A 53285-nucleotide genomic window follows, 5' to 3' on the forward strand; every position below is an offset into this window, starting at 1 on the left:
TGCAGGGGGGACCCTGTGGGAGAGTAGGACGCCGCCGAACAATCATTGTGGGAAAGCCCCGCACCTTCTGGTGCGGGGCTTTTCTGCGTTCAGGGCGCGTTCAGCCGTTTACCAGCACGCGGTTCCCGTCAACCTCGGCTGACTGCTCGTATGGTGGCCCGATGGGCTACGAGCTGGTCATCTTCGACAACGACGGCGTCCTCGTGGACAGTGAGCCGCTCTCCGATACGGTCCCCACCTCGCGCGAGCTACGGCCCGTGCCCGGGGTGACCGAGGTGCTGGCGGCGCTGTCCGCGCTCGGCATGCCCTACTGCGTGACCTCCTCCTCCGGTCACGAGCAGATCCGGGCCACCCACGACGCGACCGGCATGGGCGAGTGGTTCGAAGAGGAGTGGATCTTCAGCGCGGAGGACGTCGGGCAGGACAAGCCTGCGCCGGATCTGTTCCTCCACGCCGCCGACATGATGGGCGTCGCCCCCGCGCGGTGCGTGGTGGTCGAGGCCGGCGCCGCCGGGGTGCGGGCCGCCCGGGCCGCCGGGATGGACGTGTTCGGCTTCACCTCCCTGGTCCCCGCCGAGGAACTCTCGGGCGCCACGGCCTGCTTCGGGGAGATGAAGGAGCTGTCCTCCCTGCTCGGGCTGGGCGACGGTTTGGGTGCGTGATCTCTCTACCCACCGGTAGCGGCGGGGCCTACGCTGTGCCGCCATGACGGTTGACGTACGGCTTCGCCGTGGGCGCGGCGCGCTCGGGTTCAGCTTCTTCGTGCAGGGGGTCGCCTTCGCCCTCCTGGTGACCCGGATCCCGGCCGTTCAGGACCGGTACGGGATATCCGACGGGCTGCTGCCCGCCTTCCTCGCCGGCGTGCCCGTCCTCGCCGGGGTCTCCAGCGTCGCCACCGAGCACCTGGTGAAGCGGGTCGGGCCGAGCGCGGTGCTGCGGTGGGCGCAGCCCGTCGTCCTGCTGGCCCTGCTCGGGGTGGGGGCCGGCCGGGGGATGGGGCAGGTGGCGGTGGCCCTGGGCGTGTTCGGGCTGGCGGTGGGCGCGCTGGACGCCTCGATGAACATGCTCGGGGTCAGCCTCCAGCGGGAGTACGGGCGCAGCGTCATGCTGGGCTTCCACGCCTCGTACAGCCTCGGCGGGATCCTCGGGGCGTCGGCGGCGTGGGCGGGGGCGCACTGGCAGCTGCCGCTGTTCGCGGGGTATCTGCCGGCGGTGGCGGTGTTGTTGCCGGCGGCGCTGCTGGCGAGCCGGTGGTACGTCGACGCGCGGGCCGGCGTCGGCAAGGCGGAGCAGGGGTGGCCGGCGGGCGGGGGGAAGCTGCTGCTGCCGCTGTGCCTGGTGATGGCCTGCGCGTACATCGGTGACTCGACGGTGGCGAACTGGAGTGCGAAGTACCTCCAGGACGTGCTGGGCGGCTCGGAGCAGCTCGCGACGGTCCCCTACAACGTGTACATGGTGACGACGCTGGCCGGGCGGGCCGTCGGCGACCTCGGGGTGCGCCGGTTCGGGGCGGTGGCCGTGGTGCGGGCCGGGACGGTGGTGGCGGCCGGCGGGTTCGCGGTGGTTGCGGTGGCGCCGGGGGCCTGGGTGGGGATGCTGGGCTTCACCCTGCTGGGGATCGGGCTGTGCGTGATCGTGCCGCAGACCTTCGCGGCGGCGGGGCGGTTGTTCCCCGGTGCTTCCGACACGGCGGTGGCGCGGCTGAACATCTTCAACTACGTGGGCTTCCTGATCGGTTCGCCGCTGGTCGGCGGGATCGGGGACGCCTGGAGCTATCGGGGCGCGATGGTGGTGCCGATGGTGCTGGTGCTGGTGACCTTGTTCTACGCCCGCTCGTTCGGCGCGGACCGGGCCCGATACGGTGTCGGGCATGAGCGGCGAGCCGGTGACCGGGCTGTTGATGTGGGACGAGGCGGTAACGGGGTATGACTTCGGACCGGGCCATCCGATGGACCCGGTGCGCCTGGCGCTGACCATGGGACTGGTCCGGGCCTTCGGGCTGGACCGGGAGATGGAGGTGCGGGCGGCCCGGGCGGCCGGGGAGTCGACGCTGCGGCTGGTCCACCGGGAGGACTACGTGGCCGCGGTGCGGGCGGTGTCGGCGGATCCCGGGGCGGCGGACGGCGCGTACGGGCTGGGGACGGTCGACGATCCGGCCTTCCCCGGGATCCACGAGGCGTCCGCGCTGATCGCCGGGCAGTCGGTGGCGGCGGCGGAGGCGCTGTGGCGCGGGGAGGCCGGGCACGCGGTGAACTTCGCGGGCGGTCTGCACCACGCGATGCCCGGCGGGGCGGCCGGGTTCTGCGTGTACAACGACGCGGCCCTGGCCATCGCGCGGCTGCTGGAGCTGGGCGCGGAGCGGGTCGCGTACGTGGACGTGGACGTGCACCACGGGGACGGGGTGCAGGCGGCCTTCTGGGACGACCCCCGGGTGCTGACGGTGTCGTTGCACGAGCACCCGCGGACGCTGTTCCCGCAGACGGGCTGGCCCGAGGAGACGGGTGGTCCGGGCGCCGAGGGGAGCGCGGTGAACGTGGCGCTGCCGGCGGGGACCGGGGACGAGGGGTGGCTGCGGGCCTTCCACGCGACGGTGCCGGAGCTGCTGGCGGGCTTCCGGCCGCAGGTGCTGGTGACCCAGCACGGGGCCGACACGCACTTCGAGGACCCCCTCGCGCACCTGGCGGTGTCGCTGGACGCGCAGCGCGCGGTGCAGGAGGCCTGTCACGCCCTGGCGCACGAGTACGCGGGCGGGCGGTGGCTGGCGCTGGGCGGCGGCGGGTACGCGGTGGTGGACGTCGTACCGCGGTCCTGGACGCACCTGGTGGGGATCGCGGCACACCGGCCGGTGGATCCGCGGGCGGAGGTGCCGCAGTCGTGGCGGGACGAGGCGTACGCGCGGACGCGGCAGCCGGGGCCGGCCCGGATGACGGACGGGCGGACGCCGGGATGGCGGGACTGGGACGCCGGTTACGATCCGGCGGACCGTACGGATCAGGCCGTTCTGGCGACGCGGAAGGCGGTGTTCCCGTTGCGCGGGATGCTGGTGTGACGGTGTGTCAGTCCTTGCCACGGTTACGCCAACTGTGGGGCCGTTCGGCGAAATTGATGAACCGGCAGATCCGGTGCGGCAGCATCGGAGGGTGTTGAGCACCGGCGCGTTGCGTGCGCATCTGCTGGCCGCCCGGTTGGCCGGGCCCGTCGCCACGACGCGGGAGGAGAGTCTGCGCAGGTACCGGCTGTTCGCGGCGGGGGATCCGCGGGTGTTGCTGGGGCTGGAGCCGGAGCGGCGCTGGGGTGTGGGCGAGCTGCTGGGGCTGATGGCGGCCAAGTGCGGGGTCTCGGCGGATCCGTCGCACGTCACGGGCCCGGACGTGATCGATCCGGAGCGGACGCTGGCGGCCCTGGAGGCCTTCGCGGAGCGTCTGGCGGTGGCGGCGGGGGCCCGGTCGCCCGTGCTGCTGGGGACGGGGCACCCGCACCGGCTCCTGCCCTTCTACGCCGCTTTGGCGGGGGCGTTGTCGGCGGCGGGATGTGTTGTCCTCACTCCGGCGCAGGGGGTGGATGTCGACATGGCGACCCGGTTCGGGGTACGCCCGCACCGCCTCGACTACGTACGGGGGGTCGCTCTGGTGCGGGAGCCCGGCGCGCGGGGGGCCGGGAGTGCCACCGGCGCACACTCCCATTCGCCGCTGCCGGTTCGGCTGGCGCTGGGTGCGCTGGCGGAGGCCGGGGGGCCGCTGCCGGAGCTGGTGGTGGGGGACCACGGGTGGGTCTGCGGTGCAGGTCAGCTCGGTGTGGAGGCGATCGGGCTGGGGGATACGGATGATCCGGCGCTGTTCGTCGGGGAGGCCGAGGGGCGGGTGGCGGTGGCCGTTCCGCTTGATGACGGGGTGCGCTCGGACTACTACGGGCCGCTGATCCGGCACGTGTTGCACCGCGCCGGGCTGTCGGGGCGTCAGGAGTGGCCGTAGCTCCTCTTCCCCACTCGTATCACCCGCCCCTACTCTGGGGAGTGAGCGTGCGACGACGAGGAGTAACCGGAGGGGAAGCCGGTGCCCGTCATGCGCGGAAGGTCAGGTGGGTGTCATGGCTGCTGGCGAGAGGCCTCTCAGCGAGGTTCAGTTCCTGACCGTGGCGGAGGTCGCCTCGGTGATGCGAGTGTCGAAGATGACCGTGTACCGGCTGGTGCACAACGGTCATCTGCCCGCGATCCGGGTGGGCCGGTCCTTCCGGGTCCCCGAGAACGCGGTCCACGAGTACCTCCGGGAGTCCTTCGTGGGGGTGGAGTCGGCCTGAGATTCGGCATCCTGTCGAGGCTCGGCCACACCTGCGGAGGGCTCGGATTACAAGCTCGGACCTCGGGCGGGTAGGCTAGGCCGACGTAGGTCGTGTGGGCCCAGACGCCCCGCACCAGTGAAGAGAAGTGAGCGAGGGTAGTCGTGGGCTCTGTTATCAAGAAGCGGCGCAAGCGGATGGCTAAGAAGAAGCACCGCAAGCTGCTCAAGCGCACCCGCGTCCAGCGCCGTAACAAGAAGTAAACGGCAGCTGTACGTGTTTTCCGCAGCCCCTCCACCATCCTGGTGGGGGGGCTGCGGTGCAGTCGGGGGTACTTCATCGAGGGAGGCGCTGAGCTCGTGGGGAAGGTCGTGCTCGTCACCGGGGCAGCCCGGCAGCTGGGGGGCCGCTTCGTGCGCCGCGTCCAGCGCGACCCCGAGGTGGAACGGGTCATCGCGGTCGACGCGGTGAGCCCGCCGCACCGGCTCGGTTCGGCCGAGTTCGTGCGGGCGGACATCAGGCAGTCGGCCATCGCCCGGGTGCTCGCGGAGCACGCCGTGGACACGGTGGTCCATCTCGCGGTCACCGGCGGCGCCGCCGCGGGCCTGCCGGGCGGGCGCAGCGCCGTCAAGGAAACGAACGTCATCGGGACCATGCAGCTCCTGGGGGCCTGCCAGAAGTCCCCGACGGTACGGCGGCTCGTGGTGAAGTCGAGCACCAGCGTGTACGGGGGCACGGCGCGGGACCCGGCCGTCTTCACGGAGACCACGCAGCCCAAGACGCTGCCGGCGGGCGGCTTCGCGAAGGACGCCGCCGAGGTCGAGGGCTACGTACGGGGCTTCGCGCGCCGGCGGCCGGACGTGGCGGTGTGCGTGCTGCGCTTCGCCAACATCCTGGGGCCGTTCGCGGACTCGGCGCTCGCGGAGTACTTCTCCATGCCGGTGATGCCCACGGTCCTGGGGTACGACCCGAGGCTGCAGTTCGTCCACGAGGACGACGTGATGGACGTGCTGCGGCTGGCGGCGGGGGAGCCCGAGCGGGGGACGCTGAACAGCGGGACCTTCAACATCGCGGGCGACGGGGTGCTGCTGCTGTCGCAGTGCGCGCGGCGGCTGGGGCGGCCGGCGGTGCCCTTCCCGCTGCCCGCGGTGACGTGGGTGGGGCAGGCGCTGCGGGCGGTGGGGGCGACGGACTTCTCGCCGGAGCAGATCCGGCTGCTGACGTACGGGCGGGTCGTGGAGACCACGCAGATGCGGGAGACGCTGGGCTTCCGGCCGATGTACACGACCGCCGAGACCTTCGCGGACTTCGCGCGCAGCCGGGGCGGCGGGCTGCTGCCGCCGGAGCGGGTGGGGCGGGCCGTGGGGCGGATCGCGGAGCTGTTGGACGTTGACGAGGGAGTGGAGCGATAGTGGCCGACGCCAAGGTCATCCCGTTCGACGAGGACCGGCCGCGCCGGCGGTCCGGCGCGGCCCGGAAGGTACGGGCGGTCCCGGACCGGCCGGAGGCGGTACAGCCGGTCGTGGAGCCCCTGGACGGGCCGGAGGCCGGGGCCGCGCGGGCGGGGGGTGACGGCGGCTGGGACCGGCGGATCGCGGGCGGGCTGGCGTTCCTGCGGCGGCGGATCACGGGCGAGTACGAGGTCGACGAGTTCGGCTACGACAAGGAGCTGACGGACCAGGTCCTGATGTCCTTGATGCGGCCGCTGTTCGACAAGTACTTCCGGGTGGAGGTCAAGGGCGTCGAGAACATCCCGAAGGAGGGCGGCGCGCTGATCGTCGCCAACCACTCGGGGACGCTCCCGCTGGACGGGCTGATGCTCCAGGTGGCCGTCCACGACCACCATCCGGCCGAGCGGCACCTGCGGCTGCTGGCGGCGGACCTGGTGTTCATGCTGCCGGTGGTGAACGAGCTCGCGCGGAAGGCCGGTCACACGCTGGCCTGCGCGGAGGACGCGCAGCGGCTGCTGGAGGCCGGGGAACTGGTCGGGGTGATGCCGGAGGGCTTCAAGGGGATAGGGAAGCCGTTCGGTGAGCGGTACAAGCTCCAGCGGTTCGGGCGGGGCGGGTTCGTCTCGACGGCGCTGCGAGCGGGCACGCCGATCGTGCCGTGCTCGATCGTGGGGGCGGAGGAGATCTACCCGATGATCGGGAACGCCAAGACGCTGGCGCGGCTGCTGGGGCTGCCGTACTTCCCGGTGACGCCGACGTTCCCGTGGCTGGGGCCGTTGGGGGCGGTGCCGCTGCCGACGAAGTGGACCATCCAGTTCGGGGAGCCGATCCCGACGGACGGGTACGCGCCGGAGGCCGCCGAGGACCCGATGCTGATGTTCAACCTGACGGACCAGGTGCGGGAGCAGATCCAGCACACGCTGTACAAGCTGCTGGTGCAGCGGAGGTCCGTCTTCTTCTGAGGCCCGGGCTTCTGGTGCCCGGGCTTCTGGTGCCCGTGCTTCTGATGTCCGGGCCGCTGGCGCTCGCGCGGGAACGCCAGGCGGGGTTGGAGCAGCCAACCGCGCCTGGCGTTCCGCTTCTTACTCGGCGTCCTCCGCCTGGATGCCCAGGCCCGGGAGGAGGCCCGGGAGGAGCGGCGGGAGGGTGATGTCCGGCTGGGGCTGGGCCGGGGCCGCCGGGGGCGGTGCGGACTGGCCGTGCGCCGGCGGATTCAGCAGGTTGCCCGTGCCGCCCAGGAGGCCGCTGCCGGGGGCCGGGGCGTGGCTTCCGGAGGGGCTGGGGGCGGCGGGGGACTGGGCCGAGGCCGGGCCGTCCGGTGCCGGTGCGGACTGCTGCTTGCCCGGCGCCGGGGCGCTCGGCCTGCCCGGGGTGCCGCCCGGGACGGTGCGGTGCTGCTCCGGGGGCTTGGGCAGCAGGCCCTCGAGCGGCGCCACCTCATCGTCTATGGCCTGGAAGACCGAAGTGACCTGGTTCCCCACGTCCATGAGCTGCGGCGGCAGGCTGGACCGGATCCGGCCCCACGCGTCGCGGTGGGAGTGGGAGAACGAGGACAGGGTCTGGATCGGGCCGAGCGAACCGTCCCGCTCGTAGGCGGCCTGGAGCAGCCGGTGGCCCTCCGCCGCGTCGTGCTGCATGCCTGCCAGCGCCCGCCGGATCGCGCCCAGGACCTCGTGGTCCAGGGGGCCGGAGCGGCCGCGTTCCATCAGCCGGCGCGCTTCGGACATGCGGTTGGAGGCTCGGTCGAGGTAGACCTCGCCCCGGTCCGGGCCCTCGTCGGCCATGCCCAGCTTCAGGTCCTCCATGCCCAGCTTGACCGGGTAGAGGGGATCACCGGGCAGGGCGTCGGTGCTGGCAGCGGCCACTCCGCTGAAGGCCCCTGCGGCCACACCCACGGTGAGGCCCCCCGCTGCGATGCCCTTGGACCAGCGGGAGCGGGGCCGCAATTTCCGGAGCGAGGTCGCCCGGTGGGCGCCGCGGCCGGTCCGCTGCTCGGGCACCAGAGGGTCCGCGGCGGCACCGCCCCCGGCCCTCTCCTCCATCACCATGGCCTCCATGGCGGCGACGAGCTGTGCTCGTTGCACCACTTTGACCTCGGGGTCCAGCACCGGGCGCGGCATTTCGCCGAGCACGTTCGCCAGGGCCAACAACCGTTCGTGGTCGGCGGATTCGGCAGGTGCCTCGGGCTGCTCGGCCGCCGGGTCCGGTTCTGAAAGACCGGACGCGGTCCGGTCCTCCAGGGCCTGGGCGAAGGCGTTCGCCCGCCGGTGCGGAGTCACGTTCGCGATCACTGGCGGCACCTCCTCTCGTCATGACGATCGACTCCCCCAGGTGTCCGGAAGGTTGCCTTCCTTGAGCACGTCCACCCTTTCGGGTGAGCGGCTTCGGGCAGGGCGTGTCCACAGGGAGCCTGCATTCCGCACAACGAGCGGCGCGGCACTTGGGTTACGGACGAAGGATGATCGGACCACAGCGTCATCGAGGGGTCACCGGGTGTGAGGTCGGGTCGTGCGGGAGAGGGTCAGCGGGCGTCGTCCGGCAGCAGGCGGGCCAGGGTGCGGACCGCCCGGTACTGGAGCGTTTTGATGGCTCCTTCGTTCTTGCCCATCACCCGGGCGGTCTCGGCGACCGAGAGGCCCTGGAGGAAGCGCAAGGTGACGCACTCCTGCTGCTGGGGGTTCAGTTTCCGTACGGCTTCGAGCAGGGCCGCGTTGGAGAGGGACTCCAGGACGGAGTCCTCGGGGCTGCGCTCCACCTCGTTGGCGTCGAGCATCTCGCCGGTGGTGACCTCCAGGCGGAAGCGGCTGGACTTGAAGTGGTCCGCCACCAGGTTCCGCGCGATGGTCACCAGCCAGGCGCCGAAGTCACGGCCCTGCCAGGTGAAGGTGGAGATGCGGCGCAGCGCCCGCAGGAAGGTCTCACTGGTGAGGTCCTCCGCGGTCGCCTTGCCGCCGACGCGGTAGTAGATGTAGCGGTACACCGTGTCGCTGTACTGGTCGTAGAGGCGGCCGAAGGCGTCCGCCTCGCCGGCCTGGGCGCGTTCGACCAGGTCCATCATGCGGGCCTGGTCGCTGTCCGCGGTGGGGCGGCGGGCGGTGGGCGTGCTGGTTCCGCCGGCGGCGGCCGCGCGACCGCGTCTGCCCACGGTGGCTCCGCCGTCCGTCAGGGCGTAGCAAGGGCCGGCCGGGCCGAGGCCGGCAGGGACCGCGGCGGCGAGGGCGGGGACGGCGTACGCGGTGGGGACGAAGCCGCGCAGGTGGTCGAGGACCGTCGCGCGCAGCGTAGCCAGGCCCGAGGCGTCAACCCCGACAGGTGGGTACACGGGACTCCCAGAGGCAGAGCTTCCATCACGTGCAGTGCGGGACCGTTCACCCGTCGTGGCGACAGATGGGCGGCGGCATGCGTTTGAGGAGAATAACGCTTCGTACAGGCAGCGCTACACCCAGTTGCCTAAATCACCGGTTCCGACATTTCTGTTGCGTGTCGAGGGCATATTCAGGCCCGGTTGGTGATCGATTCCTGATCGCTTGGAGACGCGGAATGGACGCTTCCACGCTGGCTCGCGACCGGGTCGGGCAGGCCGGAGTGCCGCGCCGACGGCGCGGGTAGAGGGGAGCGAATGACCGCCGGGCGGCCTGCGGGAAGGCCCTGGCCCGGTGTTGCTACCGGCGGCGCCGGTGCAGGGCGATGGCGGCGGCCGCGCCGCCCGCGATCGCGCCGACCCCGGCGGCGGCCGGGACGCCGACCTTCACGGCCTTGCGGCCGGTCCGATAGTCGCGCAGCCGCCAGTCGTGGGCCCGGGCATGCTTGCGCAGTTTTGTGTCGGGATTGATCGCGTACGGATGTCCGACCAGGGACAGCATCGGGATGTCGTTGTGCGAATCGCTGTACGCCGCGCAGCGTTCGAGGTCGAGGCCCTCGGCGGCGGCCAGCGCGCGCACCGCCTCCGCCTTCGCGGGGCCGTGCAGCGGCTCGCCGACCAGGCGCCCGGTGTAGATCCCGTCCACGGACTCCGCGACGGTGCCCAGGGCGCCGGTCAGGCCGAGGCGGCGGGCGATGATCGTGGCCGTCTCGACGGGGGCGGCGGTGACCAGCCACACCTTCTGGCCGGCGTCGAGGTGCGCCTGGGCCAGGGCGCGGGTGCCCGGCCAGATCCGCTCCGCCATGTACTCGTCGTAGATCTCCTCGCCGATGGCCGTGAGTTCGGAGACCTTGTGGCCCTTGACGATGGACAGGGCGCTGTCGCGCGCGTCCTGCATGTGCTCGGGGTCCTCGACCCCGGCGAGCCGGAACCAGGCCTGCTGCCAGGCGAAGCGGGCCAGTTCGCGGCGGCGGAAGAACTCGCGCTTGTAGAGGCCGCGGCCGAAGTGGAAGATCGCGGCGCCCTGCATGACGGTGTTGTCGAGGTCGAAGAAGGCGGCGGCGAGGTCGTCGCCGTGGACCGGGAACTCCGGCTCGGCGGCTTCGAGTACGGCCTCGGGGGCGGTCTCCGGTGGCGCTCCGGTCAGGGCCTGCGGCGCGACGGCCGGCCCGGCGGTGTGCGGGGCGCCGGCCTGCGCGGTCTTGCGGGCGGCCTCGGCCGAGGCCTCGCCGGCCAGCACGCTCCGCGCTGTCGCGGAGCGCTTACGGGGGGTGAGCCATCCGAGAGCGGCCATGACGCGAGCATAGCCATTGTGTTCGGGAGTTCCCGAACCGCCGGGAGACGGGGCGGTTAACTCTTCGGACCCCCCGGCCCGGCGCGGGACAATGGCCGCATGAGTCCTCTGCTGCGCCGTAAGGAAAAGAAGCGTCCCGAGGAGCGGATGGTGACGCTCGTGGGGAAGCCGGGGTGCCATCTCTGCGACGACGCCCAGGAGGTGATCGAGAAGGTGTGTGCCGAGACGGGCGCACAGTGGGAGAAGAAGGACATCTCGCAGGACGAAGAGCTCTACCGGCTGTACTGGGAGCAGATCCCGGTGGTGCTGGTCGACGGTGAACAGCACACCTTCTGGAGGGTGAACCCTGACCGGCTGCGGCGGGCGTTGGGAGCCTGACCGTTTCGCCCGTTACCATCATGGGCGATTTATGGGGACTCGGGGGCGTATCGATGAGGAGTGTGTACCGTTTTGCCCCCCTCGGGATTTGAACGGGTTCGGCCCGTTCCCGGTCCGGGCCCCCTCTGCCCAGCCCGCGTGACCCCGGTCACTTTGCTCGGACAAAGCGGACACAATCTTTGTGCACGCGTTCACAAAGACATAGCCTGCATTCGACGGGGCGGTCCTGGGACAAAAGGCCGCCTGCAGCCCCGCTCATCCCGCAGGAGCATCGTGGCAACTGGCCGAACTCACCGACCGGCGACCCGCAGCCGAGGTATTCCCGAGGCCACTGTCGCCCGGCTTCCGCTGTACTTGCGCGCCCTCACCGCGCTCTCCGAGCGATCGGTGCCCACGGTGTCCTCCGAGGAGCTCGCCGCCGCGGCCGGAGTCAACTCCGCGAAGCTGCGCAAGGACTTCTCGTACCTCGGTTCGTACGGGACGCGCGGCGTCGGCTACGACGTCGAGTACCTCGTCTACCAGATCTCCCGCGAGCTCGGCCTGACCCAGGACTGGCCGGTCGTCATCGTCGGGATCGGCAACCTCGGCGCGGCCCTCGCCAACTACGGCGGTTTCGCGTCGCGCGGCTTCCGCGTGGCGGCGCTGATCGACGCCGACCCGGCCATGGCCGGCAAGCCGGTGGCCGGCATGCCCGTGCAGCACACCGACGACCTCGAGAGGATCATCGAGGAGAACGGCGTCTCCATCGGCGTCATCGCCACCCCCGCGGGCGCGGCCCAGCAGGTCAGCGAGCGGCTGATCGCCGCCGGTGTCACCTCCATCCTGAACTTCGCGCCGACCGTGCTCTCCGTGCCGGAGGGCGTGGACGTGCGCAAGGTCGACCTGTCCATCGAGCTCCAGATCCTGGCGTTCCACGAACAGCGCAAGGCGGGCGAGTCCGGTACGGACGCGGAGGCCGTCGCCGTGTCCGGCGCGGACGCGGTCGCCGTCACCGGCGCCGGCGCCGCGCCCGCCGCCGCCGTCGAGCCGCCGGCCGGGCGGGCCGCCGCGGCCGCGCGCAAGGGCGGCCCCGAGGGTGACGTGCCGGCGGTGATGCCGGCATGAGTCTGCTCGTCGTAGGCCTGAGCCACCGCAGCGCGCCGGTGAGCGTGCTGGAGCGGGCCTCGCTGTCCGCCGACGCCAAGGCCAAGCTGCTCCACGACACCCTGGCCGCCGAGCCGGCGGCCGAGGCCGCCGTCCTCGCCACCTGCAACCGCATCGAGCTGTACGCGGACGTGGACAAGTTCCACGCGGGCGTCGCCGAGCTGTCGACGCTGCTCGCGCAGCACAGCGGGGTCGCCCTGGAGGAGCTCACCCCCTACCTGTACGTGCACTACGAGGACCGGGCCGTGCACCACCTGTTCTCGGTGGCGTGCGGGCTGGACTCGATGGTCGTCGGCGAAGGCCAGATCCTCGGCCAGATCAAGGACGCGCTGGCCCTGGGCCAGGAGCTCCACACGGCCGGCCGGCTGATCAACGACCTCTTCCAGCAGGCGCTGCGCGTCGGCAAGCGGGCGCACTCGGAGACCGGGATCGACCGGGCCGGGCAGTCGCTGGTGACGTTCGGGCTGGAGCAGCTCGCGGTGAACCTGCCGGTGGGGGAGTGGGCCGCCGGGAAGCGGGCGCTGGTGATCGGCGCCGGTTCGATGTCCTCGCTGGCGGCGGCGACCCTGGCGCGCGTGGGTGTCGCCGAGGTGGTCGTGGCGAACCGGACCGCGGAGCGGGCGGAACGTCTCGCGGAGATTTTGGTTGCCTCGGGCACTGGTGTCGCGGCGCGGGCCGTCCCGATGTCCACCATCGCGGACGAGCTGTCCCGCGTCGACGTGGTCGTGTCCTGTACCGGGGCCACCGGACTGGTGCTGACCGGGGACGACGTCGCCCTCGCGCTGTCCGCCACCGGGTACGCCTCCGGGTTCGCCGCGCCGCAGGCGCCGGCGGCGCCGGACGCGGGCGGCCGGGACGCGCGCGCCGGCGCGGCCGTCGACGCCGAGGTGGTGGCCCGGCTCGTGGCCGCCGCCGAGGGCGGGCGGCGGCTCGCCGACGCCGGCGCCGCGCGCACCATCACGGCGGCCGCCGCCGTCGAGGCCGACGGCTGCCCCGTCGGGGCGGACGCCGCCGCCGGCGACGGACGCTCCGCCCTGGCCGGGGTCGACGCCGGCTCCCTCGAACTGCACGGGGCCTGGGCCGACCAGGGCGAGGCCGCCGCGCAGCGGCAGCCGCGCCGGGCGGCGCGGAGCCAGGCGGACGGGGCCGTCCCCGTACGGCTGGCCCTGCTGGACCTGGCCATGCCCCGGGACATCGACGCCGCCGTGCACCGCATCCCGGGCGTGCGGCTCGTCGACATCGAGAGCCTCGCCGAGGCCTCCGCCGACGCGCCCATGGCCGCCGACGTCGACGCCGTACGCGGCATCGTCGCCGGCGAGGTGGCCGCCTTCGGCGCCGCGCAGCGGGCCGCGCACATCACGCCCACCGTCGTCGCCCTGCGGGCGATGGCCGCCGAGGTCGTCGCCATGGAGGTGGCACGGCTCGACGGGCGGGTACCCGATCTCGACGAGCGGCAGCGCGCGGAGGTCACCCAGACCGTGCGCCGCGTCGTCGACAAGCTCCTCCACGCGCCGACCGTGCGCGTCAAGCAGCTCGCGAGCGAACCCGGCGGCGCCGGGTACGCGGAGGCGCTGCGCGAACTCTTCGACCTCGACCCTCAGACGGTGGCATCCGTCAGCCGGGCGGACGCGGCCGATCCGAAGAACGACGACCCAGGACGGGCATCATGAACACACGTCCCGACCAGCCCCTCCGGCTTGGCACGCGACGCAGCAAGCTGGCCATGTCCCAGTCCGGGCACGTCGCCGAGGCGGTACGGGCGATCACCGGCCGGCCCGTCGAGCTCGTGGAGATCACGACCTACGGTGACGTGTCCCGCGAGAACCTCGCGCAGATCGGCGGCACCGGCGTGTTCGTCACGGCCCTGCGCGAGGCCCTGGTCCGCGGCGAGGTCGACTTCGCCGTGCACTCGCTGAAGGACCTGCCGACCGCGCAGCCCGACGAGCTGGTCATCGCGGCCATGCCGGAGCGCGAGGACCCGCGCGACGCGCTCGTGGCCCGCGACGGCCTGACCTTCGAGCAGCTGCCGGACGGCGCCCGCGTGGGTACCGGTTCGCCGCGCCGGATGGCGCAGCTGAACGCGTACGCCCGCAGCCTGGGCAAGTCCATCGAGACCGTCGCGATCCGCGGCAACGTCGACACCCGGATCGGCTTCGTGCGCGCCGGCGAGCTCGACGCGGTCGTGCTGGCCGCGGCCGGCCTGAACCGGATCGGCCGCGCCGACGAGGCGACCGACCTGCTGGCGGTCGACAACGTGCTGCCCGCGCCCGGCCAGGGTGCCCTGGCCGTGGAGTGCCTCGCCTCCGACGCGGACCTCATCTCCGCGCTCGGCCGGCTCGACGACCCGCACACGCGGGCCGCCGTGACCGCGGAGCGGGCGCTCCTCGCAGCCCTGGAGGCCGGGTGCAGCGCACCCGTGGGCGCGCTCGCCGACCTGCTGGCCGACGGGCGGAATGTCAATGAAATGCGCCTGCGTGGTGTCGTCGGAACCCTCGACGGTTCGACGCTGGTGCAGCTGTCCACCACCGGTCCCGTGCCCCAGTCTTACGACGAGGCCATGGCGCTCGGCCGCGAACTCGCGGACGAGATGCTGGCGAAGGGCGCGGCCGGTCTGATGGGGGAGCGATCCCTTTGAACCCCTCAAGCCCCACCACCTCCCCCTTCGCGGGCGTAGCCGCCCCCGGGCTCGTCACCTTCCTCGGTGCGGGTCCGGGCGACCCGGGTCTGCTCACGCTGCGCGCCGTGGAGGCGCTCGCCGCCGCGGACGTACTGATCGCGGAGCCCGAGGTGCTCGAGGTCGTACGGACCCACGCGCGCGCGGGTGTCGACACGCCTCAGCTGACCGTCGCCGACGAGGCGTCAGCCGCCGCCGGTGTCCCGGCGATCCGTACTCCGTCGACCGCCGCGGACGTCGCCAATCTTGTCATGGAGGCCGCACGCTCCGGCAGGCGGGTCGTCCGTGCGGTGACCGGCGACCCCGGGCTGGAGGGGAACGCGGCCGAGGAGATGCTCGCCTGCGCCCACCAGGGCATCCCCTTCGAGGTGGTGCCCGGTGTGGCGACCGCCGTCGGCGTGCCCGCGTACGCGGGTGTGCCGCTGCGCGGTGAGCAGGGCGCGGACGTGCGCTTCGTGGACGCGCGGCACGCCTCGGCGCGCTGCTGGAGCGAGGTCGGCGCGAGCGACTGCGGCGTGGTCGTCTCGGCGACGCTGGAGACGGTCGCGAGCGCGGCCGCCGAGCTGGTGTCGGCCGGCCGCAAGCCGGAGACGCCGCTCACGGTGACCGTGGGCGGCACGACGACCCGGCAGCGGACCTGGAGCGCGACCCTGGGCACGATCGCCCAGGTGTTCAAGCAGGGCAAGGTGCTCCCCTCCCCCGAGGGTTCGCGCCCGGTCATAGCCGTGGTCGGCGAGCGGGGCGCCGCGGCGCGGCGCGAGGAGCTGGCCTGGTTCGAGTCGAAGCCGCTGTTCGGCTGGCGGGTCCTCGTACCGCGTACGAAGGAGCAGGCCGCCTCGCTCTCCGACCAGCTGCGTTCGTACGGCGCGGTGCCCCACGAGGTGCCGACCATCGCCGTGGAGCCGCCGCGCACCCCGCAGCAGATGGAGCGGGCGGTCAAGGGTCTGGTGACGGGCCGGTACGAGTGGATCGCCTTCACGTCGGTGAACGCCGTCAAGGCGGTGCGGGAGAAGTTCGAGGAGTACGGGCTCGACGCGCGTGCCTTCGCGGGCATCAAGGTCGCCGCGGTGGGCGAGCAGACCGCGGCGGCGCTGGTGGAGTTCGGCGTGAAGCCGGACCTGGTGCCGAGCGGTGAGCAGTCGGCGGCCGGGCTGCTGGAGGACTGGCCGCCGTACGACCCGGTCTTCGACCCGATCGACCGCGTCTTCCTGCCGCGCGCCGACATCGCCACCGAGACGCTGGTGGCCGGGCTGATAGAGCTGGGCTGGGAGGTCGACGACGTCACGGCCTACCGGACCGTGCGGGCCTCGCCGCCGCCGGCGGACACCCGTGAGGCGATCAAGGGCGGCGGTTTCGACGCCGTGCTCTTCACCTCGTCCTCGACGGTGCGCAACCTGGTCGGTATCGCCGGCAAGCCGCACAACGTGACCGTCATCGCCTGTATCGGGCCGGCGACGGCCAAGACGGCGGAGGAGCACGGGCTGCGCGTGGACGTGCTGTCGCCGGAGCCGAGCGTGGGCAAGCTGGCGGAGGCGCTGGCCGCGTACGGGGAGGCGCGCCGGGAGGCGGCCAAGGCCGCCGGTGAGACGGTGGCCCGCCCGAGCGAGCGCCGTCCGGGCGCGCGCCGGCGTCGCGCGACGTGAGGTTAACGGCCGGAGGGGCCCGGGTGCGGTGTGCGCCCCGGGCCCCTTCGGTGTTCCCGGGGGCGGGCGGGTGCCGTGGGCGCGTACCCAGACGGGTTTTGAGTAGCCGTACGGATCCGCGGGTGCGGGCCGGCGGGGTTCAGTGCTCCCATGACCGAGAACACCTCCGCCGCCGCCCCCGCCGGGGACGCCCGGGACCGGCGGGCCTTCGTGGCGCCGCTGCTCTCCACGCTGCTGACGCTGCCGATGGCCTTCGTGGCGCTGGTGTACGCGATGCTCTCGCCGATGGAGTGCGGCAACTGCAACGGGGAGCGCGCCCGCGCCTTCCACCGGAGCTTCGAGACGGCGTGGACGGTGTTTTGGCCGGGGCTGGTGCTCGTGCTGGTCCTGCTGGTGGTGTGCTGGGCCCTGCCGTGGAAGGTCCGCAACTCCGCCCGGCGCGTCAAGCTCGCGCTGGCCGCGCCGGGGCTGGTGGTGGCGGACGCGCTGGTCTTCTTGGTGCTGCTCCACCTGCGCTGACCGCCGGAACGATCTTTCTCGGCGAGTTGCCCGGGATGGTGCGCCGGCGGGCGACGACGCGGAAGATCTGATGATTTAGCTCGATCGAGGGTGATGTGCCCGATTCGTCGAGCGGGTGGGGGGAGGGCGTGGATGATCTTGGCCGAGGTTGCCTCCGCCCCGGGGCACGCTTCGGCCCGGGGCGTCTTCTGCCGATCCTGGAGGATCCATGCGACACCCCGTCTCCCGCCTGCGCACGCGGGCCATGGCCGTCGGACTCGCGCTGGCGGCGTCCACGCTCGTGCCCGCGGGATCCGCCGGTGCGGCCGATCAGTACGAGTGGGCCGCGCTGGGCGACTCGTACACCGCCGGCGGCTTCGTCGGCGATCCGCAGCCCGCGCTGGGCGACGCGTCGCGTGACGGCTGCGACCGGACCTCGGACGCCTACCCCGGTGTGGTCCAGCGGGAGCTCGCCGAGTTCCCGCCGGGCAAGTCCGTCAAGCTGACGAACGTCAGCTGCGGCAACGCCGCCATCGGTCACATCGCCAAGGACCGGCAGACGCCGATCAGCCCGGTCCAGCCCCCCGCCGGCGGCTGGTCCGCGGTGGACCCGCAGACCGAGCGGGCGGGCCTCGGCGACCAGACCGACATCGTCACCGTCGGGGTGGGCGGCAACAGCCTGCCCTTCGGCGGCATGCTCCTCAAGTGCCTGGAACTGGGCGCGTCCGGCAAGTCCTGCCGCGACTACTACACCAACCCCCCGGCGGGAGAGGAGAGCCTCCAGGACAAGCTCGGCCGGGTCCAGGACGAGTACATCGAGATGCTGGCCGAGGTCCACCGGGCCGCGCCCCAGGCCAGGGTGATCACGGTCGGCTACCCGGCCGTCCTGCCGGAGCAAGGCAGTGACTGCAACCGTCTGGCCCTCACCGAGCTCGGCTCGATCACCCACACCGACGTCGACTGGCTCCGTGACGAGGTCCTCAAGCCGCTGAACGGCACGATCCAGCGGGTCTCCTCCTTCTTCGGCGACCGATACGTCGACGTCTACTCCTCCAGCGTGGGCCACGACGCCTGCCAGCCCGCCGGCACCAAGTGGGTCGAGGGCGTCTGCGGCGACGCCGAGGACTACTGGCCCGCCAAGCTCCCGGGCACGCTGCTGAACTGCGGCCTCATCAAGAAGCGCGTCACCCTGGTCCACCCCAACGCCGAAGGGCACGCCAACACCGCGGCCCACGTCGAACGGGCCATCCGCATCGCCCTCCTCGACCGCTGACCGGCCGGCCCGCACCCTGCCCCGGAGCCCGGGCCGCGCGGAAGCGCGGCCCGGGACATCCCGGGCGGGGGCGGGCCCTAGGCTTGGGGCGACTGCTGTCGATGCTCGAAGAGGCGACTAGAAGATGAGCGCGTACGGATCCTTCCCCGGTTCGCGGCCCCGCCGGCTGCGCACCACCCCGGCGATGCGGCGGATGGTCGCGGAGTACCGGCTGCACCCCTCGGACCTGATCCTGCCGGCGTTCGTGCGGGAGGGCATCAGCGAGCCGCTCCCGATCTCGGCGATGCCCGGCGTGGTGCAGCACACCCGGGACACGCTGCGGAAGGCCGCCGTCGAGGCGGTCGAGGCGGGGGTCTCGGGGATCATGCTCTTCGGTGTCCCGGCGGACGAGAACAAGGACGCGCTGGGCACGGCGGGCACGGAGCCGGACGGCATCCTCCAGGTCGCGATCCGGGACGTGAAGGCCGAGGTCGGCGACGACCTGGTGATCATGTCGGACCTGTGCCTGGACGAGTACACCGACCACGGCCACTGCGGAGTCCTCGACGAGCACGGCCGCGTCGACAACGACGCGACGCTGGAGCGGTACGCGGAGATGGCGCAGGTCCAGGCCGACGCGGGCGTCCACGTGGTGGGCCCGAGCGGGATGATGGACGGCCAGGTCGGCGTCATCCGCGACGCGCTGGACGAGACGGGGCACGAGGACGTGGCCGTCCTCGCCTACACGGCGAAGTACTCCTCCGCCTTCTACGGGCCCTTCCGCGAGGCCGTCGCCTCCTCCCTCCAGGGCGACCGCAAGACCTACCAGCAGGACCCGGCCAACGCCCGCGAGTCGCTGCGGGAGCTGGCGCTGGACCTGGAGGAGGGCGCCGACATGGTCATGGTGAAGCCGGCCGGCCCCTACCTGGACATCCTGCACCGGGTCGCGGAGGCCGTGGACGTGCCGGTGGCCGCGTACCAGATCAGCGGCGAGTACGCGATGGTCGAGGCGGCCGCGGAGAAGGGCTGGATCGAGCGCGACCGGGCGATCATGGAGACGCTGCTCGGCATCAAGCGCGCGGGCGCGGACACGATCCTGACGTACTGGGCGACCGAGGTCGCGCTCCGGCTGCGCGCCGAGCGCTAGGCCCCGCCGCGCGGGTCCGGCGGGGCGGGCGCACCCTGGAGGGGTAGTCCGACTGTGGAGGTGATCCGGCATGGCCACGCTCGCCGGATGGCACGTGGAGCTGGAGTTCACCGAGGACGGCCACCGCACCGGTGCGGCGGCCCTGCTCAGACTCGGTGACGGCTGCGAACTGAGGGCGCGCGGCTACGCCATGCGCCATCCCTCCGACCCGGAGCAGCTGCGGGTCGGGGAGGAGATCGCGGGCGCGCGGGCGCTCATGGATCTCGCGTCCCAGCTGCTCCAGAAGGCGCACACGGAGATCGACGAGGTCTCCGGGAAGCATTCCTACCCGCTGACCCGCTGACCGCCGGTCCGTTCGAAGGGCCCGCGCCGTACTCCGGCGCGGGCCCTTCGGGGCGGTCAGCGGGTCCGGTGGCGGAACAGCGCCGCCGCCAGCGTCAGCGCCAGGGCGGTGATCCCCGCGCACCAGGCGAGGGCCGTCCACGGGGTGCTCCCGGCGGGCTGGTCCAGCAGCAGGGCCCGCAGCGATTCGATGACCGGGGTCAGCGGCTGGTGCCCGGCGAAGCCGTGCAGCCAGGACGGCATGGTGTCGATGGGGACGAAGGCGCTGGAGGGGTAGGGCAGGAACATCATCAGGAAGGTGAACCCGCCGGCCGCCTCCGGGGTCCGGGCCAGCAGTCCGAGGGAGGCGGCGAGCCAGGAGATCGCCGTGATGTACGCGACGAGCAGCCCGGCGGCGGCGAGCAGGGCGAGCGGGCCGCCGGAGGGGCGGAAGCCGATGGCGAGGGCGACGGCCAGCACCAGGGTGGTGGAGAGCAGGTTCCGTACGACCGAGGCCGTGACGTGCCCGGCCAGGATCGGCAGGCCGCCCACGTCGAGGGAGCGCAAGCGGTCGATGACGCCGTTCTTCATGTCGTCGGCCACGCTCACGGCGGTGCTCGCCGCGCCGAAGCCCGCGCACAGCAGCATGGCCCCCGGGACCACGTACGTCACGTACTCCGTGCCGGTGTCGATGGCCCCGCCGAAGAAGTAGACGAAGATCAGCATCAGCATCACCGGCAGCATCAGGGCGGCGATCAGCGCGTCCGGGCTGCGGCGGCTGATGCGCAGGCTGCGTCCGGTCAGGGTGAGGGCGGTGGCGTGGTTCATCGGGCGGCTCCCGTCAGGGCGAGGAAGACGTCGTCGAGGGTGGCGGTGCGCACGGTGAAGCGGCCGACGACGGTGCGGTCGGGGTCGAGTTCGTCGAGCAGGGCCCGTACGTGGGCGGCGGAGCCGTCGGTGGCCAGGCCGAGCGTCAGCTCGTCGGGGGCGTGGTGCACGGCGCGGGCGGCGAGGGTCTCGTAGGCCTTCCGGCTGGTCAGGGTGAGGTCGAGGCGGTGTCCGGCGACCCGGGCCTTCAGCTCGGCCGGGGTGCCCTCGGCGGCGATCCGGCCCTCCTCCAGGACGGTGACCCGGTCGGCGAGCCGGTCGGCTTCCTCCAGGTACTGGGTGGTGAGCAGGACGGTGGTGCCGTCGGCGCGCATCTCCCGTACGACCTCCCACAGTTCGAGGCGGCTGCGCGGGTCGAGTCCGGTGGTGGGCTCGTCCAGGAAGAGCACCTCGGGCCTGCCGACGAGGCTCGCGGCGAGGTCCAGGCGCCGCCGCATCCCGCCCGAGTAGGTCCGGGCGAGGCGGTCGGCGGCCTCGGCCAGGCCGAAGCGGTCGAGGAGTTCGCCGGCGCGGGTACGGGCGTCGCGGGCGGACAGTCCGCTCAGCCGGCCCGTCATGCGCAGCGTCTCGGCGCCGGTCTGGAGGTCGTCCAGGGCCGCGAACTGCCCGGTCAGGGCGATCTTTTCGCGTACGCGGGCCCGTGCGCCGGTGATGTCGTGCCCGGCCACGCGCGCGGTCCCGGAGTCCGGTGCGGTCAGGGTGGCGAGGATGCGGACGGAGGTGGTCTTTCCCGCGCCGTTGGGGCCGAGCAGGGCGAGGACGGAGCCGCGGGGGACGGCGAGGTCGAGGCCGTCGAGGACGCGGGTGCCGCCGTAGGACTTGGTCAGGCCGCGGGCGTACAGGGCGGGGTCGTTCGTGGTCACGGTGACACGGTCCCTTCTGCGTATGGGCTACGCGCTTCTGTGTAAGTAATACACAGAACTAGGATGTGGGTCAACGACTCGGCACGGGAGGGGGCGGCGATGGAGAAGGGCCCGGCGGACGCAACCGGCCTCCCGGTGAGCCTGCAAATGGCCTGGGGCCTGCGCGAACGCCCCGGCAAGGGCCCGCGCCCCACCCTCACCCTGGCGAAGATCGTCGACGCGGCCGTGGCCCTGGCCGCCGGCGAGGGCATGGACGCCGTCTCCATGGGCCGCGTGGCCAAGGAGCTGGGCGTCTCCACGATGTCCCTCTACCGCTACGTCACGGCGAAGGAAGAGCTGTACATCCTGATGTCGGAGGCGGGCGTCGGCACCCCGCCCCCGCTCCCGCCCGAGGCGGAGGGGTGGGGCTGGCGGGAACTGCTGGCGGACTGGGCGTACGCCCAGCGCACCCTGCTCATGTCGAAGCCGTGGATCCTGCGCATCCCGCTCACGGCCGCGCCGGCCTCACCGAACCAGCTCGCGTGGATGGAACGCGGCCTCGCCTCCATGGCGGGCACGGCCCTGGAGGAGGGCGAGAAGCTCTCCGCGATCATCCTGATCGGCGGGCTCGTACGGAACGAGGCCACCATGGCCGCCGACATGATGGACGCCATCATCAAGGGCGGCGTCCCCCCGGACCAGGTCATGGGCCGGTACGTGACCACCCTGCGCCTGCTGACCGCCCCGGACAGCCACCCGGCGCTGACGCGGCTGCTGGAATCGGACGCCTTCACGGGCTCCGGCGAGCCCGACTTCCAGTTCCGCTTCGGCCTGGACCGGATCCTGGACGGCCTGGCCCGTCTGATCGCGGAGCGCACGGCCCCGCCGGGACGCTGAGCGCGCGCACGGGCGCCGACGGGTGCACGCTGGAAAGCAGCGGGCACGGAGGTGATCGCCATGAAGGATGCCGTCGGATGGCACGTCGACGTTCAGTTCCAGGAGGACGACGAACGCACCCGCGCCGCCGCCCTCGTCCGGCTCCCGGACGGGAGCGAGCTGCGCTCGCACGGCTACGCCAGCCGTCACCCCAGTGACGGCAATCAGCCCAGGGTGGGCGAGGAGCTCGCGGCGGCGCGCGCGCTCAACGATCTGAAGGAACAGTTGCTCACCAAGGCGCACGACGAGATCGACGAGGCGTCGGGACGCACGTCGTACCCGATCACGGGTTGATCCCGCCCGGGCGGTGCTACCGGCCGACCCAGCCGGTCAGCGCCGCCCAGCTCGCGGGGGCGAGGTCCAGGACGGGACCGTCGGTGACCTTGGAGTCCCGGACGTGGACGGCGGCGGGGGAGGTGGCTACCTCGACGCACTTGTCGCCCTCGTCGCTGCTGTAGCTCGACTTGCGCCAGTCGAGCGCTACTTCGAGGCATGCGTCGCCATCGCTGCCGCTGTAACTGGACTTGAACCACTTCAGTTCGGTGCTCATAGCTCTCCTAGCATGCGGCTCAACAGCCCTTGAGTTTGCTCGATGTTGAGGGCTTGCGTTCGCAGCATCGCATACCTGTGGGCCAACATGCTGACCTCTTCCTTGTCGTAGCAGAGCTGGCTGCTGCGCTGGTTCTCGGTGTAGCCGAGGTACTGGTGATCTGACGTTTCCAGGATGGTGAAGGGGCCGTCGAGGGCCGCGTGGGCGGTCTGGTCCAGTGGCATCACCTGGATGGAAACACTCCGGAGTTCCGTGCATGAGATCAGGTGTCGCAGCTGCTCCCTGTGTACTTCTGGGCCGCCGAGACGGAAGCGAACGGCCGGCTCCCAGATGACGAAGCTCATCGTCGGCGGTGTCTTGCGGTGAAGGATCTCCTTTCGTGCCAAGCGTTGCTCGGTCAGGGCGTTGATCGTTTCCGCGGTGTGGGCCGGCAAGCGCGTCTTGAAGAGTGCCCGCGCGTAACCCTCCGTCTGGAGCAGGCCCGGCAGAAGCTGACTTGCGTACCAGGACAGGGCGCTCGCCCTGGCCTCCAGGTCCAGGTATTCCTCGGCCCAAGGCGGTGTCGTGTCGACAGCGGGCAGTTCCAGCGCTGCGACGGTCAGCAGGCCCGGAAGGTTCAGGTGGAAGTCCATGAGCTCGGCGACGTTCGGCATCAAGGTGCGGCGGCCCTGTTCGATGGAACCGATGGTCTCTTCGTCCACCTTGACCAGGGCGCCGAGTTCCTTCTGGGTCAGGCCCTTGGCGGCCCTGGCGGCGGCTACCTGGCGGCCGACCATCTTCATGGTCGTCGCGTTGGGGCGCGGGCGCTTCTTGGGTGGCATGGCGATGGACTCCCCGCCTTCGGACGTGGATTACCCCTCGCCGACCCGTACTCATCAAGGAGTACGGGTTGGCGCAGGGTCACAGGCTAGTCACGCCACGCCACCATCGTCCCGTGAACCTAAATACTCAACCCGGCCTGATGCGCGAGCGGTTGTTCCCCCGCGCCTTCCAGACCGTCGCCACCGCACGGGACTTCACCCGCGAGACCCTCACCGCCTGGGACATTCCCGCCCGGCGGGACGACGTCGTGCTCTGCGTCAGCGAGCTGGCCACCAACGCCCTGCGGTACGGCGTCCCGCGCGGCCGCTCGTACCGGCTGCGGCTGCTGAACTTCGGCTGCTGCGTGCGCGTCGAGGTGCACGACAGCGGGCCCGGGCTCTCCCGGATCACGGGCGGGCCGCCCGGGCGCGGGCTGCTGCTCGTGGCCGGGGTCGCGGACGCCTGGGGGGCGCTGCCGAGGCGGCCCGGAAAGGCGGTGTGGGCGGAGTTCAGCCCGGGCGGCTGCTAGCTTCGGCTGATCGGAGGATCGGACCGGAGGGGGATCAATGGCGCGTCCGTGGCGGTGGGTTGTGGTGGTCGCGGCCACCGGGACCGGGTTCCTGATCGCCTTCAGGCTCGGGCTGTGGGACCCCTTCGGCTGGTTCCCTGAGAAGGACTCCGACCGGGCCTCCGTCGCCGCCGGATTCGGCGGTGCCATGGCCGCCGTCATCGCGCTGGTCGGCGGCTGGTGGGCCGGAAGCGGCGCCGAGGGCGACGGGAACTCCGTACGGCAGCGCGCCCGCGCCTCCGGCACCTCGCGGATCACCCAGGACGGCGGTCCCGCCGCCCCCGGCCGGGTCGACCAGCGGGCCCGCGCGGACGGCGACGCCCGGGTCCAGCAGCGCGGCGGCGGCGGTGAGCCGGGCGGACAGCCCGAGTGACCGCCGGACAGTGGGCGCGGGCCGAGGGGAACGCCCGGATCACCCAGGTCGCCGGTGACCACGTCACCTACGCCCCGGGGGCTGGGCCCGCGCCGGGGGCCGGGCTCGGACTGCCCGAGGCGCCCGCCGTACTCGTCGGGCGGGACGGGCCGGCCGGGGAGCTGACCGCCCTCCTCGCCGAGGGCGGCCCCACGGTCGCGGTCGTGGCGGGCCTGGCGGGCGTCGGCAAGAGCGCGCTCGCCGTGGCGACGGCGCACCGGGCGGTGGAGCTCGGCTGGTTCGGGGACCGCGTCTTCTTCCTGCGCCTGCGCGGGTACGCCCCCGGCGGCGGGGTGAGCGGGCCCGAGGCGGTACGGGAGATGCTGCGCCGGCTCGGGATCCGGGACGCGGACATGCCGGAGTCCCAGGACGGCCGGGCGGCGCTGTACCAGGCGAGGCTGGCGGAGTTCGCCCGGGCGGGGCAGCGGGTGCTGATCGTCGCCGACGACGCGGGCGAGGTGGGCCAGGTACGGGACCTCGTACCGGCCGGGACCGCGCACCGGCTGCTGGTGACCTCCCGGCACCGGCTCGGCCACCGGGACTTCTCCGCCCGCGTGGTCCCGCTCGACGAGCTGGCGCCGGACTCGGCCGCCGAGCTCCTCGCGGGGGCGGTGCTGCGCACCTGGCCGCAGGACCCCCGCCCGGCGGCGGAGGCGGACGCCCTCCGCGAGGTGGCGGAGCGGTGCGGGCGGCTGCCGCTGGCCCTGACGGTGGCGGGCGCGCTGCTGGCGGGGGATCCGGGGCTCCGCGTCACGGAGCTGGCGGCCCGGCTGGCCGACGCGCGGACCCGGCTGGCGAAGCTGGACTCGGAACTGGACGACGGGGTCCGGGCGGCCTTCGACCTCTCGTACGGGCGCCTCCCGGCGGACCAGGCCCGCGTCTTCCGGCTGCTGACGGTGAACCCCGGCCCGGACTGCGCCACGGCGTACGCGGGGCTGCTGACCGGGGTGCCGCCCGCCGAGCTGCGCCCGAAGCTGGCCGCGCTCGTACGGGCCTCCCTGCTGGCGGAGGAGCCGGTCGGCTCGGGCCGCTGGCGGATGCACGACCTGGTACGGCTGTACGCGCGGGAGCGGGGGGAGGAGTGCGCGGCGGAGGACGGGCGGGAGGAGGCGATCGACGCCCTGCTGGGCAGCCTGGCCCTGGACACCAGGAAAGCGACGGGTGCCCTGGGGGTGAACGGCGCCCCGGTGGCCCCGGGGCCGGGGCTTCCGTCAGTGGCGCAGGCGCTGGACTGGCTCAACGCGGAACGGGACCTGCTCGTCGCCGCCGTGGGCCTCGCGGGGGATGCGGGGCGGCCGGAACTCGCCGGGGCACTCGGCAAGCGGCTGCTCCCGTACCTCCAGATCTACCGGTACCGGCAGGACGCGGTGCTGGTGGGCCAGAGGATGCTCGCGATCGTGGACCCGACGGACCCCGAGGAACACGGTGCGCGCTTGTACGACCTCGGCCTCGCGTACGTCGGCGCCGACCGGTCCGAGGAGGCGATGCCGTTGCTGACCCAGGCGCTGAAGCTGTTCCTGGAGAACTCCCTGAGGATGGGGGAGGGCAAGGCCCTGAACACGTTGGGCAGCGTCTACATGGCCGCGAACCGGTGGGCGGAGGCGGAGCGGGCCCTCAGGGCGGCGCTGCGCATCTTCCGGGAGCAGGGCATCCGCCACGCGGAGGGCACCGCGATGGCCAGTCTGGGCGAGGTCTACGCGCAGCTCGGGCAGTTGGACGACGCCATCGCGCTGTACCGGCAGGTGGCCTCGGACATGGGCGCCCGCAGGGACCACCATCGCGAGGCGTCCGCACTGGATTCCCTCGCGGACGCGCTCTGGAAGGCCGGACAGCACGAGGAGTCCCTGGCCGCGAGGGAACGGGCCCTTGCCACGCAGCGGGAGTTCGGCAACCGGAAGCAGCAGGCGGGCACCCTGAGCCGGCTCGCCGACTCGTTGCTGCGGCTGGGCCGGGATCAGGAGGCCCGGAGCTGTTACGAGGAGGCACTCGCCATCTTCACGGCGGAGGGCGACCTGCTCGGTCAGGGAGTGAGCCTGGACGGCCTCGGGCGGCTGCACCTCGCTGCGGGCCGGCTCCAACAGGCCCTGGAGGCACAGGAGAGGGCCTGCGCCCTCCTGGCGGAGGCGGGGGACCCGGAGTGCCGGGTCGACGCCGTCGACGCGCTGGCGCTGACGCTGTACGCCCTGGACCGCCACGCGGAAGCCGCCGAGGCCCTGGAGCGGGCGGCGGAGCTCTACGCGGTGCTCGATGACGCCGAGCGGGCGGAGGCGGCGCGGGCGGCCGCCGCCGACCTGCGGGGGCGGAACGCCCGCCGCCGCTGGTGGCGGCGCCGGTGATCCGTGGCAGCCGGAACCCCCGACTGGTACGGTAATCCCGTACGACTCTGTACTGGGAGGCGAGTCCGTGTCGATCTCGGCGAATGAGGCCCGGCGGCGTTTCTACCCGCTGATCCGGCAGGTCAACGAGGACCACGTGCCCATAGAGGTCACCTCCCGGGAGCACGGCGACGTCGTGATCATGTCCGCCGAGGACTTCCGGTCCTGGCAGGAGACCGTCTACCTGCTGCGCTCGCCGCGCAACGCGCAGATCCTGATGGAGTCCATCGCGGAACTGGACGCCGGCCGGGGACAGGCCAGGGAGCTGATCGGCGAGGACGAGGACGAAGGGTCCGCCGCGTGAAGGTCGTCTTCTCGGGCCGGGCCTGGGAGCAGTACACCTACTGGGCGACGGCCGATCCGAAGGTCCTCAAGAGGATCAACCGCCTGATCGAGGAGATCCAGCGCACGCCGTTCGAGGGCGCCGGCAAGCCGGAGCCGCTCAAGGAGAACCTGTCCGAGTGGTGGTCCCGGCGGATCACCGACGAGCACCGGCTGGTGTACCGCGTGAGGGACGGGGCCGTCGAGGTCGCCCAGGCCCGCTACCACTACTGACGCCGCTCGCGCAGGGCCGCTGCGCGCGCCGCCCTGCGCGAGGACGGCGGCGCGTTGCCCACGGGCTGGGGACGGGGGTCAGGCCGGCTGCTCCGGGGCCGTCGCCGTGATGACCGAGAACGCGCCGCCCTGCGGGTCGGCGAGGACGGCCATGCGGCCCACCATCATGTCGAAGGCCGGGGCGAGGACGGTGGCGCCGGCGCGGACTGCGGCGGCCTGGACCTCGTCCACGCTGTCCACGTGGAAGTACGGCTGCCAGTGCGGCGGCACGCCCGGCGGCAGCTTGCTCATGTCCATCATCCCGCCCACCGCACGGCCGCCGACCTTGAACTCGACGTACACGTCGGAGCCGGGCACCTCGGACCGGGCCGTGGTGACCGGCAGGATGGAGGAGTAGAAGGCGGCGGCGGCCTGGAGGTCGCTGGTGGTGAGCTCGTTCCAGATCAGCGCACCGTGCTCGTTGACGATGCCCGCGCCGTCGAAGGTGCCCGGCTCCCACAGGCCGAAGACGGCGCCGGCGGGGTCGGAGACCACGGCCATCCGCCCGAGGTCCATGACGTCCATCGGCCCCGTCATGACCGTGCCGCCCGCGTCGGTGACGGACTTGAGGGTGGAGTCGACGGAGTCCGTGGACAGGTACGTGGTCCACACCGTCGGCGGCAGCGGGTCGGGGACCGTGCCGTCCGGGTTCATGGCCTTCATGATCCCCGCGACCGGCTTGCCCTTGAGGGTGCAGACGGAGTAGCCGCCCTGCTCGGCCGGGCCGACCTCGCCCTGCCAGCCGAAGAGGTCGCAGTAGAAGTCGAGGGCCGCCTGCTGGTCGGGGACCATCAGATCGATCCAGCAGGGGGTGCCGGGCTTGTAGGGGCCGTTCATGTCGGGCACGGATGCCTCCGTCGGGGCGCTGGGGAAGGACGGGCCAACCCCTACCCGGCCCACGCACGGCCGGAATCGGCCCGTACGGGTGACCCGACGTCCCACCCCCCGCCGTCTGCCAGCACAATGCTGGCAGTGCGACTACTCTTGTCGCATGGCCACTCTCTACGTGCGTGATCTGTCCGACGAGGCGCTCGCCGAGCTGAAGATACGGGCCGCCCGCAACCGCCAGTCCCTCCAGGCCTACGCCCGCACCCTGCTGGAGGAAGAGGCCGCCTCCCCCTCGATCGAGGACGTCGTCACCCGGATCCGGGCGCGCGTCTCGGCACGGCTCAGTGCCGACGAGGTGCTCGCGGACCTGGCCGCGGGGCGGCGGCGCGAATGATCGTGATCGACGCGAGCGCGGTCGTCATGCTGGTCGCCGACGCGGGACCGGTCGGCGAGGCGCTGCGCGAGCGGGTCCTCGGCGAACGCCTCGCGGCCCCGCACCTGCTCGACGTGGAGGTCGCTCACGCCCTGCTCGGCCGCCACAGGGGCGGAAAGCTCACGGACGGCCAGCTCGACGCCGCCTGGGACGACTTCGCGGCGCTGCCGGTCCGCAGGATGGAACACGCGCCGGTCCTGCCCCGGGTGCGCGAGCTGTACGCGAACCTCTCCGCGTGCGACGCGACGTACGTCGCCCTCGCGGAGGGTCTCCAAGTCCCGCTGGTCACCTGCGACGCGAGGATCGCCCGCTCGGGCAGCCCCCGCTGCAAGGTCGAGGTCTTCGGCACGGCGTAGCGGAAGGGGCCGGCTACTGCCAGAACAGCTCTTCCACCACGATCTGGGGCTCGGCCACCCGGGGGAGGAAGGTGAACCGGACCCAACCGCGATTGCTGTCGAAGTACGCGATGTGCGGACCCCGGGGAACGGTGGAGCGGGCGGGTTCCACTCCGTCTCCCCGGTACGGGTGGCGGGCGGTCAGCAGTTCGAAGATGGTCTCCCGGAGTGCCTCGCGGACGTCGTCCGAGAGGCTGAGCCGGTACTTGTCGGCATCCTGGGTGTAGTCCACGGCCCACGGTGGGCCGGTGAATTCCTCGCTCACCCGCCGGGCTCCAGCTCGCGCTGCCCGTGCCGGATGCGGGAGGCCTCGTCGAGCAGCTTGCGGGCGGTCTCGACGTCCGTGGCGGCTGCGGCGCGCGCTTCGAGGTCAGCCACGTGCCGGTCGAGTCCGGGATCGCGGGCGAGGGCGTACTCACCCCACCAGCGGGCCATGAACGCAGGGACGGGCCCGATGTCGTACGCATCGGCGATCTGCTGCCGCCAAGCGGCGTCGAAGTCCGGCAGCAGCGCCGGGGCGTGAGCGGCTATGGCGGCGCGCAGGGCCTTCGGCGTGTACTCCGGCATCGGCGGCACGGATCGGCCGGGAGAGGGCGTCGCGGTCGTCATTTCCGGTTCCTCCTCGGATCGGACGCCTTCCACCCTAGCCCTGCGGGTCGGGTCCGGGCCGGGAAACGCGACGACCCCCGGTGCACCTGCGCCGGGGGTCGTCGCGTGGGACGTCAGAGCTTCTCGGGGGTGCGGATGCCGAGGAGGGACATGCCCTTCGACAGGGTCCGCGCGGTCAGGTCGCACAGGAACAGGCGGTTCTCGACCTGCTCCGGGGTGTCGGCCTTCAGCACCGGGCACTCGGCGTAGAACGTCGTGTACAGCGAGGCCAGCTGGTACAGGTACGCGGCCAGCTTGTGCGGGGCGTACTCGGCCGCAGCCTCCGCGATCAGCGTGCCGAAGCCGTCCAGGTGCAGGCCCAGCGCACGCTCCGAGGCCGTCAGCTCCAGCTCGGGGTGGGCCACCGGCCGTGCCTCGCCCGCCTTGCGCAGGATCGACTGGATGCGCGCGTACGCGTACTGGAGGTACACGGACGTGTCACCGGTCAGCGAGACCATCTGGTCCAGGTCGAACTTGTAGTCGCGCGCCGCGGAGGTGGAGAGGTCGGCGTACTTCACCGCGCCGATGCCCACCTGGGCGCCGCGCTCGGCGATCTCCTCCTCCGTGAGGTCCTGGGCCTTCTCCCGCACGACGGCCGCCGCCCGCTCCACGGCCTCGTCCAGCAGGTCCACCAGCCGGACCGTCTCGCCCTCGCGGGTCTTGAACGGCTTGCCGTCCTTGCCGAGGACCGTGCCGAAGGCCAGCTGCACGGCCTTGACGTCCTCGCCCAGCCAGCCGGCCCGGCGGGCCGTCTCGAAGACCATCTTGAAGTGCAGCGACTGCCGCGCGTCCACCACGTAGATCAGGGTCGTGGCGGACAGGTCGGCGACGCGGTTGCGGATCGCGGAGAGGTCGGTGGCGGCGTAGCCGAAGCCGCCGTCGGACTTCTGGACGATCAGCGGGGTCGGGTTGCCGTCGGGGCCCTTGACGTCGTCGAAGAACACGCACAGCGCGCCGTTCGAGCGGACGGCGACGCCCGACTCCTCCAGCAGCTTGCAGGTCTCGACCAGCATGTCGTTGTAGCCGGACTCGCCGACGACGTCGGCGTCCTGGATGTCCATGTCCAGCTTGTCGAAGACGGAGTAGAAGTAGATCTTCGACTCGTCCACGAACCGCTGCCACAGCGCCAGGGTCTCGGGGTCGCCCGCCTGGAGGTCGACCACCCGGGCCCGGGCGCGCGTCTTGAACTCCTCGTCGGAGTCGAAGAGGGCGCGCGAGGCCTTGTAGAGGCGGTTGAGGTTGGACATGGCCTCCTCGCCGGAGACCTCCTCGTCCGACTTGTGGTCCAGCTCGTGCGGGTGCTCCAGCAGGTACTGGATCAGCATGCCGAACTGGGTGCCCCAGTCGCCGATGTGGTGGCGGCGGATCACCTTCTCGCCGGTGAACTCCAGGATCTCGACCATCGCGGCGCCGATCACGGCGGACCGCAGGTGGCCGACGTGCATCTCCTTGGCCACGTTCGGCTGCGCGTAGTCGATCACCGTGGTGCCGGCGGACGCGTTGAGCGGCACGCCCAGCCGGTCGTCGGCCGCGCGGGCGGCCAGCGTCCGGATGATCGCCTCGTCGGAGACGGTGATGTTGAGGAAGCCGGGGCCGGAGACCTCGACGTCCTTGATCACGCCGCCCTTGTCCAGGCCCTCGAGGACCGTGGCGGCGAGGTCGCGCGGGTTGGCCTTGGCCTTCTTCGCGAGCGCCAGGATGCCGTTGGCCTGGAAGTCGGCCCGGTCGCTTCGTCGCAGCAGCGGGTCGGCGGCACCGGCCTCCGGCAGGGCGGAGGCGAGGGCGTCCGAGACGCGCTGTTCGACGGAGGAAGCGAGGGAAGGGACCGAGGCCATGAGCTGCCGTTCCTGTGAGGTTGCGCGTGCGCGTGCGCTTGGGTGTTCCGACAAGTCCCGAGTATCCCACGTGGCGGGTGCCCGCTCCCCGGGATATCTGCGTGCGTACCGAGGCGTGGAAGCAACCCCGGAGCGGGCTGTTCCGTCTGGGAGAATGGCCGAAGCCAGCATTCGAGATAGAAGGACGTGTCGTGGCTCAGAGCGCTCAGAGCAGCACAGAGACCGACTGGGTCTCCCGTTTCGCGGACGAGGTCATCGCCGAGGCGGAGCGCCGAGCCCCGGGCAAAGCGATCGTCGTCGCGTCCGGACTCTCCCCGTCCGGGCCGATCCACCTGGGCAACCTGCGCGAGGTCATGACCCCGCACCTGGTCGCGGACGAGATCCGCCGCCGGGGCCACGAGGTCCGCCACCTCATCTCCTGGGACGACTACGACCGCTACCGCAAGGTGCCCAAGGGCATTCCCGGTGTCAGCGAGGAGTCCCACGCCCAGCACATCGGCCGCCCGCTGACCGCCGTGCCCGCGCCCGAGGGTTCCCCGTACCCGAACTGGGCCGAGCACTTCAAGGCCGCGATGGTCGCCTCCCTGGCCGAGCTGGGCGTCGAGTACGACCCGATCAGCCAGACCGAGCAGTACACCTCCGGCGCCTACCGCGAGCAGGTGCTGTTCGCGATGAAGCACCGCGGCGACATCGACGCCGTCCTCGCCCAGTACCGCACCAAGCAGAAGCCGGGCAAGAAGCCCCAGCAGAAGCAGGTCGACGAGGCCGAGCTGGAGGCCGCCGAGGGCTCCGGCGCGGCCGCCGAGGACGACGGCAGCGCCGAGGGCGCGGAGTACTTCCCGTACAAGCCGTACTGCGGCGCGTGCAACAAGGACTTCACCAAGGTCACGGCGTACGACGACGAGACCACCGAGCTGACCTACGTCTGCACGGAGGACGAGTTCACCGAGACCGTCAAGCTGTCCGAGTTCAACCGCGGCAAGCTGGTCTGGAAGGTCGACTGGCCGATGCGCTGGGCGTACGAGGGCGTCGTCTTCGAGCCCTCCGGTGTCGACCACTCCTCGCCCGGCTCCTCCTTCCAGGTCGGCGGGCAGATCGTCGGCCTGTTCGGCGGCGAGCAGCCCATCGGCCCGATGTACGCCTTCGTCGGCATCTCCGGCATGGCGAAGATGTCGTCCAGCAAGGGCGGGGTCCCCACCCCGGCCGACGCGCTGAAGATCATGGAGCCGCAGCTGCTGCGCTGGCTGTACGCGCGCCGCCGCCCGAACCAGTCCTTCAAGATCGCCTTCGACCAGGAGATCCAGCGCCTGTACGACGAGTGGGACAAGCTGGAGGCCAAGGTCGCCGACGGCAGCGTGCTGCCGGCCGACGCCGCCGCCCACTCCCGTGCCGTGCGCGTCGCCTCCCACGAGCTGCCCCGCACCCCGCGTCCGATGCCGTACCGCACCCTCGCGTCGGTCGTCGACATCACCGCCGGGCACGACGAGCAGACGCTGCGGATCCTCTCCGACCTGGACCCGTCGCAGCCGCTGACCTCCCTCGACGAGGTACGGCCGCGCCTGGACCGCGCCGAGAACTGGATCACCACCCAGGTCCCGGCCGACCAGCGCACCCTGGTCCGCGAGGACGCCGACACCGAGCTGCTGTCCTCGCTGGACGAGGCCGGGCGCGAGTCCCTGCGGCTGCTGCTGGACGGCCTCGACTCGCACTGGTCGCTCGACGGGCTCACCACCCTCGTCTACGGCGTGCCGAAGGTCATGGCGGGGCTGGAGCCGGACGCCAAGCCGACGCCGGAGCTGAAGGTCGCGCAGCGCGAGTTCTTCGCCCTGCTGTACCGCCTGCTCGTGACCCGGGAGACCGGTCCGCGCCTGCCCACGCTGCTGCTGGCGGTCGGGGCGGAACGGGTGCGCAAGCTGCTCGCGGTCTGACGCGGGGGCCACACCCGTACGGGAAGGGCCCGTACCCCTGGTTCGCCGGGGGTACGGGCCCTTCGCCGTGGTCGCGCGCGGTGTGCTGCCCGCTGGGCGCGGCCCGAGGGCGCGGCCGGTGTGCGGGCGGGTGTGCCTACGAGATGTGCTCGTCCATGAGGTCCCGCTGGTAGCGCTCCTTGAGGGCGGGGATCAGCCGCTTGAGCGCGGCCGCGCTGGGCGGGTCCGCGATCCCGAGGCGCTCGGAGAGGCGTTCCTCCAGCTGCGCGGGGCTCGGGACCTGGGCGTACTCGTCGATGTACGCCCGGAAGACCTCGTAGGCGGCCTCCCGGAACTTCTCCTCGTCGGCGTCGGGCTCGGCGGCGGTGTCCGCGGGCCCGGCCTGCTCCTCGGGGCCGGCCGGAGCCATGACCGGGGTCGGCTCCAGGCCCTCGACGTACTGGGGGTTGTAGCCGCCCTCGTACGACGCCTGCGGCGCGAGCGGCGCCGCGAACCAGGCGCTGTCGTGCGCGGCCGGCATGGCCGTCGGCTCCACCGCGAAGGGGGCGGGCGCCGGGGCGGGGACGGGGGGCTGGGGCTGCCGGGGCTGCGGGGGCCGCGGCCGCGGGTCCTGCGGCTGGGGCCCGGCTTCACCGACGGCACCGGCCGCACCGACGGGCTCGTCACCGGCGCCGGCGGCCCCGGCCGGTACGAGCGGCTCCGCCGACGCGGCCGGCAGCGCGGGAGCGGCCGGGGCGCCGGGCGGGACGGCGGCCGGTGCGGCGGTGGCTGCGGCCGGTGCCGGGGGCAGCAGTACCGGTTCGATGCCCGCCGCCGCCAGCCCCTCGGGGGCCGTCTGCGACAGCGGCACGCCGATCCGGGCCAGCCGCAGCGGCATCAGCGCCTCCACGGGCGCCTTGCGCCGCCACGCCCGCCCGTACCGGGCCTGGAGCCGCGCCTGGTAGATCAGCCGGTCCTGCTCCATGCCGACGGCCTGCTCGTAGGAGCGCAGCTCCCACAGCTTCATCCGGCGCCACAGCTTGAAGGTGGGCACGGGCGAGAGGAGCCAGCGGGTGATCCGCACCCCCTCCATGTGCCGGTCCGCGGTGATGTCCGCGATCCGGCCCACGGCGTGCCGGGCCGCCTCCACGGTGACCACGAACAGCACCGGGATCACGGCGTGCATGCCCACGCCCAGCGGGTCCGGCCAGGCCGCCGCGCCGTTGAACGCGATCGTCGCCGCCGTCAGCAGCCACGCCGTCTGGCGCAGCAGGGGGAACGGGATGCGGATCCACGTCAGCAGCAGGTCCAGCGCCAGCAGCACGCAGATGCCCGCGTCGATGCCGATCGGGAACACCAGCGAGAAACTGCCGAAGCCTTTCTTCAGGGCCAGCGCGCGCACCGCGGAGTACGAGCCCGCGAAACCGATCCCCGCGATGACCACGGCTCCGGCGACCACGACACCGATGAGTATCCGGTGCGTACGAGTCAGCTGCATCGCGGCCACCCGTGATCCCCTCCCCTTGTCGAGCTACGGCAGGCACAGCGTACGGGTGACTGCGCGTCACCCGTGCCGTAGGGCCCCTCCTGTCGGCGGGGTTACTGCCCGGACGGAGCAGACGCGGAACCGGAAGGCGAAGCGGAACCGGACGGCGCGTCCGACGGGGCGGCGCCCGCGTCCTTGTTGGCGGACTCGACCGAGGCCACCGTCTCCTTGGCCGCGGCGATCGCGTCCTGGAGCAGCTTGCCCTGGTCGGGGGCGCCGGCGCCCTCGTAGGCGGCACCGTTGTAGTCGAGGGTGACCACGACGTTCTGGGCGCGGACGATGACCGAGTTGTTGGCGAAGTCGACGTCCTTCTTCACGCCGTAGACCACGGAGGTGGCCTGGTCGCCGATCCCGCCGGCCTGCTCGGCCTTGACGTCGTGCGCGCCCTCGGTGGTCTTCGCCAGCTCGATCTGCTTCGTGTACTGCTCCTCCGCGCGCTTGTTGCCGCTGCCGAGCGAGGCGTGCGAGTCGTAGCGGACCAGGGAGACGGAGAGCCAGCGGTACTGCGAGCCCTTCGCGCCGTCCGTCTTGAGGCCGTTCCAGGAGCAGCTGGCGCGGTTGGACAGGTCGTTCGACTTGGCCGCCGTGCCGTTCTTGTCCTTCGCCTCGGGGACGAGCGAGTCGATGCTCTTGCCGGTCAGCGCCTTGCAGGGGTCCGGCAGCTTCGCGTAGGCCACCTTCTCCAGCGCGGCCGAGGGCTTGGCGCTCGGCTTGGCGGACGACGAGGAATCGGGCTTCTTGCCGGACTCCTTGCCACCCGAGGACTTGCCCGAGTCGGACGAGCAGCCGGCGACGGTGAGGATGACCGGGACGGCTGCGCAGGCGAGAACGCGGGTGAGGCGCGAGGCTGATCGGTGCATGGTTCCTTCAGACGTTGGGGTCTTCTGCGGGGCGCGTTACGGGCGCGGGACCCGAGCAACGGTAGCCCGAGCGGGCGCCCGCCTGCTGTGCGCGCCGTCACGCGGGGCGTGCGCGCCCCCTGGGGGCGGCGCCGTCACTCGCTGAAACGCTCGGCCAGGGCCTGCGCCAACTGGCGCGTCCGGTCCTGCGTTTCCGCACTCGGGGGGACCGATCCGGGTCCGGACGGCTGGACGCTGTACTCGACGGTGACGAGGACGTTCGAGGTGCGGAACACGATCCGCACCGTCCGCGCCTGCGCGGCGGTGGCGCCGGCCGCGCTGAGCTCGTCGTCGAGGAACGCCTCGCTGCCGAGCCCCTCCAGGACGCGCGAGCCGAGCTCGGGCGGGGCGCTCGGAGCGCTCGGGGAGGGCGGGGCGGACGGCGAAGCGGAACCCGGAGCGGAGGCCGCCGAGGAGGGTGCGGTGCTGCCGCCCGGGGGGTTCGCGGGGGGCGCACCGGGAGCCGTACTCGTACTCGTACCGTTACCGGCGCCCGGGACGGGGCTGCCCGCCGGTCCCGGGAAGGGCAGCTTCGCGTCGGTCAGCCGGCGTACGTACACCTGGCGGGCCTTGTCGTCGTCGCTGGTGGTGGCGCGGTCGTACGAGACGACGCGCTCGAAGGTGACCGACAGCAGCAGGTTCCCCTCGGGGCTCTGCGCGTTCCAGCGGCAGCCCACGTGCCGGTCGCCGTCGTAGGAGGGGTCGGCGGTCCCTGCGTAGAGCCGGTCGCGCTGTTCGGTGGTGAGCGAGTCGGCGGCCGGGAGCATGACCCTGAGCCGCTTGGGATCGGCGGCCTTGCAGGGCTGCGGCAGGCTCCGGTACTTGCCGGGCTGCGCGGGCGTGGCGGTGCTCCCGCCGCCCTTCTGATCGCTGGTCCCCATGCCGCTGCCGTCGGTGCACCCGGTGAGCCCGGTCGCGCCGGCCACGAGCGCGGTGAGCATCGCGACGCCCGGCAGGACTCGGCGGCGTACCGGCATCCGGTGTGCCGGCATTCGGTCCACGTCCACTGGCTCCCCTGGCTCCCTCGGGAAAATCCGTTGCCGCGACTTGGGCACGGATGGACACAATGTCTATCGCACACGCACGTGCCGGCGCCGGTTCCCTGTCTGCTTTGGGGTGATGAGCGCGGCTTTTCGCGTATTCATGCTTTTCTGTGAATTTCAGGGGATCGTTGTCTTATGTCGTATGTAGAGGTACCCGGGGCTAAAGTCCCGATCCGGATGTGGACGGACCCGGCGTCCGTCGAGGACAGCGCGATGCGGCAGCTCCAGAACACGGCCGGGCTGCCCTGGATCAAGGGCCTGGCCGTGATGCCGGACGTCCATTACGGCAAGGGCGCCACGGTCGGCTCGGTGATCGCGATGAAGGACGCGGTCTGCCCGGCAGCGGTCGGCGTCGACATCGGCTGCGGCATGTCGGCGGTCAAGACCTCGCTGACGGCTAACGACCTCCCGGGGGACCTGTCGAAGCTGCGCTCGCGCATCGAGCAGGCGATTCCGGTGGGTGCGGGGATGCACCGGGATCCGGTGGATCCGGGGCGGCTGTACGGGTTCCCGGGTACGGGGTACTCCGACCTGTGGGAGCGCTTCGACTACCTCGTGGACGCGGTCAAGTTCCGTCACGACCGTGCCGTGAAGCAAATAGGAACCCTCGGATCCGGAAATCACTTCATCGAATTCTGTCTCGACGAGTCGGGTGCGGTCTGGCTGATGCTGCACTCCGGCTCCCGCGGCATCGGCAACGAGCTCGCCGCGCACCACATCGGCGTGGCCCGGGACCTCGCGCACAACCAGAACCTGGTCGACCGGGACCTCGCGGTGTTCCTCGCCGGGACCCCCGAGATGGACGCGTACCGCCGTGACCTCTTCTGGGCGCAGGAGTACGCGAAGTACAACCGCGCGGCGATGATGAGCCTCTTCAAGGAGGTCGTCCGCAAGGAGTTCCGGAAGGCGAAGGTCTCCTTCGACCGGGAGATCAGCTGCCACCACAACTACGTGGCGGAGGAGCGGTACGACGGCATGGACCTGCTGGTCACCCGGAAGGGCGCGATCCGCGCCGGCAGCGGCGACTACGGGATCATCCCGGGCTCGATGGGCACGGGTTCGTACATCGTGAAGGGGCTCGGCAACGAGAAGTCCTTCAACTCCGCCTCGCACGGTGCCGGGCGGAAGATGAGCCGGACGGCGGCGAAGAAGCGGTTCTCCGCGCGGGACCTGGCGGAGCAGACGCGGGGCGTGGAGTGCCGCAAGGACTCCGGGGTGGTGGACGAGATCCCCGGGGCCTACAAGTCGATCGAGCAGGTCATCGACCAGCAGACGGACCTGGTGCAGGTCGTGGCGAAGCTCAAGCAGGTCATCTGCGTCAAGGGCTGAGGGCGGGTGCCGGACCGGCGCCGGACGCCACCCGCCGTGCCCGGAAGACGCTCGGGCACGGCGGGTGTGTTCCCGCCGGGGTCCCGGGCGGGACCCCGGCGGGGCGGAGCGCTAGCTGCTCTTGGTGAGGCCCTTGTCGAAGTCCGGCCCGACGTGGCTCGGCTTCAGCGGGGACTTCCGGTTGAGGGGCGGCGGCGGGGGCGTGCCCGGCTGGGGGTTCGCCGGGGTCCAGACGACCGGCGTCGGGCAGTCGAGCGTGTCCGGTTCGCCGCGGACGACCGCGCATTCGGTTTCGTAGACGGTTCCGGCCGTGGTGAGCACCTCGACGATGACGCGGTTGGCGGTCTCCGCGATCGTCACGCCACAGGGGTTGGCCGGGAAGGTCGGGGACCCCGTGGTGAGGTTGTACCAGGTGTAGGCGGGACCCGTGCCCGGGACGGTCGGGTTCTCGGCGTTGAAGTCGTACACCCCGGCCCAGACGATGCCGTTGGGGGCCAGTACGGCCTTGTACTTGACCTCTGCCTCGTCCCACGAGGTGGAGATGTCCACGCACGGTCCGGCCGGTCCGGGCGGCCCCGGCACGCCGGGCTGGCCCGGGAGGCCGTCGCGGCCGTCACGGCCGTCACGGCCGGGGGGTCCGGGCGGGCCGGCCTTCCCCTCGCACTTGTCCTTGCGCGGGTTCGCCTTCTTGCCCTTGGCTTCGGGCTCGTAGTCGTCGTTGTCCACGCAGTCGTCGCCGGTCTGCGCCGCGGCCACCGTCGCCGTCGGGGGCGCTTCGGTGTCCGCCTGTGCGGGGGTGGAGAGGCCGAGCATCGCGATGGCCATCGTGGCCACCGCGCCGCCGGCGAGCCACTTGCTCTGCCGGGGCAGCGGGCCCATGCGGGACGGTGTCCTTGTCTCAGGACTCATGTGTGGTGCTCCTCGTGGGAACCGGGGGTCTGACCTTGAGGCGTGAGCGGCCTCGACCGGCATCCTTCGGGCGCCACGCGCCGTACGACGGAAGGCGCGAGGTCTGATCATCACATCGGTGCCTCATGTGGAGCCGATCGGCCGAACCTCCGCGTCGTGCGCCGGCCGGGCTTCGGACGCGGTCGAGGGCCGCCGGTCTGGAGCCGGCGGCCCTCGTGCGTGCCGCGCTCAAAGGGCGCGGGCCCGGTCTCCCGGGGGTTACGGCTCCCGGTGCACCTTCGTGTTCGAGGCCTGGGCGCGGGGGCGGACCACCAGCAGGTCGATGTTGACGTGGCTGGGGCGCGTCACCGCCCAGGTGATCGTGTCGGCGACGTCGTCGGCGGTGAGGGGCTCCGCGACGCCCTCGTAGACCTTCTCGGCCTTGGCGGAGTCGCCGCGGAAGCGGGTCTTCGCGAACTCCTCCGTCTTGACCATGCCGGGCGCGATCTCGATGACGCGGACGGGCCGGCCGACGATCTCCAGGCGGAGGGTCTCGGCGAGTACGCGGGCACCGTTCTTGGCCGCGACGTAACCCGCGCCGCCCTCGTAGGTGGCGTGGCCGGCGGTGGAGGAGAGGACGACGACCGTGCCGTCGCCGGAGGCCACGAGGGCGGGGAGCAGCGCCTGGGTGAGGTTGAGCGTGCCGATGACGTTGACCTCGTACATCGTGCGCCAGTCGGCCGGGTCGCCGGTGGCGACGGGCTCGGCGCCGATGGCGCCGCCGGCGTTGTTGACGAGTACGTCGACGGAGGGGAAGCGCTCCAGGGAGGCGGCGAAGGCGTCGACGGCGGGCCGGTCGGTGACGTCGAGGGCGTGCGCGGTGGCCTGGTGGCCTGCGTCGGTGATCTCGGCGGCGAGGGCCTCGATCCGGTCCTTGCGGCGGGCGGTGAGGACGACGTGGTAGCCGGCCGCGGCGAGCTGCCGGGCGGTGGCCGCGCCGATTCCGCTGCTCGCGCCGGTGACTACGGCGGTTCGGGTGGCCGGGCGCGTGCTCATGGGCGGGGCTCCTCGTGGGTCGCGGGGGTCGCGGGGGTCGCGCGGTTCGCGGGGGGACGTCGCCCGCCGGTTCGGTCGTCCGTACGGGCGAACGCTCGCCAGCATAGGCCGGGTCAGCGGCGCGGCGCGTACATGATCACGGCCATCCCGGCGAGGCAGACGAGCGCGCCGGCCACGTCCCAGCGGTCGGGCCGGTAGCCGTCGGCGACCACGCCCCACAGCAGGGATCCGGCGACGAAGACCCCGCCGTAGGCGGCGAGGACGCGGGCGAAGTCGCCCTGGGGCTGGAGGGTGGCGACGAACCCGTACAGGCCGAGGGCGATGACACCGGCGCCGATCCAGGCCCACCCCTTGTGCTCCCGGACGCCCTGCCAGACCAGCCAGGCGCCGCCGATCTCCAGGAGGGCGGCGAGGGCGAAGAGGACGGCGGAACGGGCGATCAGCATGCCTCGAAGCCTACGCAGCGGGCCCGGATGGGGGCGGCGGGCGAAGGGCGGACCGGGCGGCGGCGGATGGCGGACCGGCGGCGGGCGGATGGCGGACGGCTCGCCCTCATTCGTGTGATGGTCCGATCGGCGGGTGGGCGGGGTGGCTACCGTCCGCGCGAGGAGGTGGTGGCGGTGCGCCGTGGTGCCGTACGCAGTGTGGTGGTGGCGGGCTTGCTGGTGCTGTGCGGGGCCGGGCCCGCGGATGCCCGCTCGGCCCCGGACGCGGAGGCCGACGTGGCCTACCACGGGCGGGTCCGGCTGGCGCACGGGCAGCTGAAGGTGTGGATGGTGCCGCAGAACGAGGGGCCGGCCGAGGTGCCGAACGCCACCGTGCGGCTGAGGCTCTCCGCGGACCTCGCCGACGCCCAGGAGCCAGCCGGGGGCTGCGCGCGGGTGGGCCGCCGCGAGGTCGTGTGCGAGACGGGCGCGCTGCCGCGGCACGGGCGCGGGCGGCACATCGCGCTGCTGCTGGGCCTGCGCGAGCGGCCGGCGGAGATCGCGGTCCGGATCGACACCCTGTGGGACGGCGGCGCGACCGACCGCAACCGCGCCAACAACGAGCACGTGGTGCTGGCGCTCGACACGGGCGACACCTACGCGTTCTGAGCCCCCGGCTCGTGGGGCCGGGGGCGCGGCGCGCCGAACGGGGTCACGCCTTCGGGGCGCGGCTTCCCGGGAGGATCCAGCCGGCGACGGCCGAGGCGGTCTCGGCGTCGTCGGCCCGGGGGGCGCTCCAGGCGACGTAGCCGTCGGGGCGTACGAGGACGCGGGCGGTACGTCCCTCCGTGGCCCAGTGGTGGTGCGCGAGACCGGCTCCGGGCGGGGTGGCCGCGCCCGGAGGGGTGATGAGGACGAAGCCGCCGGCGCGCAGGGCCTCGTACAGCCGCGTCCCGTCGGCGAGGGGGACGTCGGGGGCGCGCCGGCCGGCGGGGCCGGGCCGGCGGGCGCCGGGCGGGGGCGGGTAGGCGAGGCCGATGCCGGTGACCAGGCCGAGTACGCGGTCCCGGGCGGGGCCGACGCGGGCGAGGAGGCCGGCGCCGAGGCGGCGGGCGGTGCGCACGGCGGGGTTGCCGGTGATGACGGCCCGGACGAGGGTGCCGCTGATCCGCAGCACGAGGCGGCCGACGGGGTGGCGTTCGCGGTGGTAGCTGTCGAGGAGCGCTTCGGGGTCGGGTGCCCGGCCGTGGAGGACGGCGGCGAGCTTCCAGGAGAGGTTGGCGGCGTCCTGGAGCCCGGTGTTCATGCCGAGGCCGCCGGCGGGGGAGTGGACGTGGGCGGCGTCGCCGGCGAGGAAGACGCGGCCGACGCGGTAGCGGGGGACCTGGCGCTCGTCGCTGTGGAAGCGGGACATCCAGCGCGGGTCGTGCATCCCGTGGTCGCTGCCGAGGGCGGCGCGGGTGAGGGCGCGCAGTTCGCCGAGGTCGACGGGGTCGGTGTCGGCGGCCCGGGCGGTGGGGCTCCAGGCGATGGCGCGGTGGTAGCCGTCACCGAACGGGACGAGGAAGGCGAAGGCGTCGGCCGTTCCGTTGGCGGTGAGGGCGTCGGCGGGCGGGTCGTCGAGGCGGACGTCGGCCAGGACCATGGAGCGGACGACGGCCCGGCCGGGGAAGGGGAGGCCGAGGAGGTCGCGGACGGTGGAGCGGACGCCGTCGGCGCCGACGACGTGGCGTGCGTGGACCAGGCGCGGGGTGTCGCCGGGGCGGGTGGCGTGGGGGCCGGCGGGGTGGGCCGTCCCGGGGGTTCCGTTTTCTTGCCCGTTGCTCCCGTTGGCGTCGTGGACCTCGAGGGTGACGGTCTCGTGGTCCTGACGGAGACCGATGACCTGACAGTCGTATTGGATGTCCACCCCTGTGGACAACGCGCGGCGCTCCAGCAGTTTCTCTGTCTCATATTGAGGGGTGATGAGGACGAAGGGGTAGCGGGAACCCAGCTGTTGGAGGGGGAGGGCCATGCCACCGAAGGGACGCAGCAGGTCGATCCGTCGGCCGGTGGAGACGAGTTCGTCGGCGAGTCCGCGCGCGTCGAGCAGTTCGAGGGTGCGGGCGTGCACGGCGAAGGCGCGGGTGAGGTTGGCGGCCGTGCGGGGCCGCTTCTCGAGGAGGGCGACGGAGAGTCCGGTTGCGGCGAGGTCGCCGGCGAGCAGGAGCCCGGTGGGCCCGGCGCCGACGACGGCCACGTCGAAGAGGCCGGTGGTGGTGCCGGTGGTGTGGTCAGCGGCAGTCATGTCACGGAGTCTGCCAGCCGGGGGCCGCCTCCGGCAGAGCTACACGGAGGCGCCGTTGCCGAATTCGGCCAGGGCGTCGCCGACGATCCGTTCCAGGCGGGAGTGGTGGGCGCCGCGCCAGTAGACGCGCTCGCAGTCGGCGCACTGCGCGAACACGTCGTACGAGCGCTGCGTGCCGTGCTCCAGCCGGTCTCCCACGCTGTCCTTGTCCGCTTCCCGGAGCGGGCCGTTGCAGGCGGTGCAGCGGGTCCAGGGCGCGAGCTCGGGGGCGAACCGGCTGAGGATGTCGCGGAGTTGGTCGTCGGGATTGTCGCTGTAGACGTAGGCGCCGGCGAAGATCTCGCGGCGGCGCAGCAGGCCGCGGTCGCGGGAGAGCAGGACGCGCCGCTCGGCGGCGGAGCGGGCGGCGAGTGCGGGGTCGCCGATGTCCTCGTTCTCGTAGGCGGCGTCGACGCCGAGCAGGCGCAGGCGGCGGGCGAGGGTGCCGAGGTGGACGTCGAGGAGGAAGCGCAGCGGGGCGCTGGGGATCCGCTGGGGCCGGTCCACGCCGAACACCTCGACCGACTCGCCGGCTTGGGGCACGTACGAGACGGGGACCTCCTTGCCGTCCACGAGCAGCCGGCCGACCTCGGTGAGCGGGACACCGGCGGATTCGACCACGTGTCCGATGCTGGAGGCGCCGTCGGTGGCGGTCGGTACGCGGTCCGCGCGCCGGCTGGGCGGGGCGAAGAGGCGCAGTTCGGGGGCGAGGGTGAGGTGGATACCGGGACCGTTCACCGTCCCAGCATGCCATTGGGGGATGCGGCGGCGCGGCCGAATTAGTGACGGGGGTCAGTTGGTGGCGGCGGCCTGGTCGTAGGCCTCGCGGTGGGCGCTGACCTCGTCGAAGTGGTTCTCGGCCCACTGCTTGACGGAGGAGAGGAGGCAGCCGAGGCTGCCGCCGAGTTCGGTGAGGCGGTAGTCGACGCGGACGGGGACGGTCGCGGTGACGGTGCGGGTGACGATGCCGTCGCGCTCGAGGGAGCGGAGGGTCTGGGTCAGCATCTTCTGGCTGACGCCGGGGATCTTGCGGCCGAGTTCGCTGTAGCGCATGGAGCCCTGCTCGGCCTCGCCCAGGGCGCTGACGATGAGGCCGACCCACTTGTCGCTGATGCGGGCCAGGAGCTGTGTGGTGGGGCACTCCTTGACGAAGGCGTCGTAGGCGACGCGGGCCTCTTCGCGGAGGGCGGCGGCGGTGCGGGTGGCCATGGGTTGCCCACTTCCGGGTCGGGTACGCACTCCCGAGTGCGTACTTACTGAAAGAGAGTACCTCTCCATAAGTTAGTGGTCATCGGAACGGCCGGACGGGCCGGACGAGACCGACGTGACCAACGTGACCAACGGGGAGACAGTCATGAGCGAGCAGCAGAACGGGACCCAGAGCCAGGCCGGGACCCAGACCCGGACCATGCGGGCGGTGGTGGTCAGCGCCTTCGGCGGGCCGGAGCAGGTGGAGCTGGCCGAGGTGGCGGTGCCGCGGCCGGCGGCGGGGCAGGTCCGGATCCGGGTCCGCGCCGCCGGGCTGAACCCGGTCGACGGCGCCGTCCGCGCGGGCGTCTTCGGCGGGGCCGGACAGCGGCTCGGGCTCGGCTGGGACGTGGCGGGTGAGATCGACGAGGCCGGGCCCGGCGTGGACGGCTGGGCGCGGGGGCGCCGGGTGGTCGGGCTGCACTACGGCCCGGTGAAGCCGCTCGGCACGCACGCGGAGTACGTGGTGCTCGACGCCTCGGCGGTGGCGGCGGCCCCGGAGTCGGTGGACGACGCGGCCGCGGCGGCGCTGCCGCTGAGCGGGCTGACGGCCGCCCGCGCGGTGGACCTACTGGGGCTCGCCCCGGGTGACTCCGTACTGGTCACCGGTGCGGCCGGGGTGGTCGGCGGCCTCGCGGTGCAGCTCGCCGCGCGGGCCGGGCTGGTGGTGACGGCGCTGGCGGGCGCGGGGGACGAGGAGTTCGTACGCTCCCTGGGCGCGGCGGAGTTCGTGGTGCGGGGTTCGGCGCCGGCCGGGCCGGTGGACGGGGTCCTGGACGCGGCGGTGATGGGCGGGGAGGCGCTGGGCTTCGTCCGCGACGGCGGTGCGTACGTCGGCCTGATCCCGGGCGCGGCGCCGGCCGCGGAGCGGGGGATCCGGGTGGAGGAGCAGGAGGTCGCCCCCGACGGCGCCCTGCTGGGCCGCCTCTCCGCCCTGGTCGACGCGGGCGCGCTGACGCTCCGCGTGGCGGAGACCTTCCCCCTCGCGGAGGCCGCCAGGGCCCACACGGCCCTCGCCACCCCGGGCACGCGCGGCCGCCTGGTCCTGACCACCTCCTGAGGACCGGCCCGCACGCCGCGGCGGTTCGTCGGGCCGGGGGCGGTTCGTCGGGCGGAGGCGGTCCGCCGGGCCGGGGTGGTCCGTCACTCCGGGGGCGGCCCGTCACGCTGGGCGGTCCGTCAGGCGGAGGGGGTGCGTCAGGGGGAGGCGGCCCGTGAGGCCGGGGACCCGCCAGGCCGGGGCGGTCCGTCCGGCCGGGGGTGATCCGTCACCCCCGGGGGCGGCCCGTCCGGCCGGGGGGCCGTCAGGCCAGGGTGGTCCGTCACCGCCGGGGCGGTCCGTCAGGCGGAGGGTGGGCGGAGGAGCCAGCGGCGGGTCAGGGCCATCATTTCGGCGTGGCTGCGGCCGCCGTGGTCGACGGCGATGAACCGGCCGCCGATCCGCAGCGAGAACACCATCAGGCAGCGCACCTCGACGTCGTCCGGGTCGGGGCAGAACGAGCCGAACAGTGCGCGCAGGTAGTCCATCCGCCGGTTGTCGACCCGGCGCAGCCGCGCCGCGACGGCCGCGTCACGCCGGGCCCAGTCGCGGACGGCCAGGTCGACGGCCGTGCCCCGGACCGGGCCGTCGGCCGACTCCGCGACGAAGGTGAACAGCCGGTCCAGTCGGGCCCGCGCGTCACCGCCCCCGCTCTCGATGTGCTGGATCACCCCGTCCGCGACCTCGTGCTCCCAGGTGTCGAGCATCTCCTCCAGCAGCGCGTCCCGGTTGCGGAAGTACCCGTAGAAGCCGCCCTTGCTGACTCCGAGCGCCTGTGCGAGCGCTTCGATCCGTACGGCGTCCGGGCCGCCGGCGGCGAGGGCGCGCAGGCCTTCCTCGATCCACGTGCCGCGGGGCGTGCGGGCGGTGGCCATGGTGTGTCTCCCGTCACGTGGCGGTGATCTATACGGCCCCGTATAAACGGGCCTAGCCTCCATCTGTACGGCATCGTATAGATGGAGGGGCACACGCATGAAACTCCCCCGGACCGCCCATACCTCCCGCCCCTGGCGGATCCACGAGATCGCGGGCGACTTCCAGCTCGAGGACCTGTGGGCACTGCCGACACCGGGCGGCCCCGACGACCTGGCGAGGCTGGTGGCCCAGTTCGCGAGCGGCGGGAACGAGACCTCCGGCATCTCCTCCCCCCTGTACCGGATCCTCTTCGCCATCCGCTGGAAGCTCGGGGCGCTGCTCGGCTGGGACAAGCCCGGCGACGGCGTCGGCGGCCGGGTGCGGTCGCTGCGCGAGCGGCTGCCGGCGGACCTCGCCGAGGGCCCGCGCGGGCCGGACCTGTCCACCCTCCCCTTCTCCTCCGTCTACCAGACGCACGACGAGTGGGTCGCCGAGATGGGCAACAAGACCGTGCACGGTCTGATGCACATCGGCTGGGTCCCGGACGGGCTCGGCGGCCACCGGGGTCAGATGGCCGTCCTCGTCAAGCCCAACGGCTTCCTCGGAGCCGCGTACATGGCCGCCATCAAGCCCTTCCGGTACATGGGGGTCTACCCGGCGCTGATCGAGGCGATCGGCCGCAGGTGGCAGGAGGACGCCGCCGCGCGCGACGCGGCCTGACCGCCCGGCCCGGCGCCGGACGCCGGGCCGTGAGGGCCGCGCCGCCAGGAGCCGCGAGGAGCCGTCAGGAGCCGCCGGGGGTCGTCACGGCCAGACGAGGCAGTACGCCTGATGGCCGTTCTCGTGGAGGCGGTGGGAGAAGTCCTGCCACTCGTGCAGCAGCTGGTAGACGTTGAAGGCGTCGCGCGGTCCGCCCCGGTCGGGGACCGTCGACCAGATGAAGGCGGCCGCGCCCACCGACTCCTCGCCCACCCCGCGCAACGGGTCCACCACCGTCATGGGCAGCTTGACCACCGCGTAGTCGGGGTGCAGGACGACCAGCTCCAGCGGGGGCACCTTGTGCAGGGGTATGCCCTCGATGCCGGTGAGGACCATCGCGGCCATCGTCTCCGGCTTGATCTTGGTGAACATGCCGCCCATGCCGAGCTCGTCGCCGCCCAGCTCCTCCGGCCGCATCGTCTGCGGCACCCGCGCGGCCGTGGCACCGTCGGGCGCGCCGAAGTACTTGTACGTCACTCCCATGCCGCGGCCCTTGAGCAGGCCGCCGGTGTCGTCCAGGTCATCCGTGTCGTCCTCGCCGCCCAGCGCCCGGGCCGGAACCGGCCCCGGTACGGGATCGGCCTCGGCCGCACGCCGCCGGTGCTTGCCTCGTCGGCGGGCTTCACGGGCGCGCTGCGGGTCCAGGCCGTCCGTACCCTCGCCCGGTCCACCACCGCGTTGCATATCTCCACCCGACACGTATTGCCTGCCCCGGCCCCGCGGCCCCCGCCACGCAGCCTGATCATCATGGCAGTGACCTCCCCCGCGGCGGCGCGGTGAAACGCCCCTCCGCAAGTCTGTCGCGGCCTCTGAGACCATGGCTGGTGTGAGCTACCCGTACCCGTATGAAGCCCCAGTTTCGCAGACGCTCTTCGAGCGCGCGTCCCTCGTGACCCCCGGCGGCGTGAACTCTCCCGTACGCGCCTTCCGTGCCGTGGGCGGTACGCCCCGGTTCATGGTGTCCGGTACCGGTCCCTATCTGACCGACGCCGACGGGCGCGAGTACGTCGACCTGGTCTGCTCGTGGGGGCCGATGATCCTCGGCCACTCCCACCCCGAGGTGATCGAGGCGGTGCAGGCGGCGGTCGCCCGCGGCACCTCCTTCGGCACGCCCGGCGAGGGCGAGGTCGCCCTCGCCGAGGAGATCGTCGCCCGCATCGAGCCCGTCGAGCAGGTGCGCCTGGTGTCCTCCGGCACCGAGGCGACCATGTCGGCGATCCGGCTGGCCCGCGGCTTCACCGGCCGCGCCAAGGTCGTCAAGTTCGCCGGCTGCTACCACGGACACGTCGACGCGCTGCTGGCCGCCGCCGGTTCCGGCCTGGCCACCTTCGCGCTGCCGGACACCCCCGGTGTCACGGGCGCGCAGGCCGGCGACACGATCGTGCTCCCCTACAACGACCTCGACGCGGTCCGGGCGGCCTTTGCCGCGCACCCGGGCGAGATCGCCTGCGTGATCACCGAGGCCGCGCCCGGCAACATGGGCGTCGTCACCCCGGGCGAGGGCTTCAACCAGGGCCTCGCCGACCTGTGCCGCGAGAACGGCGCGCTGTACGTCTCCGACGAGGTGATGACCGGATTCCGTACCTCCCGCGCCGGCTGGTACGGGGTGGACGGGGTCAAGCCCGACCTGATGACCTTCGGCAAGGTCATGGGCGGCGGCTTCCCGGCGGCGGCGTTCGGCGGCCGCGCCGACGTCATGGGCCACCTGGCCCCGGCCGGCCCGGTCTACCAGGCGGGCACGCTCTCCGGTAACCCGATCGCCACCGCCGCCGGCCTCGCGCAGCTGCGGCTGCTGGACGAGGCGGCGTACGACAAGGTCGACGCGGTCTCGAAGGAGATCCAGGACCTGGTGACGGCGGCGCTGAGCAAGGAGGGCGTGGTGCACCGGCTGCAGACCGCGTCCAACATGTTCTCGGTGTTCTTCACGGCGGACCCGGTCCGCAACTACGACGACGCGAAGACGCAGGAAGGGTTCCGCTTCAACGCGTTCTTCCACTCGATGCTGGCGCAGGGCGTCTACCTGCCGCCGTCGGCGTTCGAGTCCTGGTTCGTGTCGACGGCCCACGACGAGCGGGCGGTCGAGCGGATCGCGGCCGCGCTGCCGGCCGCCGCGCGGGCCGCCGCGGAGGCGACGGCATGAGCGACATCACCGTCGTCCACGTGGTGCGGCACGGCGAGGTGGAGAACCCGGAGGGCGTTCTGTACGGACGCCGGGCCGGCTACCACCTCTCCGAACTGGGCCGGCGGATGGCCGACCGGGTCGCCGAGCACCTCCAGGACCGGGACGTCACCTACGTGGTGGCCTCGCCGCTGGAGCGCGCCCAGGAGACGGCCGCGCCGATCGCGAAGGTGCACGGCCTGGAGCTGAGCACCGACGGCCGGCTGATCGAGGCGGGCAACGTCTTCGAGGGCAAGACCTTCGGCGTCGGCGACGGCGCGCTGCGCAGGCCGGGCAACTGGAAGCACCTGACGAACCCGTTCAAGCCGTCGTGGGGCGAGCCGTACGTCGAGCAGGTCGTACGGATGATGAGCGCCATCGAGTCGGCGAGGGACGCGGCGCGCGGGCACGAGGCGGTGGCGGTCAGCCACCAGCTGCCGATCTGGATCGTACGGAGCTTCGCGGAGCGGCGCCGGCTGTGGCACGACCCGCGGCGGCGGCAGTGCACGCTCGCCTCGCTGACGTCGTTCACGTACCAGGACGACAAGCTGGTGTCGGTGGGGTACAGCGAGCCGGCGCGCGACCTGGTCCCGGCGCATCTCCTCGCGGGGGCGAAGCCGGTGAAGGGCAAGTCGAAGGCCTTCGGCGCCTAACCCTCCGGGGGCTGGGGGGGGCACCGCTGCGCGGAGCGGCCCCCCACCCACCCTCCGCCCGTTCCCCGGGACTCCGCCCCGACCCCCGCCCCGGGGCTGCGCCCGGAACCGCCCCGGGGCTGCGCCCGGAACCGCCCGGGGTTGCGCCCGGAACCGCCCGGGGCTGCGCCCGGAACCGCCCGGGGCTGCGCCCCGACTCCCGGGGTTGCGCCCGGAACCCTCGCGGGCCTGCGCACCTGACCCTCCCGGGCCTGCGCACCTGACCCTCCCGGGCCTGCGCACCTGACCCTCCCGGGGTTGTGCCCGGAACCGCCCGGGGCTGCGCCCCGCCCCCCCCGGGGCTCCGGTCGCGGGCCGGAACCGGCTTCGCCGCCGGGCGGGCAGGACGCGTGCGGGGCCCAGCCCCCGTACCCGGGCCCCCGGCCCGCGCTCCGGTCGCGGGCCGGCCCGGCTTCGCCGCCTGGCGGGCAGTGTCCGTGCGGGGTCCGGGGCGGAGCCCCGGGGAACGGGGGAAGGGCGGGTAGGGGACAGCCCCGCAGGGCGCCGCTCACGCGCAGCACCCGCAGCGGCGCCCCGTCCCGCCCGCCCGCGCCCCCGGCACGCGCCGCCCGCGCCAGGGGCACCGGTTGGGCCGGTTTCGGGGAAGTTCCGGCGCGTCCGTCGTGTCGGGGCCCCGACAGCCCTGGAATGTCCGTTTATATGACATTCCATGAGCGATGTACCCGACCCCAGCAGGCGGACCGCGCTCGGCCTAGGGCTCGGCGCCGTCGCGGCCACCGTCGCGGCCGCCGCCGCCTCCCCGTTCACCCTCGCGGGCTGCGGCGCCGGCCACGGCCCCGCCGCCCAGGGCCCCCTGGCATCCGGCGGAGCCCCCGGCGCCAAGCCCATCGGCGACGGCTCCACCACCGACACCGGTCCGCAGCCGCACCAGCCGCCCCCGCCGGTGCCGCTCCAGCCCGGCGAGACGCCCCCGCAGTTCGTCGTGTTCAGCTGGGACGGCGCCGGCGAGATCGGCAACGGCCTCTTCCCGCGCTTCCTCAAGCTCGCCAAGGACCACGGCGCGGCCATGACGTTCTTCCTCTCCGGCCTCTACCTCCTCCCCGAGTCGAAGCGGGACCTCTACCACCCCCCGAACAACCCCGTCGGCGCCTCCGACATCGGCTACCTCAAGGACGAGAACGTCCGCAACACCCTGCGCCACGTCCGCCAGGCCTGGCTCGACGGCCATGAGATCGGCACCCACTTCAACGGCCACTTCTGCTCCGGCCCCGGCTCCGTCGCCCACTGGACCCCCGAGGACTGGCGCGGCGAGATCGACCAGGCGGTCTCCTTCGTCACCCGCTGGCGGACCCACACCGGCTTCGCCGACCTCGAACCGCTCCCCTTCGACTACCGCAAGGAGCTCACCGGGGCCCGCACCCCCTGCCTCCTCGGCCAGGACGCGCTGCTCCCCACCGCCCGGGACCTCGGCTGGCGCTACGACTCCAGCTCGCCCGGCGGCCTCCAGCGCTGGCCGGTGAAGAAGGGGGGCGTCTGGGACCTGCCGCTCCAGTCTCTGCCCTTCCCGGGGCACTCCTTCGAGGTGCTGTCCATGGACTACAACATCCTCGCCAACCAGTCGCGGAACAGTACGAGGGGGATGCCCGGCAACTACCCGAACTGGCGCGCCCAGGCCACCGCCACGTACCTCGGCGGATTCCGGCGGGCGTACGAGACCAACCGCGCCCCCCTCTTCATCGGCAACCACTTCGAGGAGTGGAACGGCGGGATCTACATGGACGCCGTCGAGGAGGCCCTCAAGGCCATGGCGGACAAAAAGGACGTACGCCTCGTATCCTTCCGGCAGTTCACCGACTGGCTGGACGTCCAGGACCCCCACGTGCTGGCCGCACTGCGCACCCTCGGGCCGGGGCAGTCCCCCTCCGGCGGCTGGCGCGGCCTGCTCTCCGCCTCCTGAGCGGGCCTGACCAGGGCCTTAACACCCCGTCGGGGGGTGCGGAAGATCCGCAAATCGGTCATGCGAAACTTTTCACATGAGCCTTAGCCGCGCGCGTGTCCGTCGAAGCAACCGCCGCTCTGCCAGCGGCCGCGCCGTCCTGCTGACCGCGATCACCCTCGCGAGTGCCCTGACCCTGTCCGCGTGCGGCGATTCGGGCAGCGGCGGCAAGCCGGCCGGTTCCGCCGGCGGCAACTACGTGACCGGCCCCAGCGGCATCTCCACCGTCGCCAAGGCCGACCGCGTCGACGCCCCGAAGCTCGACGGGGAGACCGTCGACAGCAAGACGCTCGACACCACCACCCTCAAGGGCAAGGTCGTCGTACTCAACGTCTGGGGCTCCTGGTGCCCGCCCTGCCGCGCCGAGGCCCCGTACTTCGCGAAGGTCTCCAAGGAGATGGCCGACGGCGGCAAGGACGTCGCCTTCGTCGGCATCAACACCCGCGACAACACCAAGCAGAACGCCGCCGCCTTCGAGGAGAACTTCGGGATCACCTACCCGAGCCTCTACGACCCGGACGGCAAGCTGATGCTCCGCTTCCCCAAGGGCACGCTGAACGCGCAGTCCATCCCCTCCACGATCGTCCTCGACAAGCAGGGCAAGATCGCCGCCCGCACCCTCGTCGCGGTCAACGAGGAGCAGCTGCGCTCGATGATCGACCCGCTCCTCGCGGAGCAGTGAGCTCGTGACCCCGCACCTCCTGCTGGCCGCCGGGGCGACCGGCGTGAACACCACGGTCCTCAACGGCGCGCTGCTGCTGGCCCTGCCGATCGCGCTGCTCGCCGGGCTGGTCTCCTTCTTCTCCCCGTGCGTGCTCCCGCTGGTCCCCGGCTACCTCTCCTACGTGACCGGCGTGAGCGGTGCCGACCTCGCCGAGGCCCGGCGCGGCCGGATGCTGGCCGGCGCGAGCCTGTTCGTGCTCGGCTTCTCCGCCGTCTTCATCTCGACCGGCGCGCTCTTCGGCCAGTTCGGCGACGTCTTCCAGGGCGAGAACAAGGAGATCATCACCCGCGTCATGGGCGGCCTGGTGATCCTCCTCGGGCTGTTCTTCATGGGCGCGATCCCGGGCCTGACCATGCGGGAGTTCCGCTTCCACAAGAAGCCGACGGCCGGCCTGATCGGCGCGCCCGTGCTGGGCGTGCTCTTCGGCGTCGGCTGGACGCCGTGCATGGGTCCCACCCTCGCCGCCGTCCAGACGCTCTCCATCGACCAGGCCACCGCCGGGCGCGGCGCCCTCCTGACGGCCGTCTACTGCCTCGGGCTCGGCCTGCCCTTCATCCTCGCCGCGCTCGCCTTCCGCAAGGCGCTCGGCGCTTTCGGCTGGGTGAAGAAGCACTATGCATGGGTGATGCGGATCGGCGGCGCCATGCTGATCCTGACCGGCCTGCTGCTCGTCACGGGGATGTGGGCCGGCATCGTGAACGAGATGCAGAGCTGGACCGACGGTTTCACGGTGGGGATCTGAGGACTACACGGACATGAGTACGACCGACAAGGCGCCCGCCGAGGCGCCGCACGACCCCGCAGCCCGAGCGGGCACCGGCCCCGCCGCCGGAGCGGACACCGACGCCGTCACCGACGCCGCCGCCGGAGCGCAGCTCTCCACCGCCCCCGT

59 protein-coding genes (1 of these 59 running past the window's edge) are annotated in these 53285 nt (G+C 72.7%); 37 read left to right on the plus strand and 22 right to left on the minus strand.

Going from position 1 to position 53285, the window contains the following annotated elements:
* Positions 1-161: 161 nt before the first annotated feature.
* The 8 genes from ACZ4WZ_RS28260 (at position 162) to ACZ4WZ_RS28295 (ending at position 6688) form a co-directional block, all read left to right on the plus strand.
* Entirely contained in the window at positions 162-662 is a 501-nt protein-coding gene (locus ACZ4WZ_RS28260) for an HAD-IA family hydrolase (RefSeq protein WP_467894605.1), read from the plus strand.
* A 43-nt stretch (positions 663-705) separates the two neighbouring features.
* Entirely contained in the window at positions 706-1929 is a 1224-nt protein-coding gene (locus ACZ4WZ_RS28265; protein ID WP_467894607.1) for an MFS transporter, read from the plus strand.
* Positions 1901-3049, plus strand: a complete 1149-nt coding sequence (locus ACZ4WZ_RS28270; RefSeq protein ID WP_467894780.1) for an acetoin utilization protein AcuC — start codon at positions 1901-1903, stop codon at positions 3047-3049. The genes ACZ4WZ_RS28265 and ACZ4WZ_RS28270 overlap by 29 nt, the downstream gene beginning before the upstream one ends.
* 91 nt (positions 3050-3140) lie before the next feature.
* Positions 3141-3971 (plus strand): phosphatase, encoded by an 831-nt coding sequence (locus ACZ4WZ_RS28275; RefSeq protein WP_467894609.1) that lies wholly within the window; start codon positions 3141-3143, stop codon positions 3969-3971.
* A 115-nt stretch (positions 3972-4086) separates the two neighbouring features.
* A complete protein-coding gene (locus tag ACZ4WZ_RS28280; protein ID WP_162688852.1) occupies positions 4087-4296 on the plus strand; it encodes a helix-turn-helix domain-containing protein in 210 nt (69 codons plus the stop codon).
* 143 nt (positions 4297-4439) lie between these two features.
* Positions 4440-4538: a 30S ribosomal protein bS22 gene (locus tag ACZ4WZ_RS28285; protein WP_003948845.1), complete on the plus strand. Its 99-nt coding sequence runs from the start codon at positions 4440-4442 to the stop codon at positions 4536-4538.
* Between the two features lie 96 nt (positions 4539-4634).
* The gene (locus ACZ4WZ_RS28290) at positions 4635-5687 is read left to right on the plus strand and encodes an NAD-dependent epimerase/dehydratase family protein (protein WP_467894611.1); all 1053 of its coding nucleotides are present in this window, start codon (positions 4635-4637) and stop codon (positions 5685-5687) included.
* Positions 5687-6688 carry a lysophospholipid acyltransferase family protein gene (locus ACZ4WZ_RS28295; RefSeq protein ID WP_467894613.1) on the plus strand — a complete coding sequence of 334 codons (1002 nt, stop codon included), beginning with the start codon at positions 5687-5689 and terminating at the stop codon, positions 6686-6688. The genes ACZ4WZ_RS28290 and ACZ4WZ_RS28295 overlap by 1 nt, the downstream gene beginning before the upstream one ends.
* A 120-nt stretch (positions 6689-6808) precedes the next feature.
* Here the strand turns inward: ACZ4WZ_RS28295 and ACZ4WZ_RS28300 are convergent, their stop codons facing one another.
* From ACZ4WZ_RS28300 to ACZ4WZ_RS28310, 3 genes are all read right to left on the minus strand, one after another.
* On the minus strand, positions 6809-8017 hold the full coding sequence (locus ACZ4WZ_RS28300) for a DUF5667 domain-containing protein (RefSeq protein WP_467894615.1): 1209 nt from the start codon (positions 8015-8017) through the stop codon (positions 6809-6811).
* Positions 8018-8247: 230 nt separating this feature from the next.
* A complete protein-coding gene (locus ACZ4WZ_RS28305; RefSeq protein ID WP_467894617.1) occupies positions 8248-9048 on the minus strand; it encodes an ECF subfamily RNA polymerase sigma factor, BldN family in 801 nt (266 codons plus the stop codon).
* Positions 9049-9388: 340 nt separating this feature from the next.
* Positions 9389-10381 (minus strand): HAD family hydrolase, encoded by a 993-nt coding sequence (locus ACZ4WZ_RS28310; RefSeq protein ID WP_467894619.1) that lies wholly within the window; start codon positions 10379-10381, stop codon positions 9389-9391.
* 99 nt (positions 10382-10480) lie between these two features.
* On the opposite strand from ACZ4WZ_RS28310, the gene ACZ4WZ_RS28315 reads away from it, so the two are divergent.
* From ACZ4WZ_RS28315 to ACZ4WZ_RS28355, 9 genes are all read left to right on the plus strand, one after another.
* Complete coding sequence (locus ACZ4WZ_RS28315; RefSeq protein WP_388939535.1) at positions 10481-10759, plus strand: glutaredoxin family protein; 279 nt, start codon at positions 10481-10483, stop codon at positions 10757-10759.
* A gap of 273 nt (positions 10760-11032) precedes the next feature.
* Positions 11033-11863: a redox-sensing transcriptional repressor Rex gene (locus tag ACZ4WZ_RS28320; RefSeq protein ID WP_467894622.1), complete on the plus strand. Its 831-nt coding sequence runs from the start codon at positions 11033-11035 to the stop codon at positions 11861-11863.
* Positions 11860-13572 (plus strand): glutamyl-tRNA reductase, encoded by a 1713-nt coding sequence (locus ACZ4WZ_RS28325; protein ID WP_467894624.1) that lies wholly within the window; start codon positions 11860-11862, stop codon positions 13570-13572. The genes ACZ4WZ_RS28320 and ACZ4WZ_RS28325 overlap by 4 nt, the downstream gene beginning before the upstream one ends.
* Complete coding sequence (hemC, locus tag ACZ4WZ_RS28330; protein ID WP_467894626.1) at positions 13569-14537, plus strand: hydroxymethylbilane synthase; 969 nt, start codon at positions 13569-13571, stop codon at positions 14535-14537. Before ACZ4WZ_RS28325 ends, hemC begins: the two co-directional genes overlap by 4 nt.
* Complete coding sequence (locus ACZ4WZ_RS28335; protein WP_388939528.1) at positions 14534-16219, plus strand: bifunctional uroporphyrinogen-III C-methyltransferase/uroporphyrinogen-III synthase; 1686 nt, start codon at positions 14534-14536, stop codon at positions 16217-16219. The genes hemC and ACZ4WZ_RS28335 overlap by 4 nt, the downstream gene beginning before the upstream one ends.
* Positions 16220-16369: 150 nt before the next feature.
* A complete protein-coding gene (locus tag ACZ4WZ_RS28340; protein ID WP_467894629.1) occupies positions 16370-16738 on the plus strand; it encodes a hypothetical protein in 369 nt (122 codons plus the stop codon).
* A gap of 208 nt (positions 16739-16946) precedes the next feature.
* Positions 16947-17990: an SGNH/GDSL hydrolase family protein gene (locus ACZ4WZ_RS28345; protein ID WP_467894631.1), complete on the plus strand. Its 1044-nt coding sequence runs from the start codon at positions 16947-16949 to the stop codon at positions 17988-17990.
* A 124-nt stretch (positions 17991-18114) separates the two neighbouring features.
* The gene (hemB, locus tag ACZ4WZ_RS28350) at positions 18115-19116 is read left to right on the plus strand and encodes a porphobilinogen synthase (RefSeq protein ID WP_467894633.1); all 1002 of its coding nucleotides are present in this window, start codon (positions 18115-18117) and stop codon (positions 19114-19116) included.
* Between the two features lie 70 nt (positions 19117-19186).
* Positions 19187-19459 carry a DUF1876 domain-containing protein gene (locus ACZ4WZ_RS28355; RefSeq protein ID WP_388939524.1) on the plus strand — a complete coding sequence of 91 codons (273 nt, stop codon included), beginning with the start codon at positions 19187-19189 and terminating at the stop codon, positions 19457-19459.
* A 56-nt stretch (positions 19460-19515) separates the two neighbouring features.
* Here ACZ4WZ_RS28355 and ACZ4WZ_RS28360 read toward each other — a convergent pair whose 3' ends face one another.
* Both ACZ4WZ_RS28360 and ACZ4WZ_RS28365 read right to left on the minus strand, forming a co-directional pair.
* The gene (locus ACZ4WZ_RS28360; protein ID WP_467894635.1) at positions 19516-20265 is read right to left on the minus strand and encodes an ABC transporter permease; all 750 of its coding nucleotides are present in this window, start codon (positions 20263-20265) and stop codon (positions 19516-19518) included.
* Complete coding sequence (locus ACZ4WZ_RS28365) at positions 20262-21188, minus strand: ATP-binding cassette domain-containing protein (RefSeq protein ID WP_467894637.1); 927 nt, start codon at positions 21186-21188, stop codon at positions 20262-20264. Before ACZ4WZ_RS28365 ends, ACZ4WZ_RS28360 begins: the two co-directional genes overlap by 4 nt.
* Positions 21189-21251: 63 nt before the next feature.
* Here ACZ4WZ_RS28365 and ACZ4WZ_RS28370 point away from each other — a divergent pair, with 63 nt between their 5' ends.
* The gene (locus ACZ4WZ_RS28370; RefSeq protein WP_467894640.1) at positions 21252-22064 is read left to right on the plus strand and encodes a TetR/AcrR family transcriptional regulator; all 813 of its coding nucleotides are present in this window, start codon (positions 21252-21254) and stop codon (positions 22062-22064) included.
* Positions 22065-22124: 60 nt separating this feature from the next.
* Positions 22125-22397 carry a DUF1876 domain-containing protein gene (locus ACZ4WZ_RS28375; protein ID WP_467894642.1) on the plus strand — a complete coding sequence of 91 codons (273 nt, stop codon included), beginning with the start codon at positions 22125-22127 and terminating at the stop codon, positions 22395-22397.
* Between the two features lie 16 nt (positions 22398-22413).
* Here the strand turns inward: ACZ4WZ_RS28375 and ACZ4WZ_RS28380 are convergent, their stop codons facing one another.
* Both ACZ4WZ_RS28380 and ACZ4WZ_RS28385 read right to left on the minus strand, forming a co-directional pair.
* Complete coding sequence (locus ACZ4WZ_RS28380) at positions 22414-22653, minus strand: DUF397 domain-containing protein (protein WP_467894644.1); 240 nt, start codon at positions 22651-22653, stop codon at positions 22414-22416.
* Entirely contained in the window at positions 22650-23474 is an 825-nt protein-coding gene (locus ACZ4WZ_RS28385; protein ID WP_467894646.1) for a helix-turn-helix domain-containing protein, read from the minus strand. Before ACZ4WZ_RS28385 ends, ACZ4WZ_RS28380 begins: the two co-directional genes overlap by 4 nt.
* Before the next feature lie 113 nt (positions 23475-23587).
* Between ACZ4WZ_RS28385 and ACZ4WZ_RS28390 the strand changes: the two genes are divergently transcribed.
* The 5 genes from ACZ4WZ_RS28390 (at position 23588) to ACZ4WZ_RS28410 (ending at position 27364) form a co-directional block, all read left to right on the plus strand.
* The gene (locus ACZ4WZ_RS28390) at positions 23588-23983 is read left to right on the plus strand and encodes an ATP-binding protein (RefSeq protein WP_467894648.1); all 396 of its coding nucleotides are present in this window, start codon (positions 23588-23590) and stop codon (positions 23981-23983) included.
* Between the two features lie 37 nt (positions 23984-24020).
* The gene (locus tag ACZ4WZ_RS28395) at positions 24021-24395 is read left to right on the plus strand and encodes a hypothetical protein (RefSeq protein WP_467894650.1); all 375 of its coding nucleotides are present in this window, start codon (positions 24021-24023) and stop codon (positions 24393-24395) included.
* Positions 24392-26770 (plus strand): tetratricopeptide repeat protein, encoded by a 2379-nt coding sequence (locus ACZ4WZ_RS28400; RefSeq protein WP_467894652.1) that lies wholly within the window; start codon positions 24392-24394, stop codon positions 26768-26770. The genes ACZ4WZ_RS28395 and ACZ4WZ_RS28400 overlap by 4 nt, the downstream gene beginning before the upstream one ends.
* Before the next feature lie 67 nt (positions 26771-26837).
* Positions 26838-27113, plus strand: coding sequence for a type II toxin-antitoxin system Phd/YefM family antitoxin (locus ACZ4WZ_RS28405; protein WP_467894654.1), 276 nt, complete (start codon positions 26838-26840; stop codon positions 27111-27113).
* Entirely contained in the window at positions 27110-27364 is a 255-nt protein-coding gene (locus ACZ4WZ_RS28410; protein ID WP_467894656.1) for a Txe/YoeB family addiction module toxin, read from the plus strand. The genes ACZ4WZ_RS28405 and ACZ4WZ_RS28410 overlap by 4 nt, the downstream gene beginning before the upstream one ends.
* Before the next feature lie 78 nt (positions 27365-27442).
* On the opposite strand, the gene ACZ4WZ_RS28415 is transcribed toward ACZ4WZ_RS28410, so the two are convergent.
* Positions 27443-28240: a VOC family protein gene (locus ACZ4WZ_RS28415; protein ID WP_467894784.1), complete on the minus strand. Its 798-nt coding sequence runs from the start codon at positions 28238-28240 to the stop codon at positions 27443-27445.
* A 154-nt stretch (positions 28241-28394) separates the two neighbouring features.
* Between ACZ4WZ_RS28415 and ACZ4WZ_RS28420 the strand changes: the two genes are divergently transcribed.
* Positions 28395-28625 carry a FitA-like ribbon-helix-helix domain-containing protein gene (locus ACZ4WZ_RS28420; protein WP_467894658.1) on the plus strand — a complete coding sequence of 77 codons (231 nt, stop codon included), beginning with the start codon at positions 28395-28397 and terminating at the stop codon, positions 28623-28625.
* Positions 28622-29020: a type II toxin-antitoxin system VapC family toxin gene (locus ACZ4WZ_RS28425; protein ID WP_467894660.1), complete on the plus strand. Its 399-nt coding sequence runs from the start codon at positions 28622-28624 to the stop codon at positions 29018-29020. The genes ACZ4WZ_RS28420 and ACZ4WZ_RS28425 overlap by 4 nt, the downstream gene beginning before the upstream one ends.
* 13 nt (positions 29021-29033) lie before the next feature.
* Here ACZ4WZ_RS28425 and ACZ4WZ_RS28430 read toward each other — a convergent pair whose 3' ends face one another.
* From ACZ4WZ_RS28430 to argS, 3 genes are all read right to left on the minus strand, one after another.
* Entirely contained in the window at positions 29034-29324 is a 291-nt protein-coding gene (locus ACZ4WZ_RS28430) for a hypothetical protein (protein WP_467894662.1), read from the minus strand.
* Positions 29321-29668, minus strand: a complete 348-nt coding sequence (locus ACZ4WZ_RS28435) for a DUF6247 family protein (protein ID WP_467894664.1) — start codon at positions 29666-29668, stop codon at positions 29321-29323. Before ACZ4WZ_RS28435 ends, ACZ4WZ_RS28430 begins: the two co-directional genes overlap by 4 nt.
* A 113-nt stretch (positions 29669-29781) precedes the next feature.
* On the minus strand, positions 29782-31542 hold the full coding sequence (gene argS / locus ACZ4WZ_RS28440) for an arginine--tRNA ligase (protein ID WP_467894666.1): 1761 nt from the start codon (positions 31540-31542) through the stop codon (positions 29782-29784).
* A gap of 191 nt (positions 31543-31733) precedes the next feature.
* Here argS and lysS point away from each other — a divergent pair, with 191 nt between their 5' ends.
* A complete protein-coding gene (lysS, locus tag ACZ4WZ_RS28445) occupies positions 31734-33470 on the plus strand; it encodes a lysine--tRNA ligase (RefSeq protein ID WP_388939504.1) in 1737 nt (578 codons plus the stop codon).
* A 136-nt stretch (positions 33471-33606) separates the two neighbouring features.
* On the opposite strand, the gene ACZ4WZ_RS28450 is transcribed toward lysS, so the two are convergent.
* The 3 genes from ACZ4WZ_RS28450 to ACZ4WZ_RS28460 all read right to left on the minus strand — a co-directional run bounded on the left by ACZ4WZ_RS28450 (position 33607) and on the right by ACZ4WZ_RS28460 (position 36886).
* Positions 33607-34956: a DUF2637 domain-containing protein gene (locus ACZ4WZ_RS28450; RefSeq protein ID WP_467894668.1), complete on the minus strand. Its 1350-nt coding sequence runs from the start codon at positions 34954-34956 to the stop codon at positions 33607-33609.
* A gap of 92 nt (positions 34957-35048) precedes the next feature.
* Positions 35049-35855, minus strand: coding sequence for a DUF3558 family protein (locus ACZ4WZ_RS28455; protein ID WP_467894670.1), 807 nt, complete (start codon positions 35853-35855; stop codon positions 35049-35051).
* 134 nt (positions 35856-35989) lie between these two features.
* Complete coding sequence (locus ACZ4WZ_RS28460; RefSeq protein WP_467894787.1) at positions 35990-36886, minus strand: DUF3558 domain-containing protein; 897 nt, start codon at positions 36884-36886, stop codon at positions 35990-35992.
* 186 nt (positions 36887-37072) lie between these two features.
* Here ACZ4WZ_RS28460 and ACZ4WZ_RS28465 point away from each other — a divergent pair, with 186 nt between their 5' ends.
* The gene (locus ACZ4WZ_RS28465; protein ID WP_467894672.1) at positions 37073-38266 is read left to right on the plus strand and encodes an RtcB family protein; all 1194 of its coding nucleotides are present in this window, start codon (positions 37073-37075) and stop codon (positions 38264-38266) included.
* Positions 38267-38377: 111 nt separating this feature from the next.
* On the opposite strand, the gene ACZ4WZ_RS28470 is transcribed toward ACZ4WZ_RS28465, so the two are convergent.
* From ACZ4WZ_RS28470 to ACZ4WZ_RS28480, 3 genes are all read right to left on the minus strand, one after another.
* Positions 38378-39175 (minus strand): hypothetical protein, encoded by a 798-nt coding sequence (locus ACZ4WZ_RS28470; RefSeq protein WP_467894674.1) that lies wholly within the window; start codon positions 39173-39175, stop codon positions 38378-38380.
* A gap of 258 nt (positions 39176-39433) precedes the next feature.
* Positions 39434-40210: an SDR family NAD(P)-dependent oxidoreductase gene (locus ACZ4WZ_RS28475; protein ID WP_467894676.1), complete on the minus strand. Its 777-nt coding sequence runs from the start codon at positions 40208-40210 to the stop codon at positions 39434-39436.
* Positions 40211-40323: 113 nt separating this feature from the next.
* On the minus strand, positions 40324-40656 hold the full coding sequence (locus ACZ4WZ_RS28480) for a YnfA family protein (protein ID WP_467894678.1): 333 nt from the start codon (positions 40654-40656) through the stop codon (positions 40324-40326).
* Between the two features lie 174 nt (positions 40657-40830).
* Here ACZ4WZ_RS28480 and ACZ4WZ_RS28485 point away from each other — a divergent pair, with 174 nt between their 5' ends.
* Positions 40831-41304 (plus strand): hypothetical protein, encoded by a 474-nt coding sequence (locus ACZ4WZ_RS28485; RefSeq protein WP_467894680.1) that lies wholly within the window; start codon positions 40831-40833, stop codon positions 41302-41304.
* 43 nt (positions 41305-41347) lie between these two features.
* On the opposite strand, the gene ACZ4WZ_RS28490 is transcribed toward ACZ4WZ_RS28485, so the two are convergent.
* Genes ACZ4WZ_RS28490 through ACZ4WZ_RS28500 form a run of 3 tightly spaced genes read right to left on the minus strand, consistent with a single transcriptional unit; the run spans position 41348 to position 44170 of the window.
* Positions 41348-42922: an FAD-dependent monooxygenase gene (locus ACZ4WZ_RS28490; protein WP_467894682.1), complete on the minus strand. Its 1575-nt coding sequence runs from the start codon at positions 42920-42922 to the stop codon at positions 41348-41350.
* A gap of 39 nt (positions 42923-42961) precedes the next feature.
* Positions 42962-43699 (minus strand): Mut7-C RNAse domain-containing protein, encoded by a 738-nt coding sequence (locus ACZ4WZ_RS28495; protein WP_467894684.1) that lies wholly within the window; start codon positions 43697-43699, stop codon positions 42962-42964.
* Between the two features lie 54 nt (positions 43700-43753).
* Positions 43754-44170, minus strand: coding sequence for a winged helix-turn-helix transcriptional regulator (locus ACZ4WZ_RS28500; protein ID WP_467894686.1), 417 nt, complete (start codon positions 44168-44170; stop codon positions 43754-43756).
* A 199-nt stretch (positions 44171-44369) separates the two neighbouring features.
* Between ACZ4WZ_RS28500 and ACZ4WZ_RS28505 the strand changes: the two genes are divergently transcribed.
* Entirely contained in the window at positions 44370-45269 is a 900-nt protein-coding gene (locus ACZ4WZ_RS28505; protein ID WP_467894789.1) for an NADP-dependent oxidoreductase, read from the plus strand.
* A gap of 281 nt (positions 45270-45550) precedes the next feature.
* Here ACZ4WZ_RS28505 and ACZ4WZ_RS28510 read toward each other — a convergent pair whose 3' ends face one another.
* On the minus strand, positions 45551-46123 hold the full coding sequence (locus ACZ4WZ_RS28510; protein WP_467894688.1) for a TetR/AcrR family transcriptional regulator: 573 nt from the start codon (positions 46121-46123) through the stop codon (positions 45551-45553).
* A 97-nt stretch (positions 46124-46220) separates the two neighbouring features.
* Here ACZ4WZ_RS28510 and ACZ4WZ_RS28515 point away from each other — a divergent pair, with 97 nt between their 5' ends.
* Positions 46221-46823 carry a DUF2867 domain-containing protein gene (locus ACZ4WZ_RS28515; protein ID WP_467894690.1) on the plus strand — a complete coding sequence of 201 codons (603 nt, stop codon included), beginning with the start codon at positions 46221-46223 and terminating at the stop codon, positions 46821-46823.
* An 84-nt stretch (positions 46824-46907) separates the two neighbouring features.
* Here ACZ4WZ_RS28515 and ACZ4WZ_RS28520 read toward each other — a convergent pair whose 3' ends face one another.
* The gene (locus ACZ4WZ_RS28520; protein ID WP_007264729.1) at positions 46908-47345 is read right to left on the minus strand and encodes a hypothetical protein; all 438 of its coding nucleotides are present in this window, start codon (positions 47343-47345) and stop codon (positions 46908-46910) included.
* 334 nt (positions 47346-47679) lie between these two features.
* On the opposite strand from ACZ4WZ_RS28520, the gene hemL reads away from it, so the two are divergent.
* From hemL to resB, 6 genes are all read left to right on the plus strand, one after another.
* On the plus strand, positions 47680-49002 hold the full coding sequence (gene hemL, locus ACZ4WZ_RS28525; RefSeq protein ID WP_467894692.1) for a glutamate-1-semialdehyde 2,1-aminomutase: 1323 nt from the start codon (positions 47680-47682) through the stop codon (positions 49000-49002).
* Complete coding sequence (locus ACZ4WZ_RS28530; protein WP_467894694.1) at positions 48999-49673, plus strand: histidine phosphatase family protein; 675 nt, start codon at positions 48999-49001, stop codon at positions 49671-49673. The genes hemL and ACZ4WZ_RS28530 overlap by 4 nt, the downstream gene beginning before the upstream one ends.
* A 709-nt stretch (positions 49674-50382) precedes the next feature.
* Positions 50383-51630, plus strand: coding sequence for a polysaccharide deacetylase family protein (locus tag ACZ4WZ_RS28535; protein WP_467894696.1), 1248 nt, complete (start codon positions 50383-50385; stop codon positions 51628-51630).
* 76 nt (positions 51631-51706) lie between these two features.
* The gene (locus tag ACZ4WZ_RS28540; protein WP_467894698.1) at positions 51707-52351 is read left to right on the plus strand and encodes a TlpA family protein disulfide reductase; all 645 of its coding nucleotides are present in this window, start codon (positions 51707-51709) and stop codon (positions 52349-52351) included.
* Positions 52352-52370: 19 nt separating this feature from the next.
* Complete coding sequence (locus tag ACZ4WZ_RS28545) at positions 52371-53135, plus strand: cytochrome c biogenesis CcdA family protein (protein WP_388939578.1); 765 nt, start codon at positions 52371-52373, stop codon at positions 53133-53135.
* Between the two features lie 13 nt (positions 53136-53148).
* A protein-coding gene (resB, locus tag ACZ4WZ_RS28550; protein ID WP_467894700.1) for a cytochrome c biogenesis protein ResB crosses the window boundary here: on the plus strand, positions 53149-53285 show its beginning. 1606 nt of this gene lie beyond the right edge of the window; only the first 137 of its 1743 coding nucleotides appear in the window; the start codon lies at positions 53149-53151; its stop codon lies off the right edge, out of view.

It is taken from the genome of Streptomyces sp. NPDC029122 (assembly GCF_055569445.1).

Excerpts from the sequence above, each read along its gene's own strand:
- ACZ4WZ_RS28260 (WP_467894605.1), top strand. The coding sequence starts at position 162 with ATGGGCTACGAGCTGGTCATCTTCGACAACGACGGCGTCCTCGTGGAC.
- ACZ4WZ_RS28265 (WP_467894607.1), top strand. The coding sequence starts at position 706 with ATGACGGTTGACGTACGGCTTCGCCGTGGGCGCGGCGCGCTCGGGTTC.
- ACZ4WZ_RS28270 (WP_467894780.1), top strand. The coding sequence starts at position 1,901 with ATGTGGGACGAGGCGGTAACGGGGTATGACTTCGGACCGGGCCATCCG.
- ACZ4WZ_RS28280 (WP_162688852.1), top strand. The coding sequence starts at position 4,087 with ATGGCTGCTGGCGAGAGGCCTCTCAGCGAGGTTCAGTTCCTGACCGTG.
- ACZ4WZ_RS28310 (WP_467894619.1), bottom strand. The coding sequence starts at position 10,381 with ATGGCCGCTCTCGGATGGCTCACCCCCCGTAAGCGCTCCGCGACAGCG.
- ACZ4WZ_RS28315 (WP_388939535.1), top strand. The coding sequence starts at position 10,481 with ATGAGTCCTCTGCTGCGCCGTAAGGAAAAGAAGCGTCCCGAGGAGCGG.
- ACZ4WZ_RS28325 (WP_467894624.1), top strand. The coding sequence starts at position 11,860 with ATGAGTCTGCTCGTCGTAGGCCTGAGCCACCGCAGCGCGCCGGTGAGC.
- hemC (WP_467894626.1), top strand. The coding sequence starts at position 13,569 with ATGAACACACGTCCCGACCAGCCCCTCCGGCTTGGCACGCGACGCAGC.
- ACZ4WZ_RS28340 (WP_467894629.1), top strand. The coding sequence starts at position 16,370 with ATGACCGAGAACACCTCCGCCGCCGCCCCCGCCGGGGACGCCCGGGAC.
- ACZ4WZ_RS28345 (WP_467894631.1), top strand. The coding sequence starts at position 16,947 with ATGCGACACCCCGTCTCCCGCCTGCGCACGCGGGCCATGGCCGTCGGA.
- hemB (WP_467894633.1), top strand. The coding sequence starts at position 18,115 with ATGAGCGCGTACGGATCCTTCCCCGGTTCGCGGCCCCGCCGGCTGCGC.
- ACZ4WZ_RS28355 (WP_388939524.1), top strand. The coding sequence starts at position 19,187 with ATGGCCACGCTCGCCGGATGGCACGTGGAGCTGGAGTTCACCGAGGAC.
- ACZ4WZ_RS28360 (WP_467894635.1), bottom strand. The coding sequence starts at position 20,265 with ATGAACCACGCCACCGCCCTCACCCTGACCGGACGCAGCCTGCGCATC.
- ACZ4WZ_RS28370 (WP_467894640.1), top strand. The coding sequence starts at position 21,252 with ATGTGGGTCAACGACTCGGCACGGGAGGGGGCGGCGATGGAGAAGGGC.
- ACZ4WZ_RS28375 (WP_467894642.1), top strand. The coding sequence starts at position 22,125 with ATGAAGGATGCCGTCGGATGGCACGTCGACGTTCAGTTCCAGGAGGAC.
- ACZ4WZ_RS28380 (WP_467894644.1), bottom strand. The coding sequence starts at position 22,653 with ATGAGCACCGAACTGAAGTGGTTCAAGTCCAGTTACAGCGGCAGCGAT.
- ACZ4WZ_RS28385 (WP_467894646.1), bottom strand. The coding sequence starts at position 23,474 with ATGCCACCCAAGAAGCGCCCGCGCCCCAACGCGACGACCATGAAGATG.
- ACZ4WZ_RS28395 (WP_467894650.1), top strand. The coding sequence starts at position 24,021 with ATGGCGCGTCCGTGGCGGTGGGTTGTGGTGGTCGCGGCCACCGGGACC.
- ACZ4WZ_RS28415 (WP_467894784.1), bottom strand. The coding sequence starts at position 28,240 with ATGAACGGCCCCTACAAGCCCGGCACCCCCTGCTGGATCGATCTGATG.
- ACZ4WZ_RS28420 (WP_467894658.1), top strand. The coding sequence starts at position 28,395 with ATGGCCACTCTCTACGTGCGTGATCTGTCCGACGAGGCGCTCGCCGAG.
- ACZ4WZ_RS28425 (WP_467894660.1), top strand. The coding sequence starts at position 28,622 with ATGATCGTGATCGACGCGAGCGCGGTCGTCATGCTGGTCGCCGACGCG.
- ACZ4WZ_RS28435 (WP_467894664.1), bottom strand. The coding sequence starts at position 29,668 with ATGACGACCGCGACGCCCTCTCCCGGCCGATCCGTGCCGCCGATGCCG.
- argS (WP_467894666.1), bottom strand. The coding sequence starts at position 31,542 with ATGGCCTCGGTCCCTTCCCTCGCTTCCTCCGTCGAACAGCGCGTCTCG.
- ACZ4WZ_RS28455 (WP_467894670.1), bottom strand. The coding sequence starts at position 35,855 with ATGCACCGATCAGCCTCGCGCCTCACCCGCGTTCTCGCCTGCGCAGCC.
- ACZ4WZ_RS28460 (WP_467894787.1), bottom strand. The coding sequence starts at position 36,886 with ATGCCGGCACACCGGATGCCGGTACGCCGCCGAGTCCTGCCGGGCGTC.
- ACZ4WZ_RS28465 (WP_467894672.1), top strand. The coding sequence starts at position 37,073 with ATGTCGTATGTAGAGGTACCCGGGGCTAAAGTCCCGATCCGGATGTGG.
- ACZ4WZ_RS28470 (WP_467894674.1), bottom strand. The coding sequence starts at position 39,175 with ATGAGTCCTGAGACAAGGACACCGTCCCGCATGGGCCCGCTGCCCCGG.
- ACZ4WZ_RS28475 (WP_467894676.1), bottom strand. The coding sequence starts at position 40,210 with ATGAGCACGCGCCCGGCCACCCGAACCGCCGTAGTCACCGGCGCGAGC.
- ACZ4WZ_RS28480 (WP_467894678.1), bottom strand. The coding sequence starts at position 40,656 with ATGCTGATCGCCCGTTCCGCCGTCCTCTTCGCCCTCGCCGCCCTCCTG.
- ACZ4WZ_RS28490 (WP_467894682.1), bottom strand. The coding sequence starts at position 42,922 with ATGACTGCCGCTGACCACACCACCGGCACCACCACCGGCCTCTTCGAC.
- ACZ4WZ_RS28500 (WP_467894686.1), bottom strand. The coding sequence starts at position 44,170 with ATGGCCACCCGCACCGCCGCCGCCCTCCGCGAAGAGGCCCGCGTCGCC.
- ACZ4WZ_RS28505 (WP_467894789.1), top strand. The coding sequence starts at position 44,370 with ATGCGGGCGGTGGTGGTCAGCGCCTTCGGCGGGCCGGAGCAGGTGGAG.
- ACZ4WZ_RS28510 (WP_467894688.1), bottom strand. The coding sequence starts at position 46,123 with ATGGCCACCGCCCGCACGCCCCGCGGCACGTGGATCGAGGAAGGCCTG.
- ACZ4WZ_RS28515 (WP_467894690.1), top strand. The coding sequence starts at position 46,221 with ATGAAACTCCCCCGGACCGCCCATACCTCCCGCCCCTGGCGGATCCAC.
- ACZ4WZ_RS28520 (WP_007264729.1), bottom strand. The coding sequence starts at position 47,345 with ATGGGAGTGACGTACAAGTACTTCGGCGCGCCCGACGGTGCCACGGCC.
- hemL (WP_467894692.1), top strand. The coding sequence starts at position 47,680 with ATGGCTGGTGTGAGCTACCCGTACCCGTATGAAGCCCCAGTTTCGCAG.
- ACZ4WZ_RS28530 (WP_467894694.1), top strand. The coding sequence starts at position 48,999 with ATGAGCGACATCACCGTCGTCCACGTGGTGCGGCACGGCGAGGTGGAG.
- ACZ4WZ_RS28535 (WP_467894696.1), top strand. The coding sequence starts at position 50,383 with ATGAGCGATGTACCCGACCCCAGCAGGCGGACCGCGCTCGGCCTAGGG.
- ACZ4WZ_RS28540 (WP_467894698.1), top strand. The coding sequence starts at position 51,707 with ATGAGCCTTAGCCGCGCGCGTGTCCGTCGAAGCAACCGCCGCTCTGCC.